55 protein-coding genes are annotated in these 55,488 nt (G+C 69.4%); 29 read left to right on the plus strand and 26 right to left on the minus strand.

The genetic code is table 11. From position 1 onward, the window contains the following. Nucleotides 1-188 precede the first annotated feature (188 nt). From FKR81_RS39330 to hrcA, 3 genes are read right to left on the minus strand one after another with little or no spacing between them, the layout of a single operon-like run. Nucleotides 189-920, minus strand: a complete 732-nt coding sequence (locus tag FKR81_RS39330; RefSeq protein WP_146360017.1) for a 16S rRNA (uracil(1498)-N(3))-methyltransferase — start codon at nt 918-920, stop codon at nt 189-191. Beyond that, nucleotides 917-2,065, minus strand: a complete 1,149-nt coding sequence (gene dnaJ, locus FKR81_RS39335) for a molecular chaperone DnaJ (RefSeq protein WP_146360020.1) — start codon at nt 2,063-2,065, stop codon at nt 917-919. Before dnaJ ends, FKR81_RS39330 begins: the two co-directional genes overlap by 4 nt. A 29-nt stretch (nt 2,066-2,094) precedes the next feature. Beyond that, nucleotides 2,095-3,117, minus strand: coding sequence for a heat-inducible transcriptional repressor HrcA (hrcA, locus tag FKR81_RS39340; protein WP_146360023.1), 1,023 nt, complete (start codon nt 3,115-3,117; stop codon nt 2,095-2,097). 160 nt (nt 3,118-3,277) lie between these two features. Between hrcA and FKR81_RS39345 the strand changes: the two genes are divergently transcribed. Both FKR81_RS39345 and FKR81_RS39350 read left to right on the plus strand, forming a co-directional pair. After that, on the plus strand, nt 3,278-5,014 hold the full coding sequence (locus FKR81_RS39345) for a hypothetical protein (protein ID WP_222598558.1): 1,737 nt from the start codon (nt 3,278-3,280) through the stop codon (nt 5,012-5,014). Further along, the gene (locus FKR81_RS39350; protein ID WP_222598559.1) at nt 5,011-6,738 is read left to right on the plus strand and encodes a hypothetical protein; all 1,728 of its coding nucleotides are present in this window, start codon (nt 5,011-5,013) and stop codon (nt 6,736-6,738) included. Before FKR81_RS39345 ends, FKR81_RS39350 begins: the two co-directional genes overlap by 4 nt. On the opposite strand, the gene hemW is transcribed toward FKR81_RS39350, so the two are convergent. Beyond that, the gene (gene hemW / locus FKR81_RS39355; protein ID WP_146360026.1) at nt 6,735-7,946 is read right to left on the minus strand and encodes a radical SAM family heme chaperone HemW; all 1,212 of its coding nucleotides are present in this window, start codon (nt 7,944-7,946) and stop codon (nt 6,735-6,737) included. The genes FKR81_RS39350 and hemW overlap by 4 nt on opposite strands. A 170-nt stretch (nt 7,947-8,116) precedes the next feature. Between hemW and FKR81_RS46115 the strand changes: the two genes are divergently transcribed. The 11 genes from FKR81_RS46115 to FKR81_RS39405 all read left to right on the plus strand — a co-directional run bounded on the left by FKR81_RS46115 (nt 8,117) and on the right by FKR81_RS39405 (nt 17,390). Beyond that, entirely contained in the window at nt 8,117-8,203 is an 87-nt protein-coding gene (locus FKR81_RS46115) for a putative leader peptide (protein WP_407936584.1), read from the plus strand. Between the two features lie 109 nt (nt 8,204-8,312). Beyond that, nucleotides 8,313-9,992: a nitrite/sulfite reductase gene (locus tag FKR81_RS39360; protein ID WP_146360029.1), complete on the plus strand. Its 1,680-nt coding sequence runs from the start codon at nt 8,313-8,315 to the stop codon at nt 9,990-9,992. Between the two features lie 36 nt (nt 9,993-10,028). Continuing rightward, a complete protein-coding gene (locus FKR81_RS39365; protein ID WP_146360032.1) occupies nt 10,029-10,187 on the plus strand; it encodes an Insertion element protein in 159 nt (52 codons plus the stop codon). Then, nucleotides 10,184-10,879: a phosphoadenylyl-sulfate reductase gene (locus FKR81_RS39370; protein WP_146360034.1), complete on the plus strand. Its 696-nt coding sequence runs from the start codon at nt 10,184-10,186 to the stop codon at nt 10,877-10,879. Before FKR81_RS39365 ends, FKR81_RS39370 begins: the two co-directional genes overlap by 4 nt. Then, nucleotides 10,876-11,775: a sulfate adenylyltransferase subunit CysD gene (gene cysD, locus FKR81_RS39375; protein ID WP_186763446.1), complete on the plus strand. Its 900-nt coding sequence runs from the start codon at nt 10,876-10,878 to the stop codon at nt 11,773-11,775. Before FKR81_RS39370 ends, cysD begins: the two co-directional genes overlap by 4 nt. A gap of 1 nt (nt 11,776) precedes the next feature. Then, complete coding sequence (locus FKR81_RS39380; RefSeq protein WP_146360040.1) at nt 11,777-13,120, plus strand: sulfate adenylyltransferase subunit 1; 1,344 nt, start codon at nt 11,777-11,779, stop codon at nt 13,118-13,120. Between the two features lie 14 nt (nt 13,121-13,134). After that, on the plus strand, nt 13,135-14,196 hold the full coding sequence (locus tag FKR81_RS39385; RefSeq protein ID WP_146360043.1) for an ABC transporter substrate-binding protein: 1,062 nt from the start codon (nt 13,135-13,137) through the stop codon (nt 14,194-14,196). 26 nt (nt 14,197-14,222) lie between these two features. Then, nucleotides 14,223-15,005, plus strand: coding sequence for an ABC transporter ATP-binding protein (locus FKR81_RS39390; RefSeq protein WP_146360046.1), 783 nt, complete (start codon nt 14,223-14,225; stop codon nt 15,003-15,005). Continuing rightward, entirely contained in the window at nt 14,989-15,861 is an 873-nt protein-coding gene (locus tag FKR81_RS39395; protein ID WP_146360049.1) for an ABC transporter permease, read from the plus strand. Before FKR81_RS39390 ends, FKR81_RS39395 begins: the two co-directional genes overlap by 17 nt. Continuing rightward, nucleotides 15,858-16,592, plus strand: a complete 735-nt coding sequence (locus tag FKR81_RS39400; RefSeq protein ID WP_222598560.1) for a sirohydrochlorin chelatase — start codon at nt 15,858-15,860, stop codon at nt 16,590-16,592. Before FKR81_RS39395 ends, FKR81_RS39400 begins: the two co-directional genes overlap by 4 nt. Before the next feature lie 183 nt (nt 16,593-16,775). Next, nucleotides 16,776-17,390 (plus strand): cyclase, encoded by a 615-nt coding sequence (locus FKR81_RS39405; RefSeq protein WP_146360052.1) that lies wholly within the window; start codon nt 16,776-16,778, stop codon nt 17,388-17,390. Between the two features lie 54 nt (nt 17,391-17,444). Here FKR81_RS39405 and FKR81_RS39410 read toward each other — a convergent pair whose 3' ends face one another. Both FKR81_RS39410 and FKR81_RS39415 read right to left on the minus strand, forming a co-directional pair. Further along, nucleotides 17,445-17,903 (minus strand): MarR family winged helix-turn-helix transcriptional regulator, encoded by a 459-nt coding sequence (locus FKR81_RS39410; RefSeq protein WP_235922173.1) that lies wholly within the window; start codon nt 17,901-17,903, stop codon nt 17,445-17,447. Next, nucleotides 17,890-18,504, minus strand: a complete 615-nt coding sequence (locus FKR81_RS39415) for a DJ-1/PfpI family protein (RefSeq protein ID WP_146360055.1) — start codon at nt 18,502-18,504, stop codon at nt 17,890-17,892. The genes FKR81_RS39410 and FKR81_RS39415 overlap by 14 nt, the downstream gene beginning before the upstream one ends. A 51-nt stretch (nt 18,505-18,555) precedes the next feature. Between FKR81_RS39415 and FKR81_RS39420 the strand changes: the two genes are divergently transcribed. Next, nucleotides 18,556-19,320 (plus strand): enoyl-CoA hydratase-related protein, encoded by a 765-nt coding sequence (locus FKR81_RS39420; RefSeq protein WP_146360058.1) that lies wholly within the window; start codon nt 18,556-18,558, stop codon nt 19,318-19,320. 9 nt (nt 19,321-19,329) lie between these two features. On the opposite strand, the gene FKR81_RS39425 is transcribed toward FKR81_RS39420, so the two are convergent. The 4 genes from FKR81_RS39425 to FKR81_RS39440 form a co-directional block, all read right to left on the minus strand. Further along, nucleotides 19,330-19,716, minus strand: coding sequence for a hypothetical protein (locus FKR81_RS39425; RefSeq protein WP_146360061.1), 387 nt, complete (start codon nt 19,714-19,716; stop codon nt 19,330-19,332). Between the two features lie 73 nt (nt 19,717-19,789). Further along, nucleotides 19,790-20,101 (minus strand): barstar family protein, encoded by a 312-nt coding sequence (locus FKR81_RS39430; protein WP_146360064.1) that lies wholly within the window; start codon nt 20,099-20,101, stop codon nt 19,790-19,792. Next, on the minus strand, nt 20,098-20,535 hold the full coding sequence (locus FKR81_RS39435; protein WP_146360067.1) for a ribonuclease domain-containing protein: 438 nt from the start codon (nt 20,533-20,535) through the stop codon (nt 20,098-20,100). Before FKR81_RS39435 ends, FKR81_RS39430 begins: the two co-directional genes overlap by 4 nt. Then, complete coding sequence (locus FKR81_RS39440; protein WP_146360070.1) at nt 20,532-20,738, minus strand: hypothetical protein; 207 nt, start codon at nt 20,736-20,738, stop codon at nt 20,532-20,534. The genes FKR81_RS39435 and FKR81_RS39440 overlap by 4 nt, the downstream gene beginning before the upstream one ends. Nucleotides 20,739-20,807: 69 nt before the next feature. Here FKR81_RS39440 and FKR81_RS39445 point away from each other — a divergent pair, with 69 nt between their 5' ends. Beyond that, nucleotides 20,808-21,773, plus strand: coding sequence for a zinc-binding dehydrogenase (locus FKR81_RS39445; protein ID WP_146360073.1), 966 nt, complete (start codon nt 20,808-20,810; stop codon nt 21,771-21,773). A gap of 248 nt (nt 21,774-22,021) precedes the next feature. Here the strand turns inward: FKR81_RS39445 and FKR81_RS39450 are convergent, their stop codons facing one another. Beyond that, nucleotides 22,022-22,552, minus strand: a complete 531-nt coding sequence (locus FKR81_RS39450; RefSeq protein WP_146360076.1) for an ATP/GTP-binding protein — start codon at nt 22,550-22,552, stop codon at nt 22,022-22,024. A 129-nt stretch (nt 22,553-22,681) separates the two neighbouring features. Here FKR81_RS39450 and FKR81_RS39455 point away from each other — a divergent pair, with 129 nt between their 5' ends. Beyond that, entirely contained in the window at nt 22,682-24,100 is a 1,419-nt protein-coding gene (locus FKR81_RS39455) for an amino acid permease (protein ID WP_146360079.1), read from the plus strand. Here FKR81_RS39455 and FKR81_RS39460 read toward each other — a convergent pair. Together FKR81_RS39460 and FKR81_RS39465 are read right to left on the minus strand one after the other, a co-directional pair. Then, the gene (locus tag FKR81_RS39460; RefSeq protein WP_328593192.1) at nt 24,054-25,622 is read right to left on the minus strand and encodes a DUF885 domain-containing protein; all 1,569 of its coding nucleotides are present in this window, start codon (nt 25,620-25,622) and stop codon (nt 24,054-24,056) included. The two genes, FKR81_RS39455 and FKR81_RS39460, sit on opposite strands and share 47 nt — an antisense overlap. Before the next feature lie 9 nt (nt 25,623-25,631). Then, the gene (locus tag FKR81_RS39465; RefSeq protein ID WP_146360082.1) at nt 25,632-26,678 is read right to left on the minus strand and encodes an NAD(P)H-dependent flavin oxidoreductase; all 1,047 of its coding nucleotides are present in this window, start codon (nt 26,676-26,678) and stop codon (nt 25,632-25,634) included. 77 nt (nt 26,679-26,755) lie between these two features. Here FKR81_RS39465 and FKR81_RS39470 point away from each other — a divergent pair, with 77 nt between their 5' ends. Together FKR81_RS39470 and FKR81_RS39475 are read left to right on the plus strand one after the other, a co-directional pair. Further along, nucleotides 26,756-28,333, plus strand: a complete 1,578-nt coding sequence (locus FKR81_RS39470) for an alkaline phosphatase D family protein (RefSeq protein ID WP_235922174.1) — start codon at nt 26,756-26,758, stop codon at nt 28,331-28,333. Continuing rightward, nucleotides 28,330-29,556, plus strand: coding sequence for an alkaline phosphatase family protein (locus FKR81_RS39475; RefSeq protein WP_146360085.1), 1,227 nt, complete (start codon nt 28,330-28,332; stop codon nt 29,554-29,556). The genes FKR81_RS39470 and FKR81_RS39475 overlap by 4 nt, the downstream gene beginning before the upstream one ends. Here FKR81_RS39475 and FKR81_RS39480 read toward each other — a convergent pair. After that, a complete protein-coding gene (locus tag FKR81_RS39480) occupies nt 29,553-31,013 on the minus strand; it encodes a chitinase (RefSeq protein WP_146360089.1) in 1,461 nt (486 codons plus the stop codon). The two genes, FKR81_RS39475 and FKR81_RS39480, sit on opposite strands and share 4 nt — an antisense overlap. Before the next feature lie 129 nt (nt 31,014-31,142). Here FKR81_RS39480 and FKR81_RS39485 point away from each other — a divergent pair, with 129 nt between their 5' ends. The 4 genes from FKR81_RS39485 (at nt 31,143) to FKR81_RS39500 (ending at nt 33,626) form a co-directional block, all read left to right on the plus strand. Continuing rightward, entirely contained in the window at nt 31,143-32,282 is a 1,140-nt protein-coding gene (locus FKR81_RS39485; protein WP_146360091.1) for an SGNH/GDSL hydrolase family protein, read from the plus strand. Nucleotides 32,283-32,291: 9 nt separating this feature from the next. Further along, complete coding sequence (locus FKR81_RS39490; protein ID WP_146360094.1) at nt 32,292-32,741, plus strand: HD domain-containing protein; 450 nt, start codon at nt 32,292-32,294, stop codon at nt 32,739-32,741. Nucleotides 32,742-32,819: 78 nt separating this feature from the next. Next, nucleotides 32,820-33,050 carry a hypothetical protein gene (locus FKR81_RS39495; RefSeq protein WP_146360096.1) on the plus strand — a complete coding sequence of 77 codons (231 nt, stop codon included), beginning with the start codon at nt 32,820-32,822 and terminating at the stop codon, nt 33,048-33,050. Between the two features lie 141 nt (nt 33,051-33,191). Next, complete coding sequence (locus tag FKR81_RS39500) at nt 33,192-33,626, plus strand: hypothetical protein (protein WP_146360099.1); 435 nt, start codon at nt 33,192-33,194, stop codon at nt 33,624-33,626. A 10-nt stretch (nt 33,627-33,636) separates the two neighbouring features. On the opposite strand, the gene FKR81_RS39505 is transcribed toward FKR81_RS39500, so the two are convergent. Both FKR81_RS39505 and lepA read right to left on the minus strand, forming a co-directional pair. Then, nucleotides 33,637-36,606, minus strand: a complete 2,970-nt coding sequence (locus tag FKR81_RS39505) for an AfsR/SARP family transcriptional regulator (RefSeq protein WP_146360102.1) — start codon at nt 36,604-36,606, stop codon at nt 33,637-33,639. 57 nt (nt 36,607-36,663) lie between these two features. Further along, entirely contained in the window at nt 36,664-38,499 is a 1,836-nt protein-coding gene (lepA, locus tag FKR81_RS39510; protein ID WP_146360105.1) for a translation elongation factor 4, read from the minus strand. Nucleotides 38,500-38,584: 85 nt separating this feature from the next. On the opposite strand from lepA, the gene FKR81_RS39515 reads away from it, so the two are divergent. Further along, complete coding sequence (locus FKR81_RS39515) at nt 38,585-39,013, plus strand: type II toxin-antitoxin system PemK/MazF family toxin (protein WP_146360107.1); 429 nt, start codon at nt 38,585-38,587, stop codon at nt 39,011-39,013. Nucleotide 39,014: 1 nt separating this feature from the next. Here FKR81_RS39515 and FKR81_RS39520 read toward each other — a convergent pair whose 3' ends face one another. The 3 genes from FKR81_RS39520 to FKR81_RS39530 are packed head-to-tail and all read right to left on the minus strand — an operon-like array spanning nt 39,015 to nt 42,459. After that, nucleotides 39,015-39,857 (minus strand): transglutaminase family protein, encoded by an 843-nt coding sequence (locus FKR81_RS39520; RefSeq protein ID WP_146360109.1) that lies wholly within the window; start codon nt 39,855-39,857, stop codon nt 39,015-39,017. A gap of 1 nt (nt 39,858) precedes the next feature. Next, nucleotides 39,859-40,803 (minus strand): alpha-E domain-containing protein, encoded by a 945-nt coding sequence (locus tag FKR81_RS39525; protein ID WP_146360111.1) that lies wholly within the window; start codon nt 40,801-40,803, stop codon nt 39,859-39,861. Nucleotides 40,804-40,812: 9 nt separating this feature from the next. After that, nucleotides 40,813-42,459: a circularly permuted type 2 ATP-grasp protein gene (locus FKR81_RS39530; RefSeq protein ID WP_146360113.1), complete on the minus strand. Its 1,647-nt coding sequence runs from the start codon at nt 42,457-42,459 to the stop codon at nt 40,813-40,815. Between the two features lie 113 nt (nt 42,460-42,572). Here FKR81_RS39530 and FKR81_RS39535 point away from each other — a divergent pair, with 113 nt between their 5' ends. Beyond that, nucleotides 42,573-43,169: a class I SAM-dependent methyltransferase gene (locus FKR81_RS39535; protein ID WP_235922176.1), complete on the plus strand. Its 597-nt coding sequence runs from the start codon at nt 42,573-42,575 to the stop codon at nt 43,167-43,169. Here the strand turns inward: FKR81_RS39535 and FKR81_RS39540 are convergent. Beyond that, complete coding sequence (locus FKR81_RS39540; protein ID WP_146360149.1) at nt 43,146-43,514, minus strand: VOC family protein; 369 nt, start codon at nt 43,512-43,514, stop codon at nt 43,146-43,148. The genes FKR81_RS39535 and FKR81_RS39540 overlap by 24 nt on opposite strands. A 19-nt stretch (nt 43,515-43,533) precedes the next feature. On the opposite strand from FKR81_RS39540, the gene FKR81_RS39545 reads away from it, so the two are divergent. Next, nucleotides 43,534-44,103, plus strand: coding sequence for a YdeI/OmpD-associated family protein (locus FKR81_RS39545; protein ID WP_146360117.1), 570 nt, complete (start codon nt 43,534-43,536; stop codon nt 44,101-44,103). Between the two features lie 92 nt (nt 44,104-44,195). Here the strand turns inward: FKR81_RS39545 and FKR81_RS44090 are convergent, their stop codons facing one another. Beyond that, nucleotides 44,196-44,444, minus strand: coding sequence for a hypothetical protein (locus tag FKR81_RS44090; RefSeq protein ID WP_186763447.1), 249 nt, complete (start codon nt 44,442-44,444; stop codon nt 44,196-44,198). A 114-nt stretch (nt 44,445-44,558) separates the two neighbouring features. Between FKR81_RS44090 and FKR81_RS39550 the strand changes: the two genes are divergently transcribed. After that, nucleotides 44,559-46,940 (plus strand): P-loop NTPase fold protein, encoded by a 2,382-nt coding sequence (locus tag FKR81_RS39550; RefSeq protein WP_186763448.1) that lies wholly within the window; start codon nt 44,559-44,561, stop codon nt 46,938-46,940. Nucleotides 46,941-46,983: 43 nt separating this feature from the next. Here the strand turns inward: FKR81_RS39550 and FKR81_RS39555 are convergent, their stop codons facing one another. The 5 genes from FKR81_RS39555 to FKR81_RS39575 are packed head-to-tail and all read right to left on the minus strand — an operon-like array spanning nt 46,984 to nt 52,531. Next, nucleotides 46,984-48,297, minus strand: coding sequence for a polysaccharide lyase 6 family protein (locus FKR81_RS39555; RefSeq protein ID WP_235922177.1), 1,314 nt, complete (start codon nt 48,295-48,297; stop codon nt 46,984-46,986). 32 nt (nt 48,298-48,329) lie between these two features. Beyond that, a complete protein-coding gene (locus FKR81_RS39560; protein WP_146360123.1) occupies nt 48,330-49,676 on the minus strand; it encodes a polysaccharide lyase 6 family protein in 1,347 nt (448 codons plus the stop codon). 41 nt (nt 49,677-49,717) lie between these two features. Then, nucleotides 49,718-50,149 (minus strand): NUDIX domain-containing protein, encoded by a 432-nt coding sequence (locus FKR81_RS39565; protein ID WP_146360125.1) that lies wholly within the window; start codon nt 50,147-50,149, stop codon nt 49,718-49,720. A 10-nt stretch (nt 50,150-50,159) separates the two neighbouring features. After that, nucleotides 50,160-51,653, minus strand: coding sequence for an amidase (locus FKR81_RS39570; RefSeq protein ID WP_146360127.1), 1,494 nt, complete (start codon nt 51,651-51,653; stop codon nt 50,160-50,162). Nucleotides 51,654-51,664: 11 nt separating this feature from the next. Beyond that, the gene (locus FKR81_RS39575) at nt 51,665-52,531 is read right to left on the minus strand and encodes a hypothetical protein (RefSeq protein ID WP_146360129.1); all 867 of its coding nucleotides are present in this window, start codon (nt 52,529-52,531) and stop codon (nt 51,665-51,667) included. Nucleotides 52,532-52,690: 159 nt separating this feature from the next. Here FKR81_RS39575 and FKR81_RS39580 point away from each other — a divergent pair, with 159 nt between their 5' ends. Genes FKR81_RS39580 through FKR81_RS39590 form a run of 3 tightly spaced genes read left to right on the plus strand, consistent with a single transcriptional unit; the run spans nt 52,691 to nt 55,341 of the window. Then, the gene (locus tag FKR81_RS39580) at nt 52,691-53,608 is read left to right on the plus strand and encodes an SPFH domain-containing protein (protein ID WP_146360131.1); all 918 of its coding nucleotides are present in this window, start codon (nt 52,691-52,693) and stop codon (nt 53,606-53,608) included. After that, nucleotides 53,608-53,829, plus strand: coding sequence for a hypothetical protein (locus FKR81_RS39585; protein ID WP_146360133.1), 222 nt, complete (start codon nt 53,608-53,610; stop codon nt 53,827-53,829). Before FKR81_RS39580 ends, FKR81_RS39585 begins: the two co-directional genes overlap by 1 nt. 21 nt (nt 53,830-53,850) lie before the next feature. After that, a complete protein-coding gene (locus tag FKR81_RS39590) occupies nt 53,851-55,341 on the plus strand; it encodes an AAA family ATPase (protein ID WP_146360135.1) in 1,491 nt (496 codons plus the stop codon). The last annotated feature ends 147 nt before the right edge of the window (nt 55,342-55,488 follow it).

The following is a 55,488-nucleotide window of genomic DNA, read 5'->3' on the forward strand; positions in this document are numbered from 1 at the left end:
CGCGCCGACGCCGGACCGAGGGGGGAGGTGTCCGGCGAGCTTTTGGTCTGAAGAGCCGAATCGTCTACGCCGTTTCCGACTAGACCAATGCAACCCCTCAGGGCATCAGCGTAACTCCATAACCCCGCTGTTCGCTACATCCTTCCGAAAACCAATCCATCGGAAGTTCACTTTCGAGGTGATGCAGGTCACCAGCGGTTTGTCAAGGCGCCCAGTGCGCCGAGAGCGACCACGCCTGCGGTGGAGGCGCGGAGAACGGTCGTTCCGAGCCGGACAACGCGTGCACCTGCGGTTGTCAAGGCTGTCAACTCTTCGTCGGTGATTCCGCCCTCTGGGCCGACGACGATGAGGACGTCTCCGGATTCGGGCAACTGGACGTCGGCGAGCTTGTCGGAAGCGCTCTCGTGGAGGACCAACGTGAGTGCGCTGGCCGTTACCAAGCGTGACAGTCCGGCGGTGTTGACGGCTTCGGCGACGGACGGAACTCGGGAGCGTCTTGCTTGCTTCGCGGCTTCGCGGGCGGTCGACTGCCAGCGGGCGAGTTGTTTGGCTCCGCGTGGTCCGTCTTCCCACTTGGTGATGCAGCGGGAAGCGCGCCACGGGACGACGCCGTCGACGCCTGCTTCGGTGGCGAGTTCGACGGCGAGCTCGCCCCGGTCGCCTTTGACGAGTGCTTGGGCGAGCACGACGCGCGGGGACGGTTCGGGGTCGGTCCAGCGCTGTTGGACGCGCAGGTCGAGCACGTCCTTGCCGACGGACTCCACGACGCAGCGGACGAGCGAGCCGGAGCCGTCGGACAGCACGAGCTCCTCACCGACGCGCAGCCGCCGCACGGTGGCCGCGTGCCTGCCTTCCGGACCGTCGAGCACGCAGGTGTCCGACACGGGCAGCGCAGGAACGAGGAAGACGGGCAGGGTCACCGGTGTCCGCGCGAGGCGCGCAGCCGTGAGAACAGTCCTCCGCCGCCCTTGCCGTTGTGCGACAGCGACGGTTCGGTCTCGCCGCGCAGCTCGGCGAGTTCGCGCAGCAGGTCGACCTGCTTGCCGTCGAGCCTGGTCGGCACGACGACCTCGAGGTGCACGTGCAGGTCGCCTCGTCCGTCGACGCGGCCGGTGGAGCGGAGCTTGGGCATGCCGAGGCCCTGGAGCACGATCTCGGTGTTCGGCTGGGTGCCGGGGTCGATCTCCAGCTCTTCCTCGCCGTCGAGCGTCTTGAACGGCAGGGTCGCGCCGAGTGCGGCGGTGGTCATCGGGATCTGCACCGAGCAGTGCAGGTCCGCGCCGTCGCGTTCGAAGATCTCGTGCGGGTGCTCCTCGACCTCGACGTAGAGGTCACCGGCGGGGCCGCCGCCGGGGCCGACCTCGCCCTGGCCGGCGAGCCGCACGCGCATGCCCTCGGCGACACCGGCCGGGATGTTGACGTTGATCGTGCGGCGCGAGCGCACCCGGCCCTCGCCTGCGCACTGCTGGCACGGGTCGGGGATGACCTCGCCGTAGCCGCGGCAGACGGGGCACGGGCGGGCCGTGACGACCTGGCCGAGGAACGACCGCTGCACGGACTGCACCTCGCCGCGGCCGCCGCAGGTGTCGCAGCGGACGGGCTTGCTGTTGTTCTGGCAGCCGGCGCCGTGGCACCGGTCGCAGAGCACGGCCGTGTCGACGGTCAGCTCGCGGGACGCGCCCGCGGCGCACTCCTCCAGCGTCATGTCGAGCCGGATCAGCGCGTCCGAACCGGGCTGGACGCGACTGCGCGGTCCGCGGCCGCCGCCTCCGGTCGACGCGCCGAAGAAGGCGTCCATGATGTCGCCGAGCCCGAAGCCCGCGAACGGGTCCTGCGCGCGTCCGCCGCCACCTGACTCCAGCGGGTCGCCGCCGAGGTCGACGATCTGCCGCTTCTTGGGGTCGGACAGCACCTCGTAGGCGGCCGTCACTTCCTTGAAGCGGGCCTCCTCGTTGGGATTGACGTCCGGGTGCAGCTGCCTCGCGAGCTTGCGATAGGCGCGCTTGATCTCCTCGGGTGTGGCGTCCTTCTCCACACCGAGGGTGCCGTAGTAATCCCGTGCCACCGTGTATCCGTCTCAGTCACTTGCCAAGGTCAACGAGAAGTCAGGATCTCCCCGACGTAGTTCGCGACCGCTCGCACGGCCGCCATGGTTCCGGGGTAGTCCATCCGAGTGGGGCCGACGACGCCGAGTCCCCCGAGGAGGTTGTCACGGCTGCCGTATCCGATCGACACCACGGACGTGCTGCGCATCTCAGCGGCCTCGTTCTCCTCGCCGATGCGCACGAGCACGGTACCTGGGTCGCGTGAGGCCGCGAGGAGCTTCAGCACTATCACCTGCTCCTCGAGCGCCTCCAGCACCTGCCGCAGCGAGCCGGGGAAGTCCGCGACGTTGCGCGTGAGGTTCGCGGTGCCGCCGAGCACGTAGCGCTCCTCGGGGTGGTCGACGAGGGTCTCGATGAGCACGGTCGCGATCCGCAGGGTGACGTCGCGCAGCTCGTTCGGCACCTCCTCGGGCAGTTCGGCGACCCTCGCGGACGCGTCGGGCAGCCGCTTGCCCGCCATCGCCGCGTTCAGCGTCGCGCGCAGCTGGTGCACGTTGTCCTCGGTGATCACGTCACCGAGCTCGACGATCCGCTGGTCGACGCGGCCGGTGTCGGTGATCAGCACCAGCATCAGCCTGGACGGCGAGATCGGCAGCACCTCGAGGTGCCGCACGGTCGAGCGGCTCAGCGTGGGGACCTGGATGACCGCGACCTGCCGGGTGAGCTGGGCGAGCAGCCGGACGCTGCGCCGCATCACGTCGTCGAGGTCGAGCGCGCCTTCCAGAAAACTCTTGATCGCGCGGCGTTCGGCCGGGGAGAGCGGCTTGATCTCGCTCAGCCGGTCGACGAACAGCCGGTAGCCCTTGTCCGTGGGCACGCGGCCGGCGCTGGTGTGCGGCTGGGCGATGAAGCCCTCGTCCTCGAGCACGGCCATGTCGTTGCGGACCGTGGCGCTCGACACACCCAGGTTGTGCCGTTCGACCAGCGCCTTCGACCCGACGGGCTCCTGGTTGGACACGTAGTCGGCGACGATCGCGCGCAGCACCTCGAACCGACGCTCATCGGCGTTCACCGCTTCACCTCCATGCCCTTCCCCACGAGTTTACCCAGGTGGTTTCGGGGCGGGCCCCGGATGTAAACACCGCAGAACGCCCCCGGCGACTTGACGCCCGACATTACGACCACGTTTCGTGGAGCACGCCGTCGCCCCGGTTGTAGTGAGGGGTGCGCGCATGCGCAGATTTCTGTGTCTGCTGCTGGGGGTGGCGCTGCTGGCGCCGCCGGGAGTCGCCGCAGGAGACGTGACATCGGGTCGCGACGGCATCCGCGGGTGGACGATCCTCTCGGACAGCGACGCGGGCGACGACCAGGTGATCGCGGCCGCGAAGCAGTACCGGGTCAACCACCTGCAGCTCTCCCACGACGTCGTGCACGACCTGCGCGAGGTGCGCGAGCCCGCGCGCCAGGCGCAGGTGAACCGGCTGACCGACCTGGCGCACCGCTCCGGCGTCAAGGAGGTCGCCGCCTGGGACCACGCGCTGTACGCGCTGACGTACTACCCGGCCGAGTACCGCACCGGCCCCGGCGGGACGATCGACCTGGACAACGAGAAGTTCTGGGAGTGGTTCCGGAGCGACTACCGCCAGATGCTCGACCTGGTGCCGAACATCGACTCGATCGTCCTCACGTTCATCGAGACCGGTGCGCGCGTGGAGAACCAGCACTCCGAGAAGCTGAAGACGGCGTCGGAGAAGCTGGCGTACCTGGTCGACCAGATCGCGACCGTGCTCGAGGAGCGCGGCATGCTGCTCTACCTGCGCACCTTCGGCTACTACCCGGAGGAGATGCAGCGCACCATCGACGCGATCAACCTGGTGAAGAACACCAAGGTGCGCGTGATGGCGAAGGCGCAGCCGCACGACTTCTTCCTGACCCACCCGATCGACGTGACGGTCAAGGACATCAAGCGCCCGGTGCTGATCGAGTACGACACCACCGGTGAGTACAACGGCCAGGGCAAGATCGCGAACGCGTTCGTCGCCGAGCACGCCGACCGGTTGCGCTACTACAAGAAGCTGCCGAACGTCATCGGCTACGTGGGCCGGACCGACCGGTACCGCGAGTCGCGGATCGTGGGCACGCCGACCGAGATCAACCTGTACGCGCTGAAGCGGGCGAGCGAGGGCGCGTCGAACGACCTGATCTACTTCGAGTTCGCGGCCCGCAAGTACGGCCTGCTCGCCGCACCGCACGTGGCGCGGGCGTTGAAGCGCTCGCCGGAGATCATCACCTCGTCGCTGTACTCGTTGGGCAGCAACACGGCCAACCACTCGCGGCTGGACTACGACCCGTACTGCTCCAGCTACCACCGCAGCGTGTCCGGCAAGTGGATCGACCCGCCGACGACGTTCGTGAAGCACGGCGTCAACAAGAAGTTCCACTACTGGATCGACGTCGCGGACCACCTGTCGCCGCCGCACTGCAAGACCGACGGCATCCTGCGGCGTGAGGCCGGCTACGTGCTGGACAAGGGCTGGGTGACGCCCGGCAACCACATGACCGCGCCGTACCTGAAGGACATCACCGTCGAGAAGGACCACGGCGTGAAGCTCGCCGAGGCGTCGCTGCGCGACATCGAGACGGTCAGGAAGTTCCTGCGCCCCAACGACTACGCGCAGCTCAAGTCGTACTTCGAGCGCACCGTCATGACGACCAAGCTGCACCGCTCGGTGGCGAAGGCCTACTTCGGCTACCGGATCTACATCCAGGAACCGTCAGCCGACCTGGCGAAGACCATCTGGGAGGGACTGGACGAAGCGAAGCTGATCGCTGCTCAAGTGCGGGCGTACCCGGCACCGTCGACCGGGGAGTGGAACTGGGTGATCGACGCAGCCCAGGCCGACCTCTACTACACGCGGATCTCAGAGGGCTGGGACCGCTACTCCAACATCAAGGTGCCTCGACCGTGAAGAGATTCGTGAGTGTGCTGCTGGCGGCAGCTCTGCTGTCGCCAGTCGGCGTCGCCCAGGCCAAACCCGAGCAGATCCGCGGCTGGACCCTGTTGTCCAACAACGACGCGGGCAACGAGCAGACGATCGCAGCCGCCAAGAACTACAAGATCAACCACCTGCAGCTGTCGCACGACGTGATCCACCACCTGCGTCAGCTGAAGGAGTCCGACGCCCGCCGGGAACGCGCGGTCCGGCTGACCGACCAGGCGCACGCAGCGGGCATCAAGGAGGTGGCGGTCTGGGACCACGCCCTCTACTCGCTGACCTACTACCCAGCCGAGTTCCGCACCGGCCCGAACGGGACGATCGATCTCGACAACCCCGCGTTCTGGGAGTGGTTCCGCAACGACTACCGGCAGATGCTCGACCTGCTGCCGAAGATCGACTCGGTGATCCTCACGTTCATCGAGACCGGCGCGCGCGTCGAACGCCAGCACTCCACGAAGCTGAAGACCGCGGAGGAGAAGCTGGCGTACCTGATCGACCAGATCGCCTCGGTCACCGAGGAGCGCAACAAGCTGTTGTACCTCAGGACGTTCGCGTACTTCCCCGAGGAGATGCAGAACGTCCTCAAGGCCATCGACCTGGTCAAGAACCAGCACGTGCGGGTGATGGCCAAGGCCCAGCCGCACGACTTCTTCCTGACCCACCCGATCGACGTGACCGTGCCGCAGATCAAGCGCCCGGTGCTGATCGAGTACGACACCACCGGTGAGTACAACGGCCAGGGCAAGATGGCGGGCGCGTTCGTCGCCGATCACGCCGATCGGTTGCGGCACTACCGGAAGCTCAAGAACGTCATCGGGTACGTGGCGCGCACCGACCGCTTCCAGGACTCGCACATCGTGGGCACGCCGACCGAGGTCAACCTGTGGGCGTTGCACCGGGCGCCGTACGCGTCGAACTCGCAGATCTACCTGGAGTTCGCGGCGCGCGAGTACGGCTGGGTGGCGGCTCCTCGCGTGGCACGGGCGTTGTCGCGGTCGACGGAGATCGTGAAGTCGACGCTGTACACGCTGGGCAACAACAGCGGCGACCACTCGCGGCTCAACTACGACCCGTACTGCCCCGGCTACCACCGCAGCGTGTCCGGCAAGTGGATCGACCCGCCGATCGCGCACGTCGAGCACGGCGTCAACAAGGACTACCACTACTGGATCGACGTGGTGAACCACCTGGCGCCACCGCACTGCAAGCTGGACCCGATCCTGCGCAACGAGACGCCGTACGTGCTCGACCGGGGCTGGGTGACGCCGGGCAACCTGATGGAGCCGTCGTACCTGGCCGACGTGGTGACCGAGAAGGACCACGGCGTGCGGCTGGCCGAGAAGTCGCTGGCGGACATCGAGAGCGTGCGACGGTTCCTCAAGGCCGACGACTACGCGCAGCTCAAGGCGTACTTCGAGCGGACCGTGATCTCGACCCGGCTGCACCGCTCCATCGCCAAGGCCTACTTCGGGTACCGGCTCTACATCAAGACGCCCACGCCTGAGCTGGCTCGCACGATCTGGGAGGGCCTGGACGAGTCGAAGCTGATGGCCGACGCGGTGCGCACCTACCCGGCGCCGCCCGGCAAGGGTGAGTTCGACTGGGTGAGCGACGCCGGTCGGGCCGACACCTACTACAAGCGCATCTCCGAGGGCTGGGACACCTACGGCAACATCAAGGTCCCGCGCCCTTAGGGCAGCAGCCGACGGACCACGGCGTCAGCCAGCAGGCGGCCGCGGTCCGTCAGCACGCACCGACCGGTGTCCAGCGGTTCGAGCAGACCGTCGGCCACCGCCTTGTGCGCCTCGGTCTGTCCCTCGGCGTCCAGCACGTCGAGGGGCAGGCCGTCAGCCAGGCGCAGTTCGAGCAGCACCCGCTCCACCCTGCGATCTTCTTCCGACAGGATCTCCCGGCCCGCGGCCGGTGAGTTGCCTTCCGCCAGCACCGAGGCGTAGCGCGCCGGGTGCTTCACGTTCCACCAGCGCACCCCGCCGACGTGGCTGTGCGCGCCGGGACCGGCACCCCACCAGTCGGCGCCCTGCCAGTACAGGATGTTGTGCCGGCAGCGGGCATCGTCAGAACGAGCCCAGTTCGACACCTCGTACCAGGTCAGGCCCTGTGCGGTCATCGCGGCGTCGATCATCTCGTAGGACGACGCGAGCACGTCGTCATCAGGCATCGGCAGGTCGCCGCGCTTGATCCGCCGCGCGAGCCCCGTGCCGTCCTCCACGATCAACGCGTACGCGGACACGTGGTCGGCGCCGGAGGTGAACACCGCGTCGAGCGACGCCTTCAGGTCCTCGGGCCGCTCCCCCGGCGTCCCGTAGATCAGGTCCAGGTTCACGTGCTCGAAGCCGGCCCGCAGCGCCTCCTGCGCGGCGGCCACCGGACGGCCGGGCGTGTGCTTGCGGTCGAGCACCTGCAACACGTGCCGCGCGGCCGACTGCATGCCCAGCGAGACCCGCGTGTAACCAGCGTCACGAATGCCCTCGAAGAAGGACGCCGACGTCGACTCGGGGTTCGACTCGGTGGTCACCTCGGCCCCCGGCGCCAGCCCGAACGACGAGCGCACCGCGGCCAGCACCTCACCCAGTCCGGCGGCGCCCAGCAGCGATGGCGTCCCGCCTCCGACGAACACCGTGGACGCTGCAGGAGCGGTTCCCAGCACCTGGGCGGCGAGGTCCAGCTCGCGCTTCAACCCCTCGAGCCACGACTCGGGAGAGGCGGAAGTGCCCAGCTCACCGGGGGTGTAGGTGTTGAAGTCGCAGTATCCGCACCTGGTCGCGCAGAACGGGACGTGCACGTAGACGCCGAAGGGCCGGGTGCCCAGCCCGCGGAGTGCCGAGGACGGCAGTGAGCCGTCTGGGGGTGCGGGTTCACCGTCAGGCAACGCGGAGGGCATGAAACCAGTGTCGCGCAGCACGCGAATGGCGGTTCCGACAGCCCATCAGTATCTGTCTGTGACAGATCTTTTACGGAGCGAGATCGGCTCTCAATGTCAACTCATCCTGGTAAATCCCAGCATCCGGTTGGCGGTGGACCACCGTCTGGACGCGTGGCACGCTTGGTCCCATGCATTCGACTGGAGTTTTCCTCGTGGCCCGTCGCCACGTCGACTTCCGTCGTGTTTCCAGCGCGATGTGCCGTCGTTCGGCATAACCTCGCGCCGTTTTGTTCCCGTCGGCGCCGGGTGCGCTGACGAGACCCCCACCACGCACCTCCGGGCTCGCACGCGCATCCTGCGCCCAAAGTTCCCCGGAGGACGCAGATGGTCCCGCCGCAGACGACCCCGCGCGCCAAGCAGCGTCGCGGCGAGGGGCAGTGGGCGCTCGGCTATCGCGAGCCGCTCAACCCCAACGAGCGGAGCAAGAAGGACGACAACCCGCTCAACGTCCGCACTCGCATCGAGAACATCTACGCCCACGGCGGCTTCGACTCCATCGACCCGGCTGACCTGCGCGGACGGTTCCGCTGGTACGGCCTCTACACCCAGCGCAAGCCCGGTATCGACGGCGGCCGCACCGCCACGCTCGAGCCCGAGGAGCTGGACGACGAGTACTTCATGCTCCGCGTCCGCATCGACGGCGGCAGGCTCACCACGCAGCAGCTCGCGCTGATCGGTGAGCTCTCGCAGACCTACGCGCGCGACACCGCGGACATCACCGACCGGCAGAACATCCAGTACCACTGGATCCGGATCGAGGACGTCCCGACGATCTGGCAGAAGCTCGAGGCCGCCGGCCTGACCACGATGGAGGCGTGCGGCGACAGCCCGCGCGTCATCCTCGGCTCCCCGGTCGCGGGCATCGCCCAGGACGAGGTCATCGACGGTTCGCCCGCGATCGACGAGATCCTCACCCGCTACATCGGCGACCCGCGCTTCTCGAACCTGCCGCGCAAGTTCAAGACCGCGATCTCCGGGCTGCAGGACGTCGCGCACGAGGTGCACGACATCGCGTTCGTCGGCGTGAACCACCCCGAGCACGGCCCCGGTTTCGACCTTTGGGTCGGCGGCGGCCTGTCCACGAACCCCATGCTCGGCAAGCGGCTCGGCACCTGGATCCCGCTGGACGAGGTGCCGGACGTGTGGGAGGGCGTGATCAGCGTCTTCCGCGACTACGGCTACCGCCGCCTGCGCCACCGCGCGCGGATCAAGTTCCTCGTCGCCGACTGGGGTCCCGAGAAGTTCCGGCAGATCCTGCAGGACGAGTACCTCAAGCGCGAGCTGGTCGACGGCCCCGCGCCAGAAGCACTGCCCCAGGCCCGCGACCACATCGGCGTGCACCCGCAGAAGGACGGCCTCTTCTACGTCGGCGCCGCGCCGATCGCGGGCCGCGTCTCGGGTTCCACGCTCGTCGAGGTGGCGAAGGTCGTCGAGCGCGCCGGGTCCGGCCGGGTGCGCCTGACGCCGCAGCAGAAGCTGATCGTGCTGGACGTGCCCGAGTCCGAGATCAAGACGCTCCAGGCGGACCTCGCCAAGCTGGGCCTGCAGACCGAGCCGTCGCCGTGGCGGCGCGGCGTGATGGCCTGCACCGGCATCGAGTTCTGCAAGCTGGCGATCGTCGAGACCAAGGCCCGCGCGGTGGACCTGGTGTCCACTTTGGAGACCTCGCTCAAGGACATCGTCGACGGCGTCAGCGCGCCGATCTCGGTGCACATCAACGGGTGCCCGAACTCGTGCGCCCGCATCCAGACGGCGGACATCGGCCTGAAGGGCCAGATCGTCACGGACGCGGACGGCAACCAGGTCGAGGGCTTCCAGGTGCACCTCGGCGGCGGGCTCGGCCTGGACGCCGGGTTCGGCCGCAAGCTGCGCGGCCACAAGGTGACCGCCGACGAGCTGTCCGACTACGTGGAGCGCGTGGTCCGCAACTTCGTGGCCCAGCGGACCGAGGACGAGCGGTTCGCCCAGTGGGTCGCTCGCGCCGAAGAGGGTGACCTCAAGTGACTGCCGGCCGACGTACGTCTCCCAGCGGAGGCTGCAATGACTGAGCGTGCGACGCCCTTCTACTGCCCCTACTGCGGCGACGAGGACCTCCGCCCGCAGGAGGAACCCAGCTACTCCTGGCTCTGCTCCGGCTGCCGCCGGGTGTTCCAGGTCAAGTTCGTCGGACTCAACCTGCCTCAGGGGGTGAAGAAGTGAGTGACCTCAAGGAAGATCTGAAGATCATCGCCGAGGCGGCGGAGACCGAGCTCGCGGACGCGACCGCCCAGGAGGCGCTCGAGTGGACCGCGCGGACGTTCGGCGACAGCTTCATCGTCGCGTCGAACATGCAGGACGCCGTGCTGATCGACCTGGCGGCCAAGGTCAAGCCGAACTTCGACGTGCTGTTCCTGGAGACGGGCTACCACTTCCCAGAGACCATCGGCGTCCGCGACGCGGTCGGCCTGGTGTACCCGGAGGTGCGGGTCGTCAACGCCGCCGCCGAGCAGTCGGTCGCCGACCAGGAGGCCGAGTTCGGCCTGCTCTACCAGTCGGATCCGGCGAAGTGCTGCCACCTCCGCAAGGTCGTCCCGCTGCGCAACGAGCTCGCGAAGTACGACGCCTGGGTCACCGGCGTGCGCCGCGTGGACGCGCCGACGCGGGCGAACACGCCGATCGTGCAGTGGGACGAGCGCAACGGACTGGTGAAGATCAACCCGATCGCGCCGTGGAGCGACGACGAGTTCAACGGCTACCTCCACTCGAACGGGATCCTGGAGAACCTGCTGGTGCAGGAGGGATATCCGTCGATCGGCTGCGCGCCGTGCACGGCCAAGCCGCTGCCGGGTCAGGACGCGCGGAGCGGCCGCTGGGCCGGTTCCGCGAAGACAGAATGCGGGTTGCACGGATGACACTGGCTCTGGACACGCTGGGACGTCTCGAATCCGAGGCGATTCACATCTTCCGCGAGGTAGCGGGAGAGTTCGACCGACCGGTGATCCTCTTCTCCGGCGGCAAGGACTCGACGCTGCTGCTGCACCTCGCGATCAAGGCGTTCTACCCCGCTCCGGTGCCGTTCCCGCTGCTGCACGTGGACACCGGGCACAACTTCGACGAGGTCATCGAGTTCCGCGACCGCGTCGTCGCACAGCACGGCCTGCGCCTGGAAGTGGCTCACGTGCAGGACTGGATCGACGACGGCAGGCTCCAGGAGCGCCCGGACGGCACGCGCAACCCGTTGCAGACGGTGCCGCTGCTGGACTCGATCACCGCGCACAAGTACGACGCGGTGTTCGGCGGCGGCCGTCGCGACGAGGAGCGCGCCCGCGCCAAGGAGCGGATCTTCAGCCTGCGCAACGCGTTCGGCCAGTGGGAGCCGAAGCGGCAGCGCCCGGAGCTGTGGAACCTCTACAACGGCAGGCACCGCGCCGGTGAGCACGTGCGGGTGTTCCCGCTGTCGAACTGGACCGAGCTGGACGTGTGGAACTACATCGCCCGCGAGGGCGTGGAGCTGCCGTCGATCTACTACGCGCACGAGCGCGAGGTCTACCTGCGTGACGGCATGTGGCTCGCCGAAGGCCCGTGGGGCTCGGCGCGCGACGACGAGACGTTGCTGCGCAAGACGGTCCGCTACCGCACGGTCGGCGACGGCTCGTGCACCGGTGCGGTCGAGTCCGACGCCGCCGACATCGAGACGGTCATCGCCGAGGTCGCGGCGTCGCGCTTGACGGAGCGCGGTGCGACCCGAGCGGACGACCGGTTGTCCGAGGCCGCCATGGAAGACCGCAAGCGGGAGGGCTACTTCTAACATGAGCGACCTGTTGAGGCTTGCCACGGCGGGCAGCGTGGACGACGGGAAGTCCACGCTGGTCGGCAGGCTGCTCTACGACACCAAGTCCGTGCTGGCGGACACGCTCGACGCCGTCCACCGGGCGAGCGCCGACCGCGGACTGTCCACTCCGGACCTCTCGCTGCTCGTCGACGGGCTGCGGTCCGAGCGCGAGCAGGGCATCACGATCGACGTGGCGTACCGGTACTTCGCGACGCCGAAACGGTCCTTCGTGCTCGCGGACACCCCCGGCCACGTGCAGTACACCCGCAACACGGTGACCGGTGCGTCGACCGCGCAGCTCGCGGTGCTGCTGGTGGACGCGCGCAAGGGCGTCATCGAGCAGACCCGGCGCCACGCGGCCGTGCTCGCCCTGCTGGGCGTGCCGCGGCTGGTGCTCGCGGTCAACAAGATCGACCTGGTCGGCTACGACGAGGTGACGTTCTCCCGGATCGCCAAGGAGTTCACCGCGCACGCGGTCGAGCTGGGCTACACCGAGGACAGCGTGCTGGAGATCCCGGTCTCCGCGCTCGCAGGCGACAACGTGGTGGAGCGCTCGGCGAACACGCCCTGGTACACCGGCCCCACGCTGCTGGAGCACCTGGAGGACGTGCCGGTCGAGCCGGACCCGCACGACGCGCCGTTCCGCTTCCCGGTGCAGTACGTGATCCGGCCGCGCACGCCCGAGTTCCCCGACTACCGCGGCTACGCGGGGCTGGTCGCGTCCGGCACCGTGCAGGTCGGTGACGAGATCGTCGTGCTGCCCTCGGGCATCCGCACGACCGTCACGAAGATCGACACGGCGGACGGGCCGCTGGACGAGGCCGCCGCGGGCCAGTCGGTGACGCTGTTGCTCGCCGACGACGTGGACATCTCGCGCGGCGACCTGATCGCCGACGCGGGCAACCCGCCGGAGGTGACCGACGACATCGACGCCACGCTGTGCTGGCTGGCCGAGAAGCCGCTGACGCCCGGCGCACGGGTTCTGGTCAAGCACGGGGCGCGCACCGTGCAGGCCATCGTCACGGAGCTGCGCGACCGCTTCGACGAGCAGAAGCTGTCCAGTGTGGACAGCCCCGGCTCGTTGAAGCTGAACGAGATCGGCCGAGTGGCTCTGCGCACCGCGGAGCCGGTTCCACTGGACGACTACAGCAACAGCCGGCGCACCGGGGCGTTCCTGGTGATCGACGCGAGCGACGGAAGCACGCTCGCCGCCGGGCTTGTCGGGGCTCCGCTGCCGGTCATGGACGGCGTGGAGAGCTGTACCGAGGGCGGCGTCACAGCCGCCCGTGATTCTCACGCCCTCGTCTCCCCCGGTCCCTGAAAGGTTCAACTTCCGTGAGCACCAAGCGTTTTCTGACGACATCACTGGCCGTACTGACCGCCTTCGCCGCCATCGCCGGATGCTCACGCGCCGGGAGCAGTGACGCCCCTGCTCCCGCCGATGACAAGGGTGCCGCCGCCGAGGTCCGCGTCGGGTACTTCCCGAACGTGACCCACGCCGCCGCCCTGATCGGTGTTGAGAAGGAGCTCTTCAAGAAAGAGCTCGGTTCCACCAAGCTCACCACCCAGACCTTCAACGCGGGTCCGGACGAGGTGAACGCGCTGCTCGGCGAGTCGCTGGACGTCGCGTACATCGGTTCCGGCCCGGCCATCAACGCCTACTCGAAGTCCAAGGGCGAGGCCGTCAAGCTGATCGCGGGTGCGACGTCCGGTGGCGCGCAGCTCGTGGTGAAGCCCGAGATCAACTCGATCGAGGACCTCAAGGGCAAGGTCATCGCCACGCCGCAGCTCGGCAACACGCAGGACGTGTCGCTGAAGAAGCACCTGGCGGAGAAGGGACTCACCGGCCAGGTCACGGTCACGAACGTGGAGAACGCCCAGTCGCTCGACCTGTTCAAGAAGGGCGACATCGCCGCGGCCTGGTCGCCGCAGCCGTGGTCCGCGCGCCTGGTCGCCGAGGCGGGCGCGAAGGTGCTGCTGGACGAGAAGACCCTGTGGGAGGGCGGCGCGTTCCCGACCACGGTGATCATCGTGCGGACTAAGTTCCTCAAGGAGCACCCGCAGACCGTCGAGGCGATCCTCAAGGGTCACGTCGCGGCCATCGACTGGGCGAAGAACAACAAGGACGACGCCAAGAAGGCCGTCAACGCCGCGCTGGAGAAGCTCACGTCCAAGAAGCTCGGCGACAAGATCCTCGACGCCGCGTGGGACAACATCGAGCTCACCACCGACGCGCAGGCCAAGACGTTCCCGCAGCTCGCCAAGGACGCCGTCACCGCGGGCATCGCGAAGGAAGCCGCGAACGTCGCCGGGTACGCCGACTTCACGTTGCTGAACAAGGTCCTGCAAGCGCAGGGCAAGCCGCAGGTCGAAGCAGCAGGTCTGGACAAGAAGTAGTTCTTTTCGAGGGGAAGAGGCACACCATGACCGCCACGCTCGAGACCTCCGTCGCCCGATCCACTTCGGACACCGCGGTGGCGCTTTCCGGAGTCAGCAAGGTGTTCGGCCACGGCAGCTCGGCCGTGGCGGCGCTCGACGGCGTCGACCTGCGGGTCAAGCCGGGCGAGTTCGTGTGCCTCCTCGGCGCGTCGGGCTGCGGCAAGAGCACGCTGCTGAACCTCGTCGCGGGGCTCGACAGCCCCACGGCGGGCAGCATCGAGCTCAGCACGTCGCGCCCGGCCGTCATGTTCCAGGAGCCCGCCCTCATGCCGTGGCTCACGGCGTCGCGCAACGTCGAGCTGGCGTTGCGCTTCGCCGGGGTCGGCCGCGCCGACCGGCGCCGTCAGGCCGGCGAGCTGCTGGAGCTGGTGCGACTCGGCGACGTCGCGGGCAAGCGCCCGCACGAGCTGTCCGGCGGCATGCGCCAGCGCGTCGCACTGGCCCGTTCGCTGGCGTCCACGCTGGCGTCGGGTGACGCGCCCGGCCTCCTGCTGATGGACGAGCCGTTCGCCGCGCTCGACGCCATCACCCGCGACGTGCTGCAGGCGGAGCTGTTGCGCGTCTGGGAGACCACCAACACCGCGATCATCTTCGTGACGCACGACGTCCGCGAGGCGGTCCGGCTGGGCCAGCGCGTCGTGCTGCTGTCGTCACGCCCCGGCCGCGTCGTGCGCGAGTGGTCGGTCGACGGCGTCACCGACTCGGTCGCCGTGCTGGACGAGATCAACACCCACCTGCGAGAGGTCATCAGTGGCCACGCCTCATGACACCCTGGAAGCGGTAGGCGCGGGCCTCGACGCACTGGACGCGCCGGTCGCGTCGCACCGAGCGCCCGTGTGGCAACGCTTCCTGAAGACCGGGGTGCCGCCGCTGGTCGCGTTCGCGCTGCTGCTCGGCGTGTGGCAGGGCCTGTGGGCGTCGGCGATCCTGCCGGAGTTCCAGCTGCCGTCGCCGCTGTCGGTGTGGAACGAGCTGGTGTCGTCGATCTCCTCCGGCGAGGCGTTCGGCATCCTCTGGACCTCGTTGCACCGCGCGGTGTTCGGCTTCATCGCGGCCGTTCTCATCGCCACGCCACTGGGCCTGCTGGTGGCGAAGGTGCGGGTGGTCCGCGCGGCCATCGGCTCCCTGCTCACCGGTCTGCAGTCGCTGCCGTCCGTGGCGTGGGTACCGGCCGCGATCCTGTGGTTCGGCGTCACCCCGTCGACGATCTACTTCGTCGTGCTCATGGGTTCCGTGCCGTCCATCGCCAACGGCCTGGTCGCAGGCATCGACCAGATCCCACCGCTGCTGCCGCGCGTCGGCCGTGCGCTGGGCGCCGGTCGGCTGGCTTCCGCCCGGCACATCCTGCTGCCCGCCGCCCTGCCCGGCTACCTGGCAGGCCTGAAGCAGGGCTGGGCGTTCTCGTGGCGGTCGCTGATGGCCGCCGAGATCATCGCGACGTCCCCGCAGCTCGGCGTCGGGCTCGGCCAGTACCTGCACAACGGTTCCTCGTTGAACGACATCAACATGGTGATCGCGGCGATCTTCCTGATCCTGTTGGTGGGCATCGGGATCGAGCTGCTGCTGTTCCGCCCGCTGGAGCGCGCCGTGCTGCGGGCTCGTGGTCTGACGGGGGCGCTGTGAGCTTCGTTTCCGGTCCCTGCTCGGCAGGTCCGCCGCCGCTGGTCGCGGTGGCGCACGGCAGCCGCGATCCGCGTTCCGCCGCGACCGTGCACGCCCTGCTCGACGTGGTGCGCTCGCTGCGCCCGTCGCTGGACGTGCGCGGCGCGTTCCTCGACCTGTCCGCTCCGCGGCTGTCCGACGTGCTGCGCGGCCCGGCCGTTGTCGTACCCCTGTTGCTGGGCAAGGCTTTTCACGCGCGCGTCGACGTGCCCGCCGCCGTGGCCGAGTCTCGGGTTCCCGCTGTGGTGTCGGACGTGCTCGGGCCGTCGCCCCTGCTGGAGTCCGCGGCCCTGCGGCGGTTGGCCGAGGCCGGGGTGACGTTCGGGGACTCCTCGCTCGGTGTGGTGCTCGCGGCGGCCGGGTCGTCGCACGCGCCCGCCAACGAGGCTGTTGCCTCGGTTGCCCGGCGGTGGGCTCGTGAGTCGGGGTGGGCCGGGGTCGAGCCCGCGTTCGCCTCTGCCGCTTCTCCTGACGTGCCAACGGCTGTCGCTCGGTTGCGGGCGCGTGGGGCCACCCGGATCGCTGTTGCCTCGTGGTTCCTGGCGCCAGGGTTGTTGCCCGATCGCATCGCTTCGCTCGCCGGGGACGCCGTGGTGGCTGCGCCGTTGGGGGCGGACATCGAGGTGGCTGAGCTGATTCTCAGCCGCTACTCGGAGGCTCTGGCGGAGGAGCGCACAGCCCGTTCCGCGTAGCCGGCGACCTGTCTCAATCCGATGACGGCATTTGCCCTGAACACGAGGCCCACCAGCCCGCGTCGCGCAGGGCCATCCGGGCGATGTGAACTGTGAAGTGTTGACGTGAAACCTACTCACGAGTAGGCAGAAACCTGCCGCGGTCAGCTGGACGCCCTCGCCACCTCAACGGGGAGAGGCACCATGAAACTTGCCCGAATCGCAGCTCTGGTACTGGTACCGATGCTGACGCTGACCGCCCAAGCGTCGGCAGCACCGCAGACGATCACGTTCAAGTGCAAGGCGACGGCACTCGGTCAGTCCGCCGAGTTCAACCTCGACCAGGTCATAGACGCGACCGCCCCGGAGACGGTCGCCCCGAACGGCAGCGTCAAGGTCACGGCCGACCCGGCTCCCGACAAGATGCCCGCCGAGGCGTCCGGCTACCAGGTCGTCGAGGTCAAGGGCCTCGCGCTCCGGGTGCCCATCCCCGGCAACTCCAAGTTCCAGTCAGCTTCGCTCGAGGGCGGCTCCGGCCTCAACTCGACGCCGACCATCGGTCTCGAGGGCAACAACGTCGTGCTCCGCGTGCCCGGCCCGATCAAGGGCGGCGCCGACTACGAGCTGCCGACCGTGACCGTCGTCCTCCAGGCGGGTGGCACCGGCCAGATCGTGACGAAGCTCGGCGGCACCGGCTTCGACAACCCCGGCCTGACGTTCGTGGCCACCATCATCGCGTTCGGATTCCGCGTGGACGCGAACGCGGGCGGGTACCCCGACCCGAGTCCCGTGCTCACCACGACGACGATCTCCGGCTGACCGGCGCGGGTGCCCACCCCCTGCCGGGCATCCGCGGGTCGTGGGCGACCGGGACTACCGGTCGCCCACGATCTCATCAGCCTCCACCGCGGCGACCAGCTTCGTCATGACCTCCAGCGTGGTGCGCAGGTCCTCCAGCGGCACCTGCGCCGACACGCGGTTGGTGAACCCGTGCTGGACCTCGCGCAGCTTCGCGATCGCCGCGTAGCCCTCCTCGGTCGGCGTCAGCAGCTTGGCCCGCCGGTGCGCCGGGTTGGGCATGTACTCGGCGAGTCCCTTGTCCACCAACAGGTCCGCGATGCGCTGCACGCTCTGCCGCGTGAGGCCTGCCTCGCGGGCGACGCCCGAGACGGAGAGCGGCTCGCGCAGCACCATCCCGAGCACCTGCCACCAGGCCGCGGTGAGCCCGACCGGCTTCGTCATGACGTCCGCGGCGGACAGGAACGCGCCGTAGAGCCGGAACGTGCGCATGATGACGTCGGTCATGACGTCGCCGCCTTCAGTTCGGGACACTCTGCACCAGCTTCGCGTACCACTCCGGGTCGCCCGTGCTGAACAGGCCGTACCACGCGTCGACGACCTGCGGCTCGTACATGTCCAGCTCGACGAAGATCTCCCGCGCGAAGTCCAGCGCGTCCGACGGGCCCGCCGTGATCACGCCCCCGTCGGACACCGCGCGCTCCTGCCGGTACCGCGCCGCGCCGCCGTACTCACCGAGCTGCTCGACCGCACCGCTCGTGTGGTCGACGTCGTCGAGCAGGCCCTCCTGCGCCAGGCCCGTCGTCGCGCCGCAGATGGCCGCCACCGGCACGCCGGCCTCGCGGAACCGCCGCGCGAGCTTGGCGAACGGGTCGTTCTGACCGGTCGCCCAGCTCTCGCCGCCGGGCAGGATCAGCATCGCGCTGTCCGCCGGATCGACGTCTCCGATCACCAGATCGGGCAGCATGCGGACGCCCCCCGCGGTCGTGACCGGCTCGGCCGCCAGCGCCACCGTCTGAATCCGGTAGCGGCCGGGCACCTTCTGGAAGTCCTGACTGTTGATCTGGGCGGCCGCGTAGCCGTACTCCCAGTCGGCGAGCCCGTCGTAGATCGCGAGGTGAACCGTCGTTGTCATGACAGTAGACTGTCACTTTGACAGCATCCTGTCAATAGTTAGGCTCTGCGCATGCTGGTCAACTACGAGGTGCACCGCGGCATCGCGACGATCACGCTCGACTCGCCCCACAACCGCAACGCGCTGTCCGCACAGCTGCGTGCGGAGCTGCGGGACGGGCTGCGTCAGGCGATCGAGGACGACGCCGTGCGCGTCGTCGTGCTGACCCACACCGGGTCGGTCTTCTGCTCCGGCATGGACCTCAAGGAGGCCGCCGGCGCGAGTGCCGGCGACCAGGGGGTCAACGAGTTCCCCGCCATCCTCGAGCAGATCTGGACCAGCCCGAAGCCCGTCGTGGCACGGCTCGCCGGGCCCGCCCGCGCCGGTGGCGTCGGCATCGTCGCGGCGTGCGACATCGCCGTGGCGGCCCACGAGGCGACGTTCGCGTTCAGCGAGGTGCGGATCGGTGTCGTGCCCGCGGTCATCTCGGTGACCGTGCTGCCCAGGCTGCTGCCGCGCGCCGCGCACGAGCTGTTCCTCACCGGCGAGGCGTTCGACGCCGTCAAGGCGGTCGAGTACGGGCTGCTGAACTCGAGCGTGCCCGTCGACCGGCTCGACGACGAGGTGCGGCGCTACACGGACATGCTCGCGCTCGGGGCACCGTCCGCGCTGGCCGCCACCAAGCGCATGCTCCAGCAGCCCCGGTCGCACGAGCTCAGCCAGGTGTTCGCGGACATGCTGAAGCTGTCCGCGCAGCACTTCGGCGGGCCGGAGGGCCAGGAGGGCATCGCGGCCTTCAAGGAGAAGCGCAAGCCTTCCTGGGTGCCCACCGACTAGAACGGCCCGCTAGAACCACCCCGTGCAGTCGATGACGCCCTGCGAGGAGCCGCAGGCGCGCATCAGCTTGCCGTCGTTCTTGAACGCTTCGGTGTACTTGGCGTCCCCGGAGTCGATGCGCGTGTAGCCGAGGAACCCCTCGTGCTCGTCGGCTCCGGGGTCCTTCCGGTCTGTCCAGATCTCCTCGCCGGGTGTGCCGCTGGAGATGCGCCCCCAGGCGCACTTGGACTTGTTCGACGCGCGGAGCTCGACGACCCGGCCGGACTGCATGACGACCGGGTTGTCGCCGTCGAGGGTGTCGAACGGCGTGAACGGGTCTTCCTGGCTGCAGTCGGGGTCTCCGGCCTGCGCGGGCACCGCGAAGAGCACACCGATGGCGACGGTTGCGGTGAGCACGGCGCCCACCCGACGCGAAAGCGTTTCCATGAATCCGCACTGTCCCCCGGCGAGAGGGATCGCGCAGCACAGGTCACCGTTCGGTGTGAACAACTTTCAGGACACGGTCACCCGATTCGGCGGTCCGCTCCTGCGCGTCACGGAGAACGCCCTCGACAGCGGGGTCCAGAGTGGACTGAACGACCAGCACGTGCTCGCCACTTTCGAGCCACGACAGGTCAGTAAGGCTGTCGTGCAAGGCATCCAGGTTGTGACCGAACCAGTCCGGAAAGGACAGTGCGTCCGCGATGGCGGCGATCTCGGCCTTCTTGCCGCGCGCCGGGCGCATGACGTGCGGCCGCGCGCCGCGGTCCACGGCCCACGCGACGGCCTGTTCGGGGGTCATTTGCGCACGTCCACCACGACGAACGAGTCGTAATGGTCCTGCGTGTAGTACAGCTCCTCCTGCTGACCGGTGATCAGCCTCCGCGCACCCCGGTCCTGACTGCCCGGCGTCGGCACGGTGTACTCCCGGTAGTAGTCGGACTTCTTCGCGGGCAGCCGCTTCTCGCGGTTCTGGAACGTCACGCCGTCGTTGCGCGGGTACGGGAACGGCCCGTTGGACTTGATCAGCTGGTACGTCTTGCCCGCTTCGGGCGGCAGGCTCGACAGCGCCTTCGTCTGCATGCCCGACGGCGCGTTGGGCGCACCGCTGCTGACGATCGTGGGCGCGGTGTCCGCGGGTGGCACTGTGCTCGCCACGTCGCGCGCGAACCACCCGACCACGACCAGCGCGATCAGCCCCACGAGCGCGACCGTGAGACGACGACCAGGGCTCACGCGGGAACCTTCTCCGGCTCGTCGATCTCCTCGACCACGGCTCCCTTGTCCTTGGCTCCCCAGTCCGCGACCCGGTCGATCAGCCGCGCCACGCCGAGGCACAGCGGCAGGATCACGATCATCACGACGGGGAACTGCAACGCGACAGGGAGCTGGACGAGCCACAGCTCGACCCCGTCCCACCACTGCGCCAGCCAGTCCACCCGCCTCAGCGTAGTCCGGTGACGTGAGTCACGGCATTTGACGGGGTCCGGGCTGGGTATGTTGCTGTCATGTTCGCCGTTTACGCAGCTGAGCCGAATCGTGACGACCCGCTGGCCTCGCTCAGGGTGGGCGACCGCCCGGACCCGGTGGCGCCCGACGGCTGGGTGAAGGTCGCGGTGCGCGCGGCCAGCCTGAACATGCACGACCTGTGGACGCTGCGCGGCGTCGGCATCAAGCCCGACCAGTTCCCGATGATCCTCGGCTGCGACGGCGCGGGCGTGCTCGAAGACGGCACCGAGGTCGTGCTGCACTCCGTCATCGGCGACCCGAGCTGGTCCGGCGAGGAGACGCTCGACCCGCGCAGGACGCTGCTGACCGAGAAGCACCAGGGCACGTTCGCGGACCACGTGGTCGTGCCCGCGCGCAACGCGCTGCCCAAGCCGGCGGGCCTGTCGTTCGCCGAGGGCGCCTGCATGGGCACGGCGTGGCTGACGGCCTACCGCATGCTGTTCGTGAAGTCCGGGCTGCGTCCGGGCCAGACGATGCTCGTGCAGGGCGCGTCCGGCGGTGTGTCGACGGCGCTCATCCAGCTCGGCCGCGCGGCCGGGTTCCGGGTGTGGGTGACCGGCCGCTCCGAGGAGAAGCGCGCGCTGGCCACGTCGCTGGGCGCGCACGCCGTGTTCGAGTCCGGCGCGCGGCTGCCCGAGCGGGTGGACGCGGTGTTCGAGACCGTCGGCAAGGCCACCTGGTCGCACTCCATGAAGGCGCTCAAGCCAGGTGGCATCGTCGTCATCTCCGGCGCCACCAGCGGTGACGCCTCGGCGGCCGAGTTGCAGCGGCTCTTCTTCCTCCAGCTGCGGGTGGTCGGCTCGACCATGGGCACGCGTGAGGAGCTGGCCGACCTGATGGCGTTCTGCGACCTCAACGACCTCAAGCCGCAGATCGGTACCGAGTTGCCGTTCGAGGAGGCTGAGAAGGGCTTCCAGGCGATGTTGGACGGCGAGACGGCCGGCAAGATCGTCTTCACGCGGTAGGTGACTGTGTGGCGTGGTTGGTCGGCGGGAGCGCCGGCCAACCCGTTGGACTCGGTCGCTGGGCCGATCCGTTGAGCCAACCCGTTGGACTCGGTCGCTGGGCCGATCCGTTGAGCTGAGCCGTTGGACTCGGTCGCTGAGCCACTGTGCCGCGTGCTGACGCAGGCGTCCCCGCCTGGGGGTCCCCTGGTTCCATTCTCCCAGCGACCTCTGACAATTCCGGGCCCCGAGCGCCGACTTCCCGCAATTCACCGCGGACATGCAGCCGACAGGACCACCGCGACCCGGTCGGCCAACAGACCGGCCGGCACGTCGACCAACCGGAACCCCAACTCGCGGTACACGTCCTCGTGAACCTGCTCGAAGACGAGCGAGTCGGCGAAGCTGATCCGCCGCGCCGAGGTCCGCTCGACGTGCCCCTGGTTGCGCACGAAGAAGACGGTCGGCTCGTACCGCTGCCGAGCGAGGACGACCTCGTCGGTCAGCGCGCGGGGCGGCGGGAAGCCCAGGTACCGGCTGAGCGCGAGCGTGCACACCGGTGAGCGGTCCCAGAAGACCACGCCCTCACCGGGCGCACGCGCCTGCCTGGCCCGCTGCAGGGCCAGGACGTTGTCGATGAACGACGGGTCGCGCTGCGGCCGGTCGCACCCCTGCGCGGCCTCCAGCGCGATCACGGCGGTCGCGGCCTCCTCGACCACGGCGTGGCCGAGCACCTCCAGCCTGCGCAGCAGCGCGGTCTTGCCGGCACCCGGAGTGCCGGTCAGGACGTAGTTCGGCATGACCCTCCTCGAACTCGAAACATCACGGAAGTACAAAACACTCCCGGCTGATTGGTGCGATCACACAAAGCGCGTGACAGTTGACGCGCATAGGTTTCGCCGAGGTCCACTCATCAAGGGAGATGAAGCATGACGACGGCGCAGGGCGTCTTCAGGCGCAAGCCCATCGACCAGATCGGCGAGGAGGGCGGCACCGAGCTCACGAAGACGCTGGGCTTGTGGCAGCTCACCGCGATCGGGATCGGCGGCATCATCGGCGCGGGCATCTTCTCACTCGCGGGCGCGGTGGCCAACAAGACCGCGGGTCCCGCGGTGCTCATCTCGTTCCTGATCGCCGGTATCGCGAGCGCGGCGGCGGCGTTCTCGTACGCGGAGTTCGCGGGACTGATCCCCAAGGCCGGGTCGGCTTACACGTACGGCTACGCGGTGCTCGGCGAGATCGTCGGCTGGTTCATCGGGTGGGACCTGCTGCTCGAGTACACCGCGATCGTCGCGGTCGTGGCGATCGGCATCAGCGGGTACTTCACCGAACTGCTGAGCCTGCTGCACATCAACCTGCCGCAGTGGATGCTCGGCGCGCCCGGCACGGAAAGCGAGGGAATAGCCGAGGGCACGTACAAGGTGAACCTGTTCGCGGTGATCCTGTGCCTGCTGATCGCGTACGTGCTCAACATGGGCATGAAGAACGCCGCGCGCTTCGAGACCACGCTGGTGTACCTCAAGGTCGCGGTCGTCGTACTCGTGATCGCGGTCGGCGCGTTCCACATCGACACCGACAACTACAACCCGTTCTTCCCGTTCGGGCTCAGCGGCGCTTTCACCGGTGCGGCAACGGTTTTCTTCGCGGTCTTCGGGTACGACGCGATGAGCACGGCGGCCGAGGAGTCGAAGGACTCGCAGCGGCACATGCCGAAGGCGATCATCTACTCGCTGGCCGTCTCGATGGTGCTGTACGTGCTCGCCTGCCTGGTGCTGACCGGCATGGTCAACTACAAGAACGTGGACCCGGAGAGCGCGTTCGCCACGGCGTTCTCCGACGTCGGACTGCAGTGGCTCGGCATCATCATCAGCGTCGGCGCGATCCTCGGCATCACCACGGTGCTCTTCACGTTCCTCCTCGGCGCCGCCCGCGTCGGTTACTCGATGAGCCGCGACGGGTTGCTGCCCCAGTGGTTCGCGAAGACGCACCCGGTGAAGCACGTGCCCAGCCGGATCACCTGGGTGCTCGGCATCGCGTCCGCGATCATCGCGGGCTTCCTGCCCATCGCGGAGGCCGCCGAGCTCACCAACATCGGCATCCTGCTGGCGTTCGTCGTCGTGTGCGTCGCGGTGATCGTGCTGCGCTACAAGCAGCCCGACCTGCCGCGCACGTTCAAGACGCCGGGCATGCCGGTCGTGCCGATCATCGGCGTGATCTTCTCGCTGTGGCTGATCACGTTCCTCGCACCGGAGACGTGGCTGCGGTTCGCGGTGTGGTTCGTGCTCGGCCTGATCGTCTACTTCACGTACTCGAAGAAGAACTCGGTGCTGGAGAAGACCAAGCGGTGACCACGTCCGCGAGCACGGCCAGCGGCAGCGGTCCGCCGCCGATCACGAGGTCGTGGAACTCGCGGATGTCGAACCGGTCCCCCATCGTCGCGGAAGCCTGATCGCGCAGGCGCTGGATCTCCAGACGCCCCACCATGTAGGCCAGCGCCTGCCCTGGCACCTCGATGTAGCGGTCGATCTCCGCCTCGACCTCCACCGGGCTCATCACGGTGTTCTCCAGCAGGAAGTCGATCGCGCGCTGCCGGGACCAGCCGAACGCGTGGATGCCGGTGTCGACGACGAGCCTGCCCGCGCGCATCGCGTCCTGGGTCAGCATGCCGATGCGCGCCAGGTCGTCGGTGTAGAGGCCCATCTCGTCGGCGAGGCGCTCGGTGTAGAGCGCCCACCCCTCCAGGTACGCGTCGATGAACGCGTACTTGCGGATGTCCGGCAGGTCCAGCTCCTTCGACAGCTCGATCTGGAAGTGGTGGCCGGGCACGGCCTCGTGGAACGCGATCGCATCCGACAGCGAGCGGTGCCGTTCGGTCGCACCCTTCGGGTTCAGGAAGTACGTACCGGGACGGGATCCGTCGGGTGCCGGGTCGACGTAGTACGCCAGCGGTGCGATGTCCTGCTCCGCCTCCGGCACGAACTCGACCTGGCAGCGCGTCGACGGCACCCGCCCGAACCACTGCGGCGCGGCCTCCTCGGCGCGCGTGATGCTGAGCCTCGCCGCGTCGATCATCGACTGCTCGTCCGGCCAGCGCAGTGAGGTGTCGGTGCGCAGCTTCTCGAAGACTTCCTCGACGGTGTCGAGGCCGAAGACCTTCGACCCGATCTCCACGTACTCCTCGCGCAGCTTCGCGATCAGGTCGAGCCCGATCTGGTGCAGCTGCTCCGGCGTGTGCTTGGTCGTGGTGTACCGCTCGACCAGCCGGGCGTAGTTGCGCTCGCCGTCGGGCAGCCAGCACAGGCCCGCCTCGTCGTCCGGACGGCCGTGCGGCGCGATCTCGTCGCGCAGCACGTCGCGGTACTCGGCGAACGCCGCGCGCACGAGCTCGGAGTTGGACTCCTCCCACTTCGCCACCGGCGAGGCGAGGTAGCGCTCGACGTGCGCGACGGCGGTTGCCACGTGCCGGCTGAGCGGATACCGGTCCTCGGTGCGCAGCCGGTCCGCGACCTGGCGCAGGTACTCGGGGATCTTCGGCAGCCGCGGCGCCGCGTCGATCAGCGGCAGCATGGTGAACAGCGACCCGACCGGCCCGAAGAAGCCTTCCGCGACCACGTGCTCGACGATGCGCGAGTCGATGGTCGCGATCAGCGAGTGGGCCTGGTCGACGATGACCGCGCGCGTGACCGGGTCCTCCTCGGTGTCCGCCGCGGCCCGGTCGACGATGTCGGCCGCGCGAGCGCGCAGCGCCTGGTCGCCTTCCTCGCTCCAGTCGCGCATCCGGTCTTCGTATCCGGGGATCCCGATGACCGACGCCATGATCGGGGAGTCGTCGAGGATCAGCCGGAACATGTCATCCGCGAGGCTCGTCACAGGTCCTTCTTAGTCGCGCGCGAACCTCGCCGCCACGGAATTGATCGCATCACGCATCTCGGCGTCGATCCTGCGCACCACGTCCGCGGCGGGCTCGGCCGTCGCGAGCGGGTAGGTGGTGCCCGCGTAGAGCGACATGACCTCGACCTCACCGGTGGCGCGCACGGGCTTGGTGAGGTGGTTGACGTTCGGGTACGCGGCGGGCGCGTGCGACGTGTTCTCGATCAGGAACCGGTTCACCATCGCCCGCGCGGGACGGCCGCTGAACGCGCGCGTCAACGCGGTGCGCCTGGCTCCCTCGGCGAGCGCTTCCCGGTGCGCCGGTTGGGTTCCCGCCTCCGGGCAGCCGAGGAACGCGGTGCCGAGCTGCGCCGCGACGGCGCCCGCGGTGAGCACGGCGGCGACGTCCGCGCCGTGCATCAGGCCACCGGTCGCGATGAGCGGCAGGTCGACGACACCCGCGACGAGCCGGAGCGCGGCCAGCGTGCCGTACAGCTCGCCGCCGCCGGGCGAGATGCCGTCGTCGCTGAACGTGCCGCGGTGCGCGCCCGCGTCCGCGCCCTGCACGCACAACGCGTCCGCGCCGATCTGCTGCGCCTGGCGGGCCTCGCTGGGCGTGGTGACCGTGATGATGATCGTCGTGCCCGCCGCGTGCAGCCGCTGCACGTCGTCGGCGTCGGGCAGGCCGAACGTGAACGACACGATCGGGATCCGTTGCGCCAGCACGAGTTCGAGCTTCGAGCCGTAGTTGTCGTCGTCCCACCGCGGCTCGCCGGGCTCGACGCCGAACTGGCGGGCCTGCGCGCGGACCCGGTCCCGGTAGCCGGTGAGGTCGGTGGTCGGTCGAGTGCCCGGCACGAACAGGTTCACCGCGAACGGCCGGTCCGTCAGCTCGGTGGTGCGCCGGATCTGGTCGGCCAGCGCCTCGACGGTCAGGTAGCCGGCGGCGAGGAAGCCGAGACCGCCCGCGTCGCAGACCTCGGCGACCAGCCGGGGTGTGGACACGCCTCCCGCCATGGGTGCGGCGATCACGGGGACGGCGAGGGCGTCGAACATGTGCACAACCTAGTTCGACCGGCGGCTGAACGCTCGACGAATTCCGGTTCACATTGGTTTCGAAATTGGTTTCATTCGTGTCCGATGTACCGGTGTTCCAGAACGGTTCTGCTTTGCCTCGGCGTGACCTGCTGCGTTTCAGCGCCTTCGCGGGTGCGGCTTTCGTCATCGCTCCGTCGGCCGCCGACGCCGCCCGCAGTGTTTTCCGACACGGCGTCGCGTCCGGCGATCCTCTACCCGATCGCGTGATGCTGTGGACCCGCGTGACGCCGACCTCCGACGCGGTGCCGGGCTCCGGCCGCGGCCCGTCGGTGACGGTCGGGTACGAGGTCGCCGAGGACGCCGTCTTCAAACGGGTCGTCCGCCGCGGTTCCGCCACGACCGGACCCGCGCACGACCACACGGTCAAGGTCGACGCCACCGGGCTGCGCGCGGGCCGGACCTACTTCTACCGCTTCACGTTCGACGGTCACCGCTCGCCGGTCGGCCGCACCAAGACCGCACCCACCGGATCCGTGTCACAGCTGCGGTTCGGCGTCGTGTCGTGCTCGAACTACCAGGCCGGCCACTTCGCGGCCTACCAGCACCTCGCCGAGCGCGGTGACCTCGACGCGGTCGTGCACCTCGGTGACTACCTCTACGAGTACGGCCCAGGCGAGTACGGGGCGTTCCGCGCGCACCAGCCGGCGCGCGAGGTGACGACACTCGCCGAGTACCGGATGCGGCACGGGCAGTACAAGACCGACCCTCAGCTCCAGCAGCTGCACGCCGCGTACCCGTGGATCATCACGTGGGACGACCACGAGACCGCCAACGACGCCTGGTCCGGCGGCGCGGAGAACCACACCGAGGGCGCGGAGGGCACGTGGGTCTCGCGGCGTGCGGCCGCGTTGCGCGCCTACCACGAGTGGATGCCGATCCGGTTCGGCGCCGGGGACACCATCTACCGACGGCTGCGGTTCGGCTCGCTCGCCTCACTGTCCATGTTGGACCTGCGCAGCTACCGCGCGAAGCAGGGAACTCCGGGCTCGCTGACCGGACCGGACCAGATGGCGTTCCTGCGGGAATCGCTGCTCGACTCCGACGTGCAGTGGAAGCTCGTCGGCAACCCGGTGATGTTCTCGCCGCTGCTCGTGCCTCCGCTGCCGCTGGCCGTCGGCACGGCTTTGGCTTCGCTGACCGGCCAGTCCCCCGACGGCGTCGTGCTGAACAACGACCAGTGGGACGGCTACTCGGCCGACCGGCGCGCGTTGATCTCGCTGCTGGCCGACAACGGCGTGCGCGACACGGTGTTCCTCACCGGTGACATCCACACGTCGTGGGCGTTCGAGGTGCCGGTGGACGCGGGCACGTACCCGTTGTCCCGCACCGTGGCGACCGAGCTGGTCGTGCCGTCCGTGACGTCCGACAACATCGACGACCTGACCCGCACACCACCGCGCACGTCGTCCGTGGCGGTCGAGACGGCGTTGATGGGGCTCAACCGCCACCTCAAGTGGGCCGAGCTCGACTCGCACGGGTACGCCGTGCTGGACGTGCGGCCCGCCGAGGTGCGGATGAGCTGGTACTTCCTGGCGGACCGGCAGCGCGCCGACTCGCCTGCCGCGCTGGCCAAGTCCGTCGTGGTGCCCGCCGGAACGCAGAGCATCCGATGAGGCGCCGGTCGTTCCTGCGCGCCGCCGCCGGTGCCGTGGTGCTGTCCGCGGCGCCCGGCGTCGCGTTCGGCGCCGTCCGGCCGGGGCGCCGGGTGTACGTCGTGGTGCTCGACGGGCTGCGACCGGACGAGGTCGGCCCGTCGCTGACGCCTCATCTCGTTGCGCTGCAAGGGGAAGGCACGTACTTCCCGCGGGCGCGGTCGTTGCCGGTGATGGAGACCATCCCGAACCACGTGATGATGATGACCGGCGTGCGGCCCGACCGGACCGGCGTGCCGGCCAACAGCGTGTACGACCGGCTGCAGGGCGCCGTGCGGACCATGGACCGCGCGTCCGACCTGCGGTTCCCGTCGGTGCTGGAACGGTTGCCCGCACTGGGTTCGCGCACCGGGACCGTGTTGTCGAAGGAGTACTTGTACGGCGTGTTCGGCACACGCGCTTCATACCGCTGGGAGCCCGCGCCGGTGCTGCCGGTCACCGGGCACGCGCCGGACGTGTTCACCTCGCAGGCTCTTCGCGCGATGGTCGACTCGGCCGATCCGGACCTGGTGTTCGTCAACTTCGGCGACTGCGACCGGGTCGGGCACTCCGATGTCACCGGGTCCGTGGCGCGTTCCGTCGCGGTGCGGTCGGCCGACGCGCAGCTCGGCTCGTTCGTGACGCACCTGCGGGAGACCGGGCGCTGGGAGCGGTCCGTGCTGGTCGTGCTGGCGGACCACTCGATGGACTGGTCGCTGCCCACCGCGTTGATCTCGTTGCAGCCCGTGCTGGACGCCGATCCGGTGCTGCGCGGGAACGTGGTGATCGCGCAGAACGGCGGCGCGGACCTGTTGTACTGGACGGGATCCGAGGCGGATCGGCCGCTCGCGGTGGCTCGGATGCGGTCGGTGGTCGAAGCGGTCGAAGGCGTGCTGTCGGTGCACGAGCCCGCTTGGCTGCGACTCGGACCGGAAGCAGGCGACCTCGTCGCGTACTGCCGCGCGGGGTGGCGGTTCAGCGACCCGAAGCCGTGGTCGAACCCGATTCCCGGCAACCACGGTCACCCGGCCACCTCACCCATCCCGTTCCTGATCGCGGGCGGGGATCCGGTGGTGCGCAAGGGAGTTGTCTCGTCGGCCGCCGCGTCCACGATCGACGTGGCGCCGACGGTCGGTGCGCTGTTCGGCCTCCCCTCGCCGCACGGTGACTACGACGGCACCGTGCGGCGGGAGGCCATCACCTAGGGCAGGGAGTCCAGGTGAGGGGCAACGGTGTTCGCGAACTGCCAGTTGTTCGAGGCGTCCCAATTGATCGACCACGTCATCGCGCCGCGGATCGACGGCCACGTCGTGGACGGCTTGAACGAGCCGCAGCTGGTGCCCCTGGCGAGGCAGCTCAACGCGTTGTTGACGTTGGACGGCGACTGGTAGCCGCCGCCCGCACCGCTGGGTGACGCGGGCAGGCCGAGACCGACCTGGTCGGGCCGCAGGCCGCTCTGCAGCTGGATGCACGCGAGCGCGGTCAGGAAGTCGACCGTGCCCTGGCCGTACACCTTCTGGTCGCAGCCGAGCATGGTGCCGGAGTTGTAGTACTGCATGTTGACGATCGTCAGGATGTCCTTGATGTTCAGCGCCAGCTTGAAGTACTCGGCACCGGTGTTCTGCATGTCGATCGTCTGCGGCGCCATGGTGATCACGGTGCCGCCACCGGCGTGGATGCTGCGCAGCGCCTGGCCCATGTAGGTCGAGTTGACGCCGTTCTCCAGGTCGATGTCGACGCCGTTGAAGCCGTAGCTCGAGATGAGCGACTTGATGCTGTTGGCGAAGTTGGTCGCCGAGTTCGAGTCGTTGACGCTGATCGTGCCGTTCTGGCCGCCGACCGAGATGATCACCTTCTGGCCGCGATTCTGCAGCGTCCTGACGTCCGCCTTGAACTGCGCGTCGGTGTAGCCGCCGAGCTGGCCCGACAGACCCGAGTCGAGCGTGAACGAGACCTGGCCCGGAGTGCCGGTGGCGTCGGCGAACGAGACCGCGACGATGTCGTACGTCGTGGGCACGTCGGCGAGCTTCAGCGCGCGGGCGCCGTTGTAGAAGTTCTGCCAGTACCCGGTGAGGACGTGCTTGGGCAGGCCGGTGTTCGGCGGGTTGCCCGTCGTCGTGGTCGTGGTGGTGGTCGTCGTCGTGGTGGTGCTGGTGGTGCTCGTGGTCGTCGGCGGGGTGCCGGGACCGTCGAGGCTCACGTCGTCGGCGTAGTACGCGGGCTGGCCGTACCAGCCGTGCAGGTAGATCGTGACCTTCGTGGCGCTGCCGCTGTTGAAGTCGACGGTGAGCTGGCTGAAGCTCGCCGACCCCGGCGTCCACGTGTTCTTCTCGACGCCACCGGTGACGCCGAGGTACACGTAGCTGCCCTGCACCCAGGCGGACAGCTTGTACGCCGTGTTCGGCTGCACGGTGATGGTCTGCGAACAGCGCGCGTTGTCCTGGCCGGCGGGCGTGCCGGCGAGCGCGTAGTTGCCGGAGCGCTTGGGACTGGTCACGACGCTGGCGCCGGTGCAGGTCCAGCCGCTCGTGTTGCCCGCTTCGAACCCGTTGTTCGCCGCGAGGTTCGCGGCGGCCGCGTTGCCGTTCAGCACGAGCACCAGACCGGCGCAGGCGAGCAGCGCGGAGAGCAGGGCTATGGCCACTCGTCTGGTTCGGGACATGGTCGACCTCCACGAATCATGCGGCGACCACGATGCGAGTGGCATCACAATGGACTAGACCACTTGATCTGAGCAAGTGATCGGATGTATTAGTCTGACGTCGACGCCGCCCTGTCGTTGAGGAGCGGCATGCGCGTTTTGCTCGTACTGGCTCTGCTACTGGGTTTCACCACTCCGGCTCAGAGCGCTCCGGCCTGGGTGGCCGCGTGGGGGTCGGCCGTGCAGACACCGGTTTCACCCGATGTCACCGGAACCGCTTACACCGTGCGGAACGTCGTCCGGCTGACCGTCGGCGGTTCGTCCGTCCGATTGAGGCTGTCGAACGTGTTCAGCTCGGGCGACCTGACCGTCGGACGGGTCACCGTGGCACCGGGCAACGGTGCCGCGGCCACCGACACCCCGCGCCGGGTGTCGTTCTCCGGCAGGACTTCGGTCGTGGTGCGGCGCGGCGCGGAGCTGCTGTCCGACCCGGTCCCGTTGCGCGTCGCGGCGGACACGTCCGTACTGGTGAGCATCTACGCGTCGAAGGCTCCCGAGGTGCCGACGTACCACCGCAGCGCGTTGCAGACGAACTACGTGGCGGCCGGCGACCACGCCCGCGACGTCGCGGGCGACGCGTTCACGCAGAAGACCGGCTCCTGGTACTACCTGTCCGAGGTGTCGGTCGGCGGCTCGCCGGTGCGCGGATCCGTGGTGGCACTGGGTGACTCGATCACCGACGGCTCCGGGTCGACCGGCGGCGCGCACCGGCGGTGGACGGACGTGCTCGCGTCCCGCACGCCGCTGGGCGTGGTGAACTCCGGCATCAGCGGCAACCAGCTGCTGCGCGACGGCACCTACGGCGTGTCCGGCATCGCGCGCACGCCGCGTGACGTGCTGGCGCGGGCCGGGGTGCGCACGGCGATCGTGCTGGAAGGCATCAACGACATCAAAGCGTCACCTGAGGCCACGTTCGAGCAGCTGCGAACCGGATATCAGCAGGTCATCGCGCTCGCACACCAGCGGGGCGTGCGCGTGCTGGGCGCCACGATCACGCCGATGGGCGGCTACTCGGGGTTCACCGAGAAACGTGAGGCCGTACGCTCGGCCGTCAACGCCTGGATCCGCACGAGTGGCGAGTTCGACGGCGTCGTCGACTTCGATGCCGCCGTGCGCGACCCGGCCCGCCCGACCTGGCTCCTCGAGCCCTACGCCCGACCGGACCGCCTGCACCTGACGGACGCCGGGTACGAGGCCATGGGCAGGGCGGTTGACCTGATGCTGCTGTAGGAGGTTGTTTTGACGTTCACCCTCGACGACGCGATCCGCATCGCAACCGAGGCCCACGACGGGCAGACCGACAAGTCCGGCCAGCCCTACATCACGCACCCGCTGCGCGTGATGGACAACGTCGAGGGTGAACACCACAAGATGGCCGCCGTCCTGCACGACGTCATCGAGGACACCGCGGTGAGCGCGGCGGACCTGGCCGCGGCCGGCTGCCCCGGCGCCGTGCTCGACGCCGTGGTCGCACTGAGCAGGGAACCCGACGAGCACCAGGAGGAGTACCTGACCCGCGTGGTCGCCGACCCGATCGCGCTGGTCGTGAAGCGGGCGGACATCGCGGACAACGCCTCGCCCGCGCGCATCGACCAGCTCGACCCGGCGACCCGCGCCCGGCTGCGGATCAAGTACGACAACGCGCTGCGCTTCCTCGACACGGCTGTGACGAAGCTTTCGTCCCACTGACGCAGGTCACATCCGGAATCGATGCAGATGGCGCGAACAGGGTGGATGATGGGTTGTGTAGACCAATGAAAGGAAGAGATGACCCGCCACACCCTGTCCGTCAAGTCCCTGCGCACGACCATGGCCGACCGCCGCGCGGCGCGCCGTAGTCGCCAGAGCCTTGAGCGGCAGCTGGCCAGCTACACCTCCGAGAGCGACCGCATCGAGCTGGACGCCATCCTCTCCCGCCACTCCGGCGCGGAGGCGAACGAGCTCCGTTCGATCATCAACCGTCAGGCGATGGACCGGCTGATCCGCACCGGCGCCTGATAACGAGGATCCCCAAGGCCACCCCGGCAACGACGCCGAGGGTGGCCTTCGCGTTTCCGCACACCTTTAAGGCCGGTGCAGGCCGATTTTCAGCGGACGTTCCTAGCTTCGTCTCCAGGAGAAATCCTGGAGAGGGGAACGATGACAATGCTCAAGAAAGCGCTCGCGGTCGGACTGGCTGCCTTCGCGGCGACGGCGGTGACCGCCGCACCTGCGTCGGCAGACCCCGGCACCGCCGACTTCTTCAAGTGTCCTGTCGCGCCCGAGACCGTCCAGAGCCGCGCCGACTTCGCGGGCCTGGTGCTGGAGAGGTGCTGGTCGACCAAGCGCAACGCGTGGATGTACCGGGCCAACCAGAAGATCGTCTTCAACCGCGACCAGCTCCGGACGGGCTACGTCCCGTACCACACCAAGGGCTGGGTGGCGAACTCCTACCGAGAGGCTCCGGCGAACGTCGACCCGGAGACCGGCGAGATGCCGAACGAGTGGGTTCTGTCCGGGCAGCCGAGGGGGCAGGACCTGCAGGCCTGCCTCACCAGCGGGATCACCGGCGAGTTGTTCTGCACCTGGCCGTAGTCCCCGTCCGTCATTGACGGTGGTGACGAGCCCTGGCCTCCACCAGCCGTTGTCCTGATCCGGCCGCCAGCTCCACCGCGCGGTCCAGGCAGGCACGCGCCCGGTCGGCAGCACCGAGCGCGCGGTGGGTGAGACCCAGCTCGATCAGGGCGTCCGGCTCGGCGAGCCGGACGCCCGTGGTCTCGACGAGTTCCACGGCCCGGTCGGCGTGCCCCAAAGCGCCGTCCGGGTCGCCGGCGTCGCGCAGGACCGAGGCCATCCGGCACCTCAGCGGCAGCTCGCCGTGCGCGAAGCCGATGGTCTCGGCCCGTCGCAACGCCGAGGCGTAGTCGTCCAGGACGTCGGCTCCGGTGTGGCGGCGGACGTCGGCGACGATCATCGTGCCCACGACCTCGTGGCGGGGATCGCCCGCGGTGCGACCGGCGGCGATGCCCGCCTCGGCGGCCGCGACAGCGCGGTCGTGCAGACCCGCTTCGCAGCACGACATCGCCAGCCAGATCTGAGCGAAGCCGAGCAGTTGGTGGTCACCCGTGGCCAGGTCGCACGCCTGTTGGTGGGCCGAGATCGAGTTCGTCAGGTCGCCTCGGGCCCAGGCCACCAGGCCCAACCCGTTCCACGCGTGCGCCGTCGCGAGCACCTCGGACGCGGCGGCCAATTCCAGTGCGCGGCGGTGGTGGGCTTCGGCGGTGTCGAGCCGGCCGGAGACGAACGCGGCGAAGCCCAGGTGGTTGAGGTGCAGCAGGGTCGCCGTGACGGAGCCGGTCCGCGAACCCAGCTCGATGGCCTCGGTGTGCAGGGCGATCGCGTTGTCGTGATGGCCTAGCCCCGCGTGTGCGCGGGCGAGGTTGTGCAGGCTCGTCAGCGTCGCCACGTGGTCGCCGGAGCCCTGGTGGTGGGACAGCGCGCGGCGGTGGTGGCCGATGGCCTCCCGGTAGTGGCCCAGCACGTAGTCGGTGAGGCCCGCGAGATCGTCGGAACCCTTGCCGGACAACGCCTCCCGCCACAGAGCGAGTCCTTCGGCGCGCAGATGCCCCCGCAGGACCTCGGCCACCTGCCGCTCGTAGCGGTGCCGTCCGAAGTGGTGGGCGCTCACGGCGCAGGCGACCAGATTGGCCAGTTCCGCGTTCAGCCACGCACGGGCGCCGGACGGCGAGCGGTGGTCACGTGGGCGAACGGACGACGGACTCAGCGCCGGGCGCTGGTGGTCCGGGTAGAGCGCGCGCGTGGCGTTGTCGGCGGTGTGCAGGTAGAAGTCCAACGCGCGGTTCGCCGCGTCGGTCGTGTCCGCTTCGGCGCGGGCTGACGCGTGGCCGCGGATCAGGTCGTGCACCTGGTAGCGGTCGCTGCCGGACGGGGTGACGAGGTTCGCGGTCACCAGGCGGTCCAACGCCTCCGAGGAGTCGGGGACCGCGGCGACCGCCACGTCGCGGGAGAAGTCCGCACCGGGAAGCACGCCCAGCAGCCGGTACAGCTCACGGCCTGCCGGGGACAGGCGCTCGTAGGACAGGTCGAACGACGCGCTGACGGCTATCTCGCCGTCGCCGACGCGCAGGCGGGCCGCCGGTGCCGCGCGGAGCACGTCGCGGTAGTCGGACACGGCCAGGTGCGGGTTGGCGGCCAGGTTCGCGGCGGCGATGCGCAGGGCTAGCGGCAGCCCGCCGCACACCTCCGTCAGATCGCCGATCGCGTCCGGTTCGGCCGCGGCTCGGGCACCCAGCGCGGTGGTCAGCAGGTCACGTGCCTCCTGGCCGGTCAACGGGGCCAGCCGCACGTGGGACGCGCCGTCGGTGACCGCCAGCCCCGGCATGGCCTCCCTGCTGGTGACGAGCAGTGCGCTGCCCGCACCCGGCACGAAGGGGCGCACCTGCGCCGCGGATCCGGCGTTGTCCAGCACCACCAGCACGCGGCGGCCGGACAACAGACTGCGGTACAGCGCCACCTGCTCACCCTCGTCGGCAGGCACCTGGTGCGGGGCGAGGCCCAGTGCGCGCAGGAACCGTTCCAGCACCAGGCGAGCGGGCAGCGGGTCATCGGCGGAGAAGCCGCGCAGGTCCGCGTGCAGCTGACCGTCCGGGTAGTGCGAGCGCACGCGGTGGGCCACGTGCACGGCCAGCGCCGTCTTCCCCACACCGGGCGGGCCGGACAGCACGACCAGCGGAGCGCGGGCCACGGCGTCCACCAGCTCCGCGCGTTCCCGCCGGCGTCCGACGAACACGGGCAGCTCGGACGGCAGCTGGGCGGGTGCGACCGGCTGCTCGTCGGCCAGCACGGCCTGGTGCGCCGCCTGCACGCGCGGATGCGGTTCCACGCCCAGTTCAGCGCGCAGCACCGTGCGGACGCGGTGGTAGGCCGCCATCGCCTCGGCCCGGCGGCCGGTGTGGCGCAGTGCGGACAGCAGGTGCGCCCACGCCATCTCGCGCAACGGGTGCTCCGCCACCACCGCGGTCATGTCGGCCACGACCTCGTCCGGTTTGCCGAGCGCCAACGCGAGTTCGGCGCGGCGCTCGACGGCGTCGAGGCGTTGCTCGTCCAGCCGCGTGCCCTCGGTGCGGCGCAGCGCCTCGGAGTCGACGTCGGCCAGTACCGGGCCTCGCCACAGCGCCAGCGCGCCGGTCAGCACAGCGTGTTCCTGCTCGCGGTCGGTCGTGTCGCGGGCCCTGCTCAGCAGGTCGCGGAACTCGGTGACGTCGCACACCGCCGCGTCCGCGGGCACGAGGTACGCCCCGGCTCGGGTCCGGACCAGGTCCTCCCCGAGCGCGCGGCGCACGCGGAGCACGTGCACCTGCAACGTCGACCGCGCGGCGCCCGGCGGGTCGTCACCCCACAGCACGTCGACGAGCGCGTCCATCGCGACCGGCCTGCCCTCGGCCAGCAGCAGCGCGGCGAGCACCGTCCGCGGCCGTGCGGGCAGGGGAACGACCACTTCCCCTCGACGTGCCCGGAAAACGCCCAGCAGTCCGAACTCGAGCCCAGTTCTCACGCGAAACCCCCTGTGCGCCAACGTATTGGCACACAGGGGGCCGGGGCGATCGTTTTCCTACTTCTTGCCCTTAGGCTCATCGGTCGACAGTGCGGCGACGAAGGCCTCCTGCGGCACCTCGACGCGCCCCACCATCTTCATCCGCTTCTTGCCTTCCTTCTGCTTCTCGAGCAACTTGCGCTTGCGGGTGATGTCACCGCCGTAGCACTTGGCCAGCACGTCCTTGCGGATCGCGCGGATCGTCTCGCGGGCGATCACGCGGGCACCGATGGCCGCCTGGATCGGCACCTCGAACTGCTGCCTGGGGATGAGCTCGCGCAGGCGGGTGGCCATCCGCGTGCCGTAGCCGTAGGCGTAGTCCTTGTGCACGATCGCGCTGAACGCGTCGACGGTCTCGCCCTGCAGCAGGATGTCGACCTTGACGAGCTCCGCGTCCTGCTCGCCGGACTCTTCGTAGTCCAGCGACGCATAGCCGCGAGTGCGCGACTTCAGCGCGTCGAAGAAGTCGAAGATGATCTCGCCGAGCGGCATCGTGTAGCGCAGTTCGACGCGGTCCTCGGAGAGGTAGTCCATGCCGCCCAGCTGGCCGCGCTTGGACTGGCAGAGCTCCATGATCGCGCCGATGTAGTCGGACGGGGCGATGATGGTGCACTTCGTGATCGGCTCGTAGACCTCGGCCCGCTTGCCCTCCGGCCAGTCGGACGGGTTCGTCACGACGTGCTCGGTGCCGTCCTCCATGACGACGCGGTACACGACGTTCGGGGCCGTGGAGATCAGGTCGAGACCGTACTCGCGCTCCAGGCGGTCGCGGGTGATCTCCAGGTGCAGCAGGCCGAGGAAGCCGCAGCGGAAGCCGAAGCCCAGTGCCGCGGAGGTCTCCGGCTCGTAGGTCAGCGCGGCATCGTTGAGCTGCAGCTTGTCCAGCGCCTCGCGCAGCTCCGGGTAGTCCGAGCCGTCGACCGGGTAGAGACCGGAGTAGACCATCGGACGGGGCTCGCGGTAGCCGGCCAGCGGCTCCGCGGCGCCCTTGCGCTCCGACGTGACGGTGTCGCCGACCTTCGACTGGCGCACGTCCTTCACGCCGGTGATCAGGTAGCCCACCTCGCCGACGCCGAGGCCCACGCTGGGCTTGGGCTCGGGCGAGACGATGCCGACCTCGAGGATCTCATGGGTCGCGCCCGTCGACATCATCTTGATGCGCTCGCGCGGGGTGATCTTGCCGTCGACCACGCGGATGTAGGTGACGACGCCGCGGTAGGTGTCGTAGACCGAGTCGAAGATCATCGCGCGGGCCGGTGCGTCCGCGTCGCCGACCGGCGGCGGGACCTGCTTCACGACCTCGTTCAGCAGCTCGCCGACGCCGAGGCCGGTCTTGGCCGAGACGCGCAGCACGTCCTCCGGCTCGCAGCCGACGATGTGCGCGATCTCCTTCGCGTACTTGTCCGGGTCCGCGGCAGGCAGGTCGATCTTGTTCAGCACCGGGATGATGGTGAGGTCGTTCTCCATCGCCAGGTACAGGTTCGCGAGCGTCTGCGCCTCGATGCCCTGCGCGGCGTCGACCAGCAGCACCGCGCCCTCGCACGCCTCGAGCGCGCGGGAGACCTCGTAGGTGAAGTCCACGTGACCGGGCGTGTCGATCATGTGCAGGACGTGGTTGGTGCCGTCGACGACCCACGGCAGGCGCACGTTCTGCGCCTTGATCGTGATGCCGCGCTCGCGCTCGATGTCCATCCGGTCGAGGTACTGGGCGCGCATGGCCCGCGCGTCTACGACGCCCGTGAGCTGCAACATCCGGTCGGCCAGCGTCGACTTGCCGTGGTCGATGTGCGCGATGATGCAGAAGTTCCGGATGAGCTCCGGCGACGTGAACGTCTGGTCGGCGAACGTGCTCAAGGTGGTCCTCTGCAGCAATTTCGGACGGGTGTCACGCTAATGGTCCCATGGCGGCCCGAGTGGCCTGCACCACTAGGGTGCGTTCGTGCTGCAGAACGGTGAAGACCCCCGCCCGGTGAAGGGCGCGGTGCGCGAGGTTTACGACGCGGCCGGTGCCGCGAAACTCGACTACTCCCCCGCCGTGGACGGCGACGCCGACCCCGGCGAGGTCGTCTGGGCGTGGGTGCCCTTCGAGGAGGACGCGAACCGCGGCAAGGACCGCCCGCTGCTGGTCGTCGGCCACGCGGGCGGCGGCGAACTGCTCGCGCTGATGCTGTCGTCGAAGGAGCCGCGCGAGGACTACCTCGAGCTCGGCGCCGGAGCGTGGGACCGCGACGGCAGGCCCTCCTACCTGCGGCTCGACCGCGTCTTCGCGCTCGACGAGGACGACATCCGGCGCGAGGGCGCGGTGCTCGGCCCCGCCGCGTTCGGCGAGGTCGTCGACGTGCTGCGGGAGCGCCACGGCTGGCGCTGAGTCAGGCCAGCCGCGTGATGTCCACCGTCACTTCCAACGCCGACGCGGCGCCGCCCGAGTAGATGCCTTTCAGCGGCGCCACGTCGGCGTAGTCACGCCCCAGCGCCACCCACACGTGCCGGGGCCCGACCGGCATGGCGTTGGTGGGGTCGTACCCCCACCACCCGCCGGTCCACGCCTCGATCCACGCGTGCGACTCGCCGCGCACGGTCTCCCGCAGCGCGCCGTCCTTCTTGGTGTGCAGGTACCCGGACACGTACCGCGCCGGGATGCCCATCGCGCGCAGCAACACCAGGGTCAGGTGCGCGAAGTCCTGGCAGACGCCCTTGCGCTCCTGCCACGCGTCGACCGCCGAGCTGTGCACGCCGGTGCTGCCCGGCTGGTACTTCAGCTGCTCCCACACCCACTGCGAGGCGTCCAGCACCGCGTCGGCCGGCGTCTTGCCGCGCTTGAGCTCCCGCGCGACGGCGATCAGCTCGCGGTTGCGCGGCGTGTAGCGGGTCGGTTCCAGGAACTCCGTGTACCGGTCGACCAGGGCGTCCGCGCGGACGTCCGCCCACGAGCCGGTCCGCACCGGCTCGATCTCGGCGCTGGTCTCGACCACGGACGACGCGACGACCTTCAGCTCCCGGTGCGGCGCGTGCAGGTCGAACGACGTGACCTCGGTGCCCCAGTAGTCGGTGTACCGGTACGCCCTGGTCGCCGGGTTGGTCTCGACCCGGCTCACCACGACGTTCTGCCGCCGGTCACCGCGCGGCGTGAGCCTCGCCTCGTTGTACGACTGCACGACGGCTGTCTCGTACACGTACCCGGTCGTGTGCACCACGCGGACGCGCCACGTCATCTCAGACCACCTCAGCGTTCGTCCAGGCGACCCACGGCGCCGAGTGGAAGTACTGCTTGGACACCGCGTCACCGACGTCGCGCACGGTCTTCTGCAGCGCGCCGAGCCGTTTCGGCAGGTCCTCGAGCAGGTCGTGCGGCTTCAGGAACTCCAGGTCCGACCGGGCGCGGCCGAGCAGGCGCAACGCCTCCGCCCGCGCGCCGACGCGCACCGACGGCTGGTGGTCGAGCTGTTCGAGGCACGCCTCCGCCTGCCGCAGCGCGTGGAACACCGACCGCGGGAACAGCCGGTCCAGCAACAGGAACTGCACCACCCGCCCGGCGTCCAGAGCGCCCCGGTAGGTGCGCAGGTACGTGTCGTGCGCGCCGGCGGACCGGAGCACCGTGACCCAGCCGGGCGACGACGCCTTGTCGCCGACGCGCGCGAGCAGCAGCCGCACGATCATGTCGACGCGTTCGACGGACCGGCCGAGCACGAGGAACCGCCAGCCGTCGTCGCGCGACATGGTCGAGTCCGCGAGGCCCGCGAACATCGCGGCGCGTTCCTCGACGAACGAGAAGAACGCGTGCGGGCCCATCGTGCGGGCGTAGCGCTGCCGTTCCGCGACGGCGTTCCACATCGCGTTGAGGCACTCCCACATCTCGCTCGAGACGACCTCGCGCGCGCCACGGGTGTTCTCGCGCGCGCTGTTGACCGACGCGACGATCGACGCCGGGTTGTCCTTCTCGTACGCGACGAGCTCGGTCAGCGACCACACGTCGAACTGCGCGTCCTTCGGCGGTGTGATGCCGAGAACGTTGAGCAGCTGGCGGGAGGCGCGGTCCGGGTCGACCGTGGCGTCCTCGAGCAGCTGGTGCACCGAGACGTCCAGGATCCGGGCCGTGTCGTCAGCGCGTTCGACGTACCGGCCGATCCAGTACAGGGACTCCGCGTTCCGTGCGAGCATCACGCCCCCTCACTGCTGCTGTTGTTGCTGTTGCTGGGACGAGGTCAGTTCCGGGCCCTGCTCGGCGGCGAGCGCGTCCATCGCGGACGGCGCCGCCGGTCCGGCCAGGCCGGGTTCGGCGAGCTCGCGCTCCACTGTGGACGACTTGGGTGCGAGCACCCAGGTGTCCTTGGAACCGCCGCCCTGCGACGAGTTCACGATGAGGCTCCCCTCCGGCAGCGCGACGCGGGTGAGGCCGCCGGGCAGCACGAAGATGAAGTTCCCGTCGTTCACCGCGAACGGCCGGAGGTCGACGTGCCGCGGCACCAGCTTGTCGCCGACCTTCGTCGGCACCGTCGACAGCTGCACCACCGGCTGCGCGATCCAGCCGCGCGGGTTGTTCCTGATCCGCTTGCGCAGCGAGTTGAGCTCCTTGGGTGTGGCGTCCGGGCCGAACACGATGCCGTAGCCACCAGAGCCCTCGACCGGCTTGACGACCAGCTGGTCGAGCTCGTCGAACACGTGCGCGCGCTCGTCCGGCAGCCAGCAGCGGAACGTGTCCACGTTGGGCAGCAACGGTTTCTCGTCCAGGTAGTACTGGAGGATCTCCGGCATGTAGGTGTAGACGAGCTTGTCGTCCGCGACACCGTTGCCGACCGCGTTGGCGATGACGACGTTGCCCGCGCGCGCGGCGTTGATCAGGCCCGCGATGCCGAGCACCGAGTCCGGCCGCAGGTGCACCGGGTCCAGGAAGTCGTCGTCGATGCGCCGGTAGATGACGTCCACCTGGCGCTCGCCCTCGGTGGTGCGCAGGTAGACGAGGTTGTCGCGGCAGAAGAGGTCGCGGCCCTCGACCAGCTCGACGCCCATCTGGCGGGCGAGCAGCGAGTGCTCGAAGTACGCGGAGTTCGCGAGACCGGGCGTGAGCACCACGACGTTCGGGTCGGCCGCGTTGGCCGCGGCGGCGTTGCGCAACGCCCTGAGCAGGTGCACCGCGTAGTCACCGACCGCGCGCACCCGGTGCCGGGCGAAGAGGTCCGGGAACACGCGCGCCATCGTGCGGCGGTTCTCCATCACGTAGGACACCCCGGACGGGCAGCGCAGGTTGTCCTCCAGCACCCGGAACGTGCCCTGCTCGTCGCGCACCAGGTCGACGCCCGAGACGTGGATGCGCACGCCGTTCGGCGGGTTGATGCCCGCGGCCTCGCGGTGGAAGTGCTCGCAGGACGTGATGAGGCGGCGCGGCAGCACGCCGTCGCGGATGATCTGCGCGTCGCCGTAGATGTCCGCGAGGAACATCTCCATCGCACGCACCCGCTGCACGATCCCGCGTTCCAGCCTCGTCCACTCCGACGCGGTGAGCACGCGCGGGATGAGGTCGAGCGGGAAGGGCCGTTCCTGTCCGGACAGCGAGAACGTGATGCCCTGGTCCACGAACGCCCGGCCGAGCGCCTCCGCCCGCGCGGTCAGGTCGGACACCTGCGACGGGGCGATGGACTCGTACAGAGCTTTGTAAGCCGAACGCACGCCGGACTCGGCGGTGAACATCTCGTCGTACGCGCCCGCGTGCGGGCGCTCCGGATCGAGATACCCGTTGAACAGCTCACCGAGGCGGGGCGCAGTCACCGTGCGGCTCCTGCGCAGTCCTGACGTGCGTCGGCGTTCCATGGTCGACATCTTCACCCCGGTAACGGGTGTAGCGCACTACCCCGACCGGACAGAAACTTCCCCGAAACAAGGTCAGGGCCATCCCGGATGCGGTCATGGCTGGTCAGTGGTGCCCTGGAGACATGACGAATGCGCTGATGAAGGTGTTGGACCAGACTTTCGCCCACCCGTCCGGCAAGCTCGGCGAGTTCGGCGGAAAACTCATGGCGAAGATGAACGCGCCCATCGAGGAGCAGGTCGTCGCACTCGCGCAGCCAGCGGCGAACGAGACGGTGCTGGTGATCGGCCCCGGACCGGGTGTCGGTCTCTTCGCCGCAGGTAGCAGGGCCGCGCACGCGATCGGCGTCGACCCGTCCGAGACCATGCTGACCGAGGCGCGGCAGCGGTGCGCGGCGCTCATCGCCGACGGCCGCGTCGAGCTGCGGCACGGCACCGCCAACGCCACCGGCCAGCCCGACCAGTCGGTCGACCTGGTCATCTCGGTCAACAACGTGCACTTCTGGGAGGACCGCGCGGCCGCGTTCGCCGAGCTCGCGCGGGTGCTGCGCCCCGGCGGCAGGCTCGTCGTGTCGATCACCAGGTGGATGCTGCCGGTGACCGACCACGAGCTGGTGGGCGAGGCCGAGTCGGCCGGGTTCAGCGACGTGCGGGCGTCGTTGCAGCGCTACTCCGGCCTGACCGCGACCGCGCTGCAGCTAACGGCGCGAGTCGACGCGTAGCGGGTGGTCGTCGGGGACCTGCACGAGCACGATGCTCCGCCCGTCCGGGTCGAGCAGCCACGCCTCGCGCAGGCCCCACGACTCCGTCTTCGGCGGCCGGATGATGTGCTCCTCGAGCTCTTCCGCCACCTCGTCGACGTCCCTGACCTGCAGCCACAGCTGGGTGGCGCCGGAAGGGGGCTCGTTCACCCTGCCGGACACCTCGAGGAAGGCGCCTCCGAAGAAGAACACCGTGCCACCGGGGAACTCCCGGTAGACCGCGAGCTTCAGCACGTCCCGGTAGAACGCGGTCGTCTCGTCCGGGTCGGCCGACCTGATGAGGATTCGGCTGCTCAGGATCTCCATCTTGGGCATGATGCCCGGCATGGAGCCGAAGTTCTTCCCGACGCCCGAATCCTTCCGTTCGTGGCTGGCGGAGAACCACGCTTCAGCCGCCGAACTGCTGGTCGGTTTCCACAAGAAGGGCTCGGGACGGCCGTCCATCACCTGGCCCGAGTCGGTGGACCAGGCGCTGTGCTTCGGGTGGATCGACGGGGTGCGGCGGTCCTTCGACGCGGACTCCTACACGATCCGCTTCACGCCGCGACAAGCCCGATCGCACTGGTCGAACGTCAACATCGCGCGGGTCGCCGAGCTGACCGCTCTGGGCTTGATGACGCCCGCCGGGGTGCGAGCCTTCGAGGCCCGGTTGGATTCGAACTCCGGGCGGGCCTCGTTCGAGCAGAAGGACGTCGCGCTGCCCGACGAGTACGCCGCCGAGCTCCAGGCCGTTCCGGGTGCGTGGGAGTTCTGGTCCGCGCAGCCGCCCGGATATCGGCGGACGGCGACCTGGTGGGTGATCAGCGCCAAGCGTGAGGAGACGCGGCGCAAACGCTTGGCCGAGTTGATCGAGGACGCGGCGAACGGTCTGCGCATCAAGGGGCTGCGCCGGTGAACGAACTCGCGTTAGCCACCCCCGGCGCAGCCGCCGTACTCATCGGCACCGACCGCACCGAATTCGGTGAGTTGCTGGTTGAACAGTGCGGCTTACCCGAGGACAACCTGTACCTGCACGAGGATGACCTGGTCTCTGTACTCGCCGAGGCAACCGGTGTTCTTCTGATCGTCGTTGACGATCAGACACGGCTGCGCATCATCCAGGACGACACATGGAGCCGCCGCGCGGTGTTCGCGATGGTGGCGGGCCCTCAGGTGATCCAAGAGCTCGTCCGGGTAGTACGGCACGGCATCGAACACGGTCCTGCCAAGCTGACTATGCGAGACATCGCCGAACATGCAAACGCCCGGTTCATCAGGTCCGACGGCGCGGACGAACTGGTCCTCACGTACAACGCCGCAGGCGAGGTCTCTCCAGCACACATCATCGCCACCGGCAGACAGGTGGCGGCCATGACCACCACCAGACTCGACGGCTCCAGGGTGTTGGTCGTGGCTGACGACGAAGCCGTGACGCTGTGGGACCTCGACTCCGAGAAGCTAGTGCGCCGGATAAACGGTCTAGGTGTGGATGCGCAGGCTCTGCGAATGATCGAGCCCGCTACCTGTGTCATCAGCGGCTTCCACGGTGTGCAGCGCTGTGACCTGAGCACAGGCGAGTACACCGACCTCACCCCCGCCGACGTCACAGACATCCCGGTAGTCGACAAGGACAGGATCCTCAGGTTCCGGGACAGCCGGTCGGGCTACAGATACACGGATCACCGCGACCTGCACGATCTATTCAGATTTTGTGCCGTTGCCCGCGCGAGCGGCACAGTCCTGGCCAGGACTGACGACGCCAACTCGATCATGCTCCATTTCATCTCCCTGGACACCGTGCGGAAGCTCGCCGCACATAGCACCGAGATCTCGGCGCTGGCGTCGGTGCCGACGCCTGACAGCGACCACTTGCTGGTGTCAGCGAGCATTGGCGGCACGATCCGGGTGTGGGACCCGGAAACGGGTATCCAGCTGCGGGTGTTCGTGCCCTTCGAGTCCACGACCGCATTGACCGGATTCATCGGGTTCGACGGCGGGCCGCGACTGGTGTCGGCGGACCGGAACGGACTCTTGCAAATCTGGGACCTCGGCATGGCTCCTGGCCGGAACACCGGCCCCGTGCTCACCCGAGGCTTCTCGGACCGCGTGTCCACAAAGGACCTGCTCGGCCGCGAGGCCGTCGTCGCCACGCTCGTGAGCTCGCTACGGCCGTCCGAGACCGATGACGACGACACCGGCCCGACCGTCATCACCGTCGAAGGCCCGTGGGGATCGGGCAAGAGCACGGTCCTCGACCTGGTCCGAAGACGTCTGCACGTCGAACACGGCGGCGAGGACGGCCACCGCAGGCTGACCGTGATGGCGGCGGACCGCCTGTTGCGCAAGGCACCCGACGAGCCGGAACCGACGGAACTACCGCCCGCTCGGGTCCCGCTGGTGGCGACGTTCAACCCGTGGCGCCACCAGTCGAGCGAACAGGTGTGGGCGGGCCTGGCGAAGTCGATCGTCGACGCCGCCGAGCGCACGATGCTCCGCGACCGGGACCGCCGCGAGCACTACTGGTTCACCCGCAACACCGAACGCATCGACCGCAGGCACACCCAGCGGGAGCTCTGGAAGCGGATCCGCTCTCCCCTGCTGTCCGCGGGTGTGCTGGGCCTCGGGCTGTCGCTCGTCGCGCACCTCACCAAGCTCGCCACGCCGTGGCCGTGGGTCGCCACCGCCGCGTTGTTCGCACTGGGCCTCGGACACACGGCGAAGCGCTACTGCTGGGACCGCGCGTCGGCGTTCCTCCCCGCCGAGCTGTTCACCGGCCCGGTCCGGAGCACGGCGTTCGCCTCCGGCCGGACCGGCGGCGACCTGAGCGTGCGGGATCCGTTCTACCAAGCCAAGTCCGGTTACCTGTACCTCGTGCAGCACGACGTGAAGGCCGTGCTGCGCAGCCTCGCCGAGCAGGGCACCCAGCTGATCCTGCTGGTGGACGACCTCGACCGCTGCACGCCGCGCACCACGGCCGAGGTGTTCGAGGCGATCAACGTGTTCCTCGCCGAGGACTTCCCGCGCACCCGGTTCGTGCTCGGCCTCGACCCGCTGGTGGTCGCGTCGCACGTCGACCGCGCGTACCAGGAGCTCGCCGACGCGGACATCGTCCGGCACCCGGACGACCCGAGTCCGGGGTGGACGTTCCTGCGCAAGCTCGTGCAGCTCCCGGTCCGCCTGCCGACCACGACCGACGACAACGTCGAGCACGTGCTCGAAGCCCACCTGGGCCCCGTGCACCGCGAGGAGCCCGTGGTGACGATCGCGGCAGCCGAGACCCCGTCGGTGACACCTCAGGAAGCCGAGGTGCGAACCACGTCCCCGGCACCGCGGCCGATCCGGTCACCGGTCCGCGCCGAGGCGGTGATCGTCGCGATCGAACGGGACGCGAAGGTGCGCGAGTACCTGTTGCGCAGGCTGGCCGCGCAGCAGGAGCACTCGGTGCGCGAGGAGAAGCGGCTGATCAACGTGTGGCAGTTCTACCTGCGCGTGCTGGCGTCGGCCGACGTCGAGCAGGCGTGCCACCTGGTCGTGGTCGCCGAGATCGTCACCCGCTGGCCCGCCTACCAGCACCTGCTGCGGCGCAACTGGCAGCTGTTCGCCGACTCCGTCTCCGACGACGTCGCGTGGGGTGCCGCGCTCGCGAAGGCCGGGTTCAAGCGGGCCGACGAGCGGGCCGCGACGAACCTCCGCGCACTGCTGCTCGACTGCGACGCGCAGGCCGTGGCGCAGCTCGCCGACAGATTGCTGTGAAAGCGGCTGACGGTCCGGCGGCGGAGAACCGGACCGTGCCGACCTACGGCGCGAGCGGACCGACGTCCGCCGTCGTGAGCGCCTTGCGGGACACCGAACCGCCGAACTCGTCCGCACCCACGTCGAGCTTGCCGGTGCGGGCGTGCGGGTCGAAGTCGGCCGTCACGTACGAGTACGTGCCCGCCGACGCGTCGATCGCCGGACTGCCCGCGCCGAGGTGGAACAGGCCGTTGGCGTCGCGCGTCAGCTTCGGGTCGACCGAGCGGTAGCCGGACGACGGGATGCTGCCAGCCGTGCCGCCCCACACGATGTTGCCCTCATAGCGGACCGTCGAACCGCTGCGCATGTCGACGAGCTTGCTCGACTTGCCCTGGATGACGTTGTTGGCCACCACGCAGTCCTTCGGCAGGAAGGCACCGCCGTCGCTGTCGACGACCGCGCCCGTGCCGATCAGCGTGTTGAACGCGACCGTCACGCGGTCCGGCCGGTCGTGCAGCTTCGACGTCGGGCCGCTGTCCGCCTCCTTGCCCGAACCGAACACCATCGCCCGGTCCCGCGTGTTCTCCACGTAGTTGTTGATGATCTTGTGATCGTTGCCGTGGAAGCGAATTCCGCTCTGGAACAACACGTTGCCCTCGACGACCGAGCGGTCGCCGTGGCGCAGCACCAGGAAGCCCTTGCTGTCGCGCATCGTGTTGTAGCGGACGATGTTGTCCGACGACTTCACCGAGATCGCCTCGGAGTCGCCGTTCGCCTTCTCGAACAGGTTGTGTTCGAGAATCGTGTTCGCGGATCCCTTCTGCCGCCAGCTGTTGCCGATCCGGACCGACTCGCCTCCGTTGCCACCGCTGAACTTGTGGTTGTAGAAGTAGTTGTGGTGCACCCACGACCGCTTGGCCATGCCGTTGGCGCCAGGACCCGAGATGTGCACGTACACGCCCTCGTTCGTCCTGTTCTGGAACATGTTGTGGTCGACCTCGGCGTCGTCGCCGCTGACCTCGACCCAGCCACCCGCGTCGTCCGGGATCACCGGCACGTCGATCTCGAGGTTGTTGCGCGTGATCCGGACCCGGTGCGAGTCCGGCGGGATGGCCAGCCTCCCCTTGTGCCGCAACGTGAACCCGGTCAGCACGACATCGCTCGCGCCGGAGGCGAACACGAAGCCCGCGCTGCCGCGGATCTCAGCCTTGCCGACGTTCGCCGCGGCCACGGTGATGCCGGACTTGCGGATGGTGATGGCCTTGGTGGAGGTGTAGACGCCGTCCGCCAGCTCGATCCGGGCGCCCGGCGCAGCGGCGTCGATGGCCGTCTGCAGTGCGGCAAGGCTGGTGACCGGCGCGACAGGCGCGGCGGTCACCAGACCTGCCAGCAGTAAGACCGCGCCCGCGATCACGGCGCACCCGGCCCGACATCGGCCTTCGTCAGCGCCTTGCGGGAGACCGAGCCGCCCTGCTCGTCGGCACCGACGTCGAGCTTGCCGGACCGCGCGTGCGGGTCGAAGTCGGTCGTCACGTACGAGTAGGTGCCGACGGACGCGTCGATCGCCGGGCTGCCCGCGGCCAGGTGGTACAGGCCGTTGGTGTCGCGCGTCAGCTTCGGGTCGACCGAGCGGTAGCCGGACGCGGGGATGCTGCCCGCGGTGCCGCCCCACACGATGTTGCCCTCGTACTTGACGGTCGAGCCGCTGCGGACGCTGGTGAGCGCACCGGAACCCTGGATGACGTTGTTCGCGACCACGCAGTCCTTCGGCAGGAACTTGCCGCCGTCGCTGTCGATCACGGGGCCCTTGCCGAGCACGGTGTTGAACGCGACCGTCACGCGGTCGGGACGGTCGTGCTCCTTGGACGTGGGCCCGCTGTCGGCCTCGCTGCCCGACCCGAACACGATGGCGCGGTCACGGGTGTTCTCCACGTAGTTGTTGATGACCTTGTGGTCGTTGCCGTGGAAGCGGATGCCGGTCTGGAACAGCACGTTGCCGTCGACGACGCTGCGGTTGCCGTGGCGCAGCACGATGAAGCCCTTGCTGTCGCGGATCGTGTTGTAGCGCACGATGTTGTCGGACGACTTGATCGAGATGGCCTCGGAGTCACCGTCGGCCTTCTCGAACAGGTTGTGCTCGACGATCGCGTTCGCGGACTTCGACTGCTTGTGGCTGTAGCCGAGCCGGATGGACTCACCGCCGTTCGCGCCCTTGAACTGGTGGTTGTAGAAGTAGTTGTGGTGGATCCACGAGCGCTTGGCTATGTCGCTGCCCGGCCCGGTGATCTGCAGGTACACGCCCTCGTTCGTGCGGTTCTGGAACGTGTTGTGGTCGATCTGGACGTCGTCGGCCCCCACCGACAGCGAGGCGCCGGACTTGTTGCCGGTGTAGGTGTTCCGGGTGATGCGCGTGGCCTGCGCCTCGGGCGGCACGACCATGCCGCCGTAGTTCTCGAAGACGAGACCCTGCACGGTGACGTCGCGGACGGCGCCGAGCGTGAACGCGCCGGAGCCGGTGATCACGGCGCCGCCGACGTGCTCGGCGGTGATCGTGACGCCGGAGGTGTTGATGGTGATGGGCCTGTTCGCCCGGTACACGCCGTCCGCCAGCTCGACCCGTTCTCCCGGCTGGGCGGAGTCGATGGCCCATTGCAGCGCGGACACGCTGGCCACCCGGACGGCATCGGCCGACGCGGGTGTGTGCACGCAGAAGGAAACAAGAACTGCCGCGCCTAGCGCGGCCAGTGAGCGGTACATCGCCAACTCCCGGAGTGGTCGTTGGCGGCGGTGATCTGACGCTACCGCAAGATGCCAGCTGGTGGGCTAGTGCGGAATAGGCCGAGCGCCACGTCCAGCGAGCGGACTCGGGGCAGATCGGGCACATCGCCCAGGTCGAACCACTTGGCCTGGTCCGTGCTGCCGCCCACCTCGTCCCGCAGCTCGCCGCCCACGATGCGGACCTCGTAGAGCACGCGCAGCGCGTGGTAGTCCCGCTCGGCCTCGTGCCGGAGCTCGGAGTCGATGCCGAGCAGCCGCTCGACCTCGATGTCGTGGCCGGTCTCCTCCTCGAACTCGCGGATCACCGCGTCGTGCGGGTGCTCGCCGTGGTCGATGCCACCGCCGGGCAGGATCCACTTCTTCCCGTCGGGTCCGAGCCACCGCGCCAGCAGAATCCGCTCGTCCTCGATGCACACCCCGTACGCGGCCACCCGCTGCTTCTGGACCCTCATGGACCCGAGCCTAGAAGGACGGCGGGATCCTCGTGTGCCATTCGGTGACCCGCTGGTAGGTGTCCGCGAGCGAGGCCAGCGCGTGCTCGGAGCGCGGCGGGCCCATCAGCTGCGCGCCGACCGGCATGCCGGACTCGCTGAAGCCGCACGGGAACGCGACCGCGGGCAGTCCGGCGAGGCTCGCCGGGAAGGTGAACGGCGTCAGCACCGGGACCAGCGGGACGCCGTCGACCTCGGAGATGCCGTGCGGCAGGTCGGTGACCGGCGAGGTGGGCGTCAGCAGGACGTCGACCCGTTCGAAGAGCGCCGCGTACTCGCGCTTGATCGCGGCGCGGACCCGTTGCGCGTGCAGGAAGTCCGTGATCGGCACGACCCGGCCGATGTCGAGGAACGCCTGGATGTCGTCGGCGAACGGGCCCTGGTCGCGGAACTCGGCGGCGGCTTCGGCGAACACCAGCACGGTGGCCGCGGCGGCGGTGACCTCCAGCGACGGCAGTTCGACGGGCTCGACGCGGGCGCCCAGGTCCTTGAACGTCTCGACGACGTTGGTGGTGTGCGGGTGCTCGACGACGCCGATGCGGACGTGCTCGGGGCTCAGCGAGCGCAACGCCGCCGTCCCGCCGAGCAGGACCTGGAGCAGCATCCAGCAGTCCCGCGCGGTGCGGGCCATCGGGCCGACCGCGTCGAACGTCGGCGCCAGCGTCATGACGCCCTCGCGCGGCACCAGCCCGTGCGTCGGCCGGATCGCCGTGGTGCCGCAGAACGCCGACGGCAGCCGCAGCGACCCGCCGGTGTCCGTGCCGAGCGCGGCGGGGACCTGCCGGGCGGCGAGCGCCGCGGCCGACCCGCCGGACGAGCCGGACGCCATGCGGTCCGGGTTCCACGGGTTGCGGGTGTGCGGCGTGGACACGCCGTACGCGATCTCGTGCGTGGCGGTCTTGCCGACGAGGATGCCGCCCGCCGCGCGCAGCCGGGCGACGACGACCGCGTCCCACGGGGCCGTGCGCCCGGCGAACACCGGGCTCCCCCACTCGGTCGCGAGCCCGTTCGTGTCGATCAGATCCTTGACGGCGAAGGGGATCCCGTGCAGCGGACCGGCGGGCCACGCGGCCTCGGCGACACCCGCCTGCGCGCGGGCCGCCTCGTCGCTCCTGCGCACGAACGCGCCGATCACCTCGTCCGTCGCGGCGATCCTGGCGAGGCACGACTCCAGCAGCTCCTGCGGCGACAGCTTGCCCTCGCGGATGGCCTGCGCGGCCTCCAGCGCACCCAGCTCGTGCGGCTGCGCCACGTCCGGCACCTCGACCGGCAGCGGGCTGCTGAACGGCAGTTTCCTCAGCTGCGGGGCCGGTGCGTCGTCCGCGCCGGCGACACCGGCGATCACCTCCGCCGAGCCGGTGAGGAACGGCAGCGCCCACTCGAGCCTGCGGACCCGGTCAGCTGTCGCGTCCATGCCGAGGAAGCGCGCCACCGCCGCGAGATCGTCAGCCCGTTGCGTTCTCATCCAGGCTGAGGCTAGCCGACCCTCGGCGCGAAACGACGGTTGAAGAAGTCGAAGTCGTACACGGTGCCGAACCGCGCCTCATCCGTCCAGCCGAGTGTCCGGAAGGGATCACCGGATGAGCCGCCGCCGGGACGCACGGACACGGTCTCGCTCTTGCCGTCGTACCTGACGTCCACCGCGAGCTCCCAGTCGTACTGGTGGTCCCGCGCGATGGCGAGAACATCGAGCACCAGCGGTTCGCCTTTCTCCAGGTACCGGAAGTTGACGTCGAGGTAGGGCCGGAGACCGTCGTCACCGCGCACCTCGGCCCTCGGCTCGGACGACGTGTCGAGGTCGAGGTAGACCTCGTCGAGTGTGCCCCCGCCCTGCGGCGGACCGAAGAGCAGCGTGCCGCGAGGTGGCTTCTCCTTCGCGAGCACCTTCGCCCTGACGTCGACCAGCTGAACCTTCTGCTCCCTGTTGCCGGTGAGGGTCACCTTCACGTGGGTCGACCCGACGCAGAGGTTGGGCTCGTTCGGCTTGTAGGTGGGGTTCACCCTCGTACCGCCCGAGGTCTGCGCCAGTGCCTCGAACTCCGGCCGCACCGGATCCGGGTGCCGGTGCTCGTCCAGCACCAGTTCGCCCTCGATCGCGGCGGCTTGCGCGGGCGTCAGGTCGTCGCGGAACACCCACGTGCCCGCGTCGAGCGCGAACGGCGTCACCTGCGCCAGCAGAGCGGGCGCGGACGCGAGCTGCTCGTCCTTGGCCCGGTCGACCGCGCGCTGCGCGTCCACCGCGGTCTGCGAGGTGCGCACCCACTGCACGAGCGCGATGATCATGCCGAGCACCGTCAGCGCCACGGGCAGCCAGAACTTCCAGGTCTTCTCACCGGTGCGCACCGGTGCCGGGCGTCCAGCTGTTCTCGGCCGTCTCCTGTTCGCCTTGTTTCTCCCCACGTCCTTGTTGTCGCTCGCCGAGGGACCCGTGCAACACGGTGGCGGCCGCTCAGAAAAAGTGATATCACTTAGCTAGTCATTCGATAGACATGAGGGGGCACGATGAGCGCGACGACGGACACCGTGGTTCGGATGCCGGCTCCGGTGGTGCGGGAAACGAAGGCTGTTGAGCTGCCCGGCATCGCGATGTTCTTCGCGGGCCTGGTGACGGTGCTGGTGGGCGCGGGGTTGTTCGTGCTCGGCATGGGTGACGGCGAGCCGGTGGTGGCGCTGGCCGTGTTCGGCCTGCTGGTGATCACCGCGGGTGCCGTGGTGCTCAGAGGGCTGTTCACCGTCGCGCCGGGCCAGGCGCGGGTGCTGCAGTTCCTCGGCAGGTACGTCGGCACGGTGCGCTCGGACGGCCTGCGCTGGGCGAACCCGTTGGTGACGCGGGAGAAGATCTCGACGCGGATCCGCAACCTCGAGACCGCGACGCTGAAGGTGAACGACGCCGACGGCAACCCGATCGAGATCGCGGCGGTCGTCGTGTGGCAGGTCGAGGACACCGCGCGGGCCCGGTTCGAGGTCGACGACTTCGTGCGGTTCGTCGGCATCCAGACCGAGACCGCGGTGCGGCACATCGCCACGAGCTACCCGTACGACAACCACGAGGAGTCGGGGCTGTCGTTGCGGGAGAACGCGGACGAGATCACCGAGACGCTGTCCATCGAGATCGCGGCGCGGGTCGAGTCGGCGGGCGTGCGGGTGATCGAGTCGCGGCTGACGCACCTCGCGTACGCGCCGGAGATCGCGCAGGCCATGCTGCAGCGGCAGCAGGCGGGCGCGGTCGTGGCCGCGCGGACGCGGATCGTGGAGGGTGCCGTGGGCATGGTCGAGCTGGCGCTCGCGAGGCTGGCCGAGCAGGACGTGGTCGAGCTGGACGAGGAGCGCAAGGCGGCGATGGTGTCGAACCTGCTCGTCGTGCTGTGCGGTGAACGATCGACGCAGCCCGTGATCAACACCGGATCGCTCTACCACTGATGGCCGAGCGCAAAAGCGTTCTGCTCCGGCTCGACCCCGCCGTGCACGACGCGCTGACCCGGTGGGCGAACGACGAGCTGCGCAGCACCAACGCGCAGATCGAGTTCCTGCTCCGGCGCGCGCTGGCCGACGCGGGCCGGTTGCCCGGCGAGGCGAAGCAGATGCCTCGCCGGGGCAGGCCGCCCAAGGAACAGCAATCGAGCCAAGAGCAATCGGGTTGACGAGGCTGCGACGGTGGGTGAATGGACGATCTGCCGACAGCCGACGCCCGTTCGCTCGCCACCTCGATCCGCAGGCTGTTCGAGGACTCGCACCGACTGCTCGCGGACACCTCGTCCGAGCTGGTCGCCGCGATCACCGGCCACATCGGGTGCCCGATGAGCCAGGTCCCGAACGTGACGGCCCGTTTCGAAGGCTGGGAGCACGTCAACGTGCACCGCGGGCTGGAGAGCTTCCTCGCGGAGCACTCGCCGGGTGCGGAGTGGTTCGGCATCGCGGGTAACCGCATGCACCAGTCGTTGATGGACATGCTCACGGGCGCGATGCACGGCGGCTACGAGCTCGGCGCGGTGGACTACGTGACGCTCGCGACCGGCCCGGACAGCGCCGAGGAGGCGGTGCAGTTCGGGCTGGTCCGCACGGTCGCCCCCGGTGGCGCGCCGGTCGTGCTGGCGGTGCAGGGCCCGCAGGAGGACCGCGGCGAGTTCCGCTGCGCGGTGCAGGTGCTGGCCGCGGACCGGGAGACCGCGACGCTCGCCCGTGAGGAGGTCGAGCGGCAGGTGCGTGCGCACGACGTGTTCCGCGGCCAGGTGCTCGCGTTCGGCATCAGCGAGCACCGCGGCAACCAGCTGCTGACGTTCCTGCCGCGGCCGTCGCTGCGGCCGGAGGACGTCGTGCTGCCGGACGGCGTGCTGCGAGCGATCGAGCGGCACGTGGTGCGGTCGGCGTCGCAGAGCGAACGGCTCCGCGCGCACGGCCAGCACCTCAAGCGCGGCCTGCTGCTGTACGGGCCGCCGGGAACGGGCAAGACGCACACCGTGCGGTACCTGCTCGGGCGGCTGGAGAGCACGGTGATCGTGCTCAGCGGTGTCGCGATGTTCCGGTTCCTGCGCACCGCCACCGCGCTGGCGCGACGGCTGGAGCCCGCCGTCGTGGTCGTCGAGGACGTCGACCTGATCGCCGAGGACCGGAACTTCACGACGTCCGGCAGCCCGGCGCTGTTCGAGCTGCTGAACGAGATGGACGGCATCGGCTCCGAGGCGGACGTGACGTTCGTGCTCACCACGAACCGCGTCGAGATGATGGAGCAGGCGCTCGCCGAACGTCCCGGTCGCGTCGACCTGGCGATGGAGGTGCCGCTGCCGGACGCCGAGTGCCGCGAACGCCTGCTGCGCCTGTACGCGTCCGATGTGGACCTCGACCTCACCGACGCGTCCGCGATCGTCACGGCGTCCGACGGCGTGACGGCGTCGTTCGTGAAGGAGCTGGTGCGGCGGGCCGTGCTGATCGCGCTCGACGAGCAGCCGTCGGCAGCGCGGGTGCGGCTCGACGAGTCGACGATCACGGCCGCGCTCGGTGAGCTGATGGACGAGCGGCAGGCGTTGACGCGCAGCATCCTCGGCGGCGGTGGACCGGCGGACCGCCAGCGCGCGACGGTGTCGCGCGCACCCGCCGCGGTGCGCCAGGCATTCGCTGTCCCGACAGGGGCCTCACCAGGCGTTTCACCTGCGTGAAACCGCTTCCATGACGGTTCCTCCTAATGAGTCGTGAGTCGCCCGTCGGGCAGACTCGGGTCTGGTAGCCGCTGGCAGGTGAGCACTCGTTCCTCCTGGACGTCTGAGTCCTGACGAAAGATCGTGCCCCTGCTGGTGGGCCGGGAG

The organism is Lentzea tibetensis (assembly GCF_007845675.1).
GTDB classification, from domain to species: domain Bacteria; phylum Actinomycetota; class Actinomycetes; order Mycobacteriales; family Pseudonocardiaceae; genus Lentzea; species Lentzea tibetensis.

Coding starts and splice junctions, on each gene's coding strand:
- FKR81_RS39545 (WP_146360117.1), top strand. CDS start 43,534: ATGGAGCCGAAGTTCTTCCCGACGCCCGAATCCTTCCGTTCGTGGCTG.
- FKR81_RS39485 (WP_146360091.1), top strand. CDS start 31,143: ATGCGCGTTTTGCTCGTACTGGCTCTGCTACTGGGTTTCACCACTCCG.
- FKR81_RS39430 (WP_146360064.1), bottom strand. CDS start 20,101: ATGACCCCCGAACAGGCCGTCGCGTGGGCCGTGGACCGCGGCGCGCGG.
- FKR81_RS39480 (WP_146360089.1), bottom strand. CDS start 31,013: ATGTCCCGAACCAGACGAGTGGCCATAGCCCTGCTCTCCGCGCTGCTC.
- FKR81_RS39580 (WP_146360131.1), top strand. CDS start 52,691: ATGAGCGCGACGACGGACACCGTGGTTCGGATGCCGGCTCCGGTGGTG.
- hemW (WP_146360026.1), bottom strand. CDS start 7,946: ATGCCCTCCGCGTTGCCTGACGGTGAACCCGCACCCCCAGACGGCTCA.
- FKR81_RS39455 (WP_146360079.1), top strand. CDS start 22,682: ATGACGACGGCGCAGGGCGTCTTCAGGCGCAAGCCCATCGACCAGATC.
- FKR81_RS46115 (WP_407936584.1), top strand. CDS start 8,117: ATGCATTCGACTGGAGTTTTCCTCGTGGCCCGTCGCCACGTCGACTTC.
- FKR81_RS39360 (WP_146360029.1), top strand. CDS start 8,313: ATGGTCCCGCCGCAGACGACCCCGCGCGCCAAGCAGCGTCGCGGCGAG.
- FKR81_RS39415 (WP_146360055.1), bottom strand. CDS start 18,504: ATGACAACGACGGTTCACCTCGCGATCTACGACGGGCTCGCCGACTGG.
- FKR81_RS39530 (WP_146360113.1), bottom strand. CDS start 42,459: ATGTCGACCATGGAACGCCGACGCACGTCAGGACTGCGCAGGAGCCGC.
- FKR81_RS39550 (WP_186763448.1), top strand. CDS start 44,559: ATGACCACCACCAGACTCGACGGCTCCAGGGTGTTGGTCGTGGCTGAC.
- FKR81_RS39500 (WP_146360099.1), top strand. CDS start 33,192: ATGACAATGCTCAAGAAAGCGCTCGCGGTCGGACTGGCTGCCTTCGCG.
- cysD (WP_186763446.1), top strand. CDS start 10,876: ATGACACTGGCTCTGGACACGCTGGGACGTCTCGAATCCGAGGCGATT.
- FKR81_RS39380 (WP_146360040.1), top strand. CDS start 11,777: ATGAGCGACCTGTTGAGGCTTGCCACGGCGGGCAGCGTGGACGACGGG.
- FKR81_RS39570 (WP_146360127.1), bottom strand. CDS start 51,653: ATGAGAACGCAACGGGCTGACGATCTCGCGGCGGTGGCGCGCTTCCTC.
- FKR81_RS39475 (WP_146360085.1), top strand. CDS start 28,330: ATGAGGCGCCGGTCGTTCCTGCGCGCCGCCGCCGGTGCCGTGGTGCTG.
- FKR81_RS39520 (WP_146360109.1), bottom strand. CDS start 39,857: ATGACGTGGCGCGTCCGCGTGGTGCACACGACCGGGTACGTGTACGAG.
- FKR81_RS39540 (WP_146360149.1), bottom strand. CDS start 43,514: ATGGAGATCCTGAGCAGCCGAATCCTCATCAGGTCGGCCGACCCGGAC.
- FKR81_RS39445 (WP_146360073.1), top strand. CDS start 20,808: ATGTTCGCCGTTTACGCAGCTGAGCCGAATCGTGACGACCCGCTGGCC.
- FKR81_RS39525 (WP_146360111.1), bottom strand. CDS start 40,803: ATGCTCGCACGGAACGCGGAGTCCCTGTACTGGATCGGCCGGTACGTC.
- FKR81_RS39585 (WP_146360133.1), top strand. CDS start 53,608: ATGGCCGAGCGCAAAAGCGTTCTGCTCCGGCTCGACCCCGCCGTGCAC.
- FKR81_RS39405 (WP_146360052.1), top strand. CDS start 16,776: ATGAAACTTGCCCGAATCGCAGCTCTGGTACTGGTACCGATGCTGACG.
- FKR81_RS39420 (WP_146360058.1), top strand. CDS start 18,556: ATGCTGGTCAACTACGAGGTGCACCGCGGCATCGCGACGATCACGCTC.
- FKR81_RS44090 (WP_186763447.1), bottom strand. CDS start 44,444: ATGTTCGGCGATGTCTCGCATAGTCAGCTTGGCAGGACCGTGTTCGAT.
- FKR81_RS39390 (WP_146360046.1), top strand. CDS start 14,223: ATGACCGCCACGCTCGAGACCTCCGTCGCCCGATCCACTTCGGACACC.
- FKR81_RS39345 (WP_222598558.1), top strand. CDS start 3,278: ATGCGCAGATTTCTGTGTCTGCTGCTGGGGGTGGCGCTGCTGGCGCCG.
- FKR81_RS39450 (WP_146360076.1), bottom strand. CDS start 22,552: ATGCCGAACTACGTCCTGACCGGCACTCCGGGTGCCGGCAAGACCGCG.
- FKR81_RS39565 (WP_146360125.1), bottom strand. CDS start 50,149: ATGAGGGTCCAGAAGCAGCGGGTGGCCGCGTACGGGGTGTGCATCGAG.
- FKR81_RS39365 (WP_146360032.1), top strand. CDS start 10,029: ATGACTGAGCGTGCGACGCCCTTCTACTGCCCCTACTGCGGCGACGAG.
- FKR81_RS39535 (WP_235922176.1), top strand. CDS start 42,573: ATGACGAATGCGCTGATGAAGGTGTTGGACCAGACTTTCGCCCACCCG.
- FKR81_RS39590 (WP_146360135.1), top strand. CDS start 53,851: ATGGACGATCTGCCGACAGCCGACGCCCGTTCGCTCGCCACCTCGATC.
- FKR81_RS39495 (WP_146360096.1), top strand. CDS start 32,820: ATGACCCGCCACACCCTGTCCGTCAAGTCCCTGCGCACGACCATGGCC.
- FKR81_RS39465 (WP_146360082.1), bottom strand. CDS start 26,678: ATGTTCGACGCCCTCGCCGTCCCCGTGATCGCCGCACCCATGGCGGGA.
- FKR81_RS39560 (WP_146360123.1), bottom strand. CDS start 49,676: ATGTACCGCTCACTGGCCGCGCTAGGCGCGGCAGTTCTTGTTTCCTTC.